Origin of the sequence: Nocardioides sp. T5, from assembly GCF_048161455.1 — a bacterium.
Classification (GTDB): domain Bacteria; phylum Actinomycetota; class Actinomycetes; order Propionibacteriales; family Nocardioidaceae; genus Nocardioides.
This window is the reverse complement of the sequence record NZ_CP182415.1, coordinates 2133351-2188974: the sequence shown is the minus strand read 5'-3', so window position 1 is coordinate 2188974 and position 55624 is coordinate 2133351. Positions and strand designations below refer to the sequence as shown.

At 70.8% G+C, this 55624-nt stretch carries 55 protein-coding genes and 4 tRNA genes (2 of these 59 only partly in view); 22 read left to right on the top strand and 37 right to left on the bottom strand.

Annotated features, from left to right (window positions below):
* Window positions 1-2616, bottom strand: the 5' portion of a protein-coding gene (gene polA / locus ACNKF0_RS10645) for a DNA polymerase I (RefSeq protein WP_416958207.1). Its footprint begins 87 nt before the window's first position; only the first 2616 of its 2703 coding nucleotides appear in the window; it begins with the start codon at window positions 2614-2616; its stop codon lies off the left edge, out of view.
* A 42-nt stretch (window positions 2617-2658) separates the two neighbouring features.
* Here polA and ACNKF0_RS10640 point away from each other — a divergent pair, with 42 nt between their 5' ends.
* On the top strand, window positions 2659-3099 hold the full coding sequence (locus ACNKF0_RS10640; protein WP_416958205.1) for a hotdog fold thioesterase: 441 nt from the start codon (window positions 2659-2661) through the stop codon (window positions 3097-3099).
* A 22-nt stretch (window positions 3100-3121) separates the two neighbouring features.
* Here the strand turns inward: ACNKF0_RS10640 and ACNKF0_RS10635 are convergent, their stop codons facing one another.
* The 7 genes from ACNKF0_RS10635 to ACNKF0_RS10605 all read right to left on the bottom strand — a co-directional run bounded on the left by ACNKF0_RS10635 (window position 3122) and on the right by ACNKF0_RS10605 (window position 9553).
* A complete protein-coding gene (locus ACNKF0_RS10635) occupies window positions 3122-3691 on the bottom strand; it encodes a GNAT family N-acetyltransferase (RefSeq protein WP_416958203.1) in 570 nt (189 codons plus the stop codon).
* A gap of 92 nt (window positions 3692-3783) precedes the next feature.
* Window positions 3784-4494, bottom strand: a complete 711-nt coding sequence (locus tag ACNKF0_RS10630) for an ABC transporter ATP-binding protein (protein WP_416958201.1) — start codon at window positions 4492-4494, stop codon at window positions 3784-3786.
* Window positions 4484-5437, bottom strand: a complete 954-nt coding sequence (locus ACNKF0_RS10625; protein ID WP_416958199.1) for an ABC transporter ATP-binding protein — start codon at window positions 5435-5437, stop codon at window positions 4484-4486. Before ACNKF0_RS10625 ends, ACNKF0_RS10630 begins: the two co-directional genes overlap by 11 nt.
* Window positions 5430-6569 carry a branched-chain amino acid ABC transporter permease gene (locus tag ACNKF0_RS10620; protein ID WP_416958197.1) on the bottom strand — a complete coding sequence of 380 codons (1140 nt, stop codon included), beginning with the start codon at window positions 6567-6569 and terminating at the stop codon, window positions 5430-5432. The genes ACNKF0_RS10625 and ACNKF0_RS10620 overlap by 8 nt, the downstream gene beginning before the upstream one ends.
* Entirely contained in the window at window positions 6566-7537 is a 972-nt protein-coding gene (locus tag ACNKF0_RS10615) for a branched-chain amino acid ABC transporter permease (protein WP_416958195.1), read from the bottom strand. Before ACNKF0_RS10615 ends, ACNKF0_RS10620 begins: the two co-directional genes overlap by 4 nt.
* Before the next feature lie 102 nt (window positions 7538-7639).
* Window positions 7640-8788 carry a branched-chain amino acid ABC transporter substrate-binding protein gene (locus ACNKF0_RS10610; RefSeq protein WP_416958193.1) on the bottom strand — a complete coding sequence of 383 codons (1149 nt, stop codon included), beginning with the start codon at window positions 8786-8788 and terminating at the stop codon, window positions 7640-7642.
* A gap of 198 nt (window positions 8789-8986) precedes the next feature.
* On the bottom strand, window positions 8987-9553 hold the full coding sequence (locus tag ACNKF0_RS10605) for an ANTAR domain-containing response regulator (protein WP_416958480.1): 567 nt from the start codon (window positions 9551-9553) through the stop codon (window positions 8987-8989).
* Between the two features lie 118 nt (window positions 9554-9671).
* Here ACNKF0_RS10605 and ACNKF0_RS10600 point away from each other — a divergent pair.
* Together ACNKF0_RS10600 and ACNKF0_RS10595 are read left to right on the top strand one after the other, a co-directional pair.
* Window positions 9672-9754: transfer RNA gene (locus ACNKF0_RS10600), tRNA-Leu, on the top strand.
* Window positions 9755-9792: 38 nt separating this feature from the next.
* Window positions 9793-10572 carry a transcriptional regulator gene (locus ACNKF0_RS10595; RefSeq protein WP_416958191.1) on the top strand — a complete coding sequence of 260 codons (780 nt, stop codon included), beginning with the start codon at window positions 9793-9795 and terminating at the stop codon, window positions 10570-10572.
* A gap of 1 nt (window position 10573) precedes the next feature.
* Here ACNKF0_RS10595 and pyk read toward each other — a convergent pair whose 3' ends face one another.
* The 12 genes from pyk to ACNKF0_RS10535 form a co-directional block, all read right to left on the bottom strand.
* Window positions 10574-12022, bottom strand: coding sequence for a pyruvate kinase (gene pyk, locus ACNKF0_RS10590; protein WP_416958189.1), 1449 nt, complete (start codon window positions 12020-12022; stop codon window positions 10574-10576).
* A 114-nt stretch (window positions 12023-12136) separates the two neighbouring features.
* Complete coding sequence (locus ACNKF0_RS10585) at window positions 12137-13621, bottom strand: glutamate synthase subunit beta (protein ID WP_416958187.1); 1485 nt, start codon at window positions 13619-13621, stop codon at window positions 12137-12139.
* 71 nt (window positions 13622-13692) lie between these two features.
* Complete coding sequence (gltB, locus tag ACNKF0_RS10580; RefSeq protein ID WP_416958185.1) at window positions 13693-18234, bottom strand: glutamate synthase large subunit; 4542 nt, start codon at window positions 18232-18234, stop codon at window positions 13693-13695.
* Window positions 18235-18381: 147 nt separating this feature from the next.
* Window positions 18382-19350 (bottom strand): prolipoprotein diacylglyceryl transferase, encoded by a 969-nt coding sequence (gene lgt / locus ACNKF0_RS10575; RefSeq protein ID WP_416958182.1) that lies wholly within the window; start codon window positions 19348-19350, stop codon window positions 18382-18384.
* Window positions 19351-19358: 8 nt separating this feature from the next.
* The gene (locus tag ACNKF0_RS10570; RefSeq protein WP_416958180.1) at window positions 19359-19934 is read right to left on the bottom strand and encodes an SCO family protein; all 576 of its coding nucleotides are present in this window, start codon (window positions 19932-19934) and stop codon (window positions 19359-19361) included.
* A 10-nt stretch (window positions 19935-19944) separates the two neighbouring features.
* A complete protein-coding gene (trpA, locus tag ACNKF0_RS10565) occupies window positions 19945-20748 on the bottom strand; it encodes a tryptophan synthase subunit alpha (RefSeq protein WP_416958178.1) in 804 nt (267 codons plus the stop codon).
* A complete protein-coding gene (gene trpB, locus ACNKF0_RS10560; RefSeq protein WP_416958478.1) occupies window positions 20745-21971 on the bottom strand; it encodes a tryptophan synthase subunit beta in 1227 nt (408 codons plus the stop codon). The genes trpA and trpB overlap by 4 nt, the downstream gene beginning before the upstream one ends.
* An 89-nt stretch (window positions 21972-22060) precedes the next feature.
* Window positions 22061-22858, bottom strand: a complete 798-nt coding sequence (gene trpC / locus ACNKF0_RS10555) for an indole-3-glycerol phosphate synthase TrpC (RefSeq protein WP_416958176.1) — start codon at window positions 22856-22858, stop codon at window positions 22061-22063.
* Between the two features lie 80 nt (window positions 22859-22938).
* Window positions 22939-23139: an HGxxPAAW family protein gene (locus ACNKF0_RS10550; RefSeq protein ID WP_416958174.1), complete on the bottom strand. Its 201-nt coding sequence runs from the start codon at window positions 23137-23139 to the stop codon at window positions 22939-22941.
* A 52-nt stretch (window positions 23140-23191) separates the two neighbouring features.
* A complete protein-coding gene (locus ACNKF0_RS10545; protein ID WP_416958172.1) occupies window positions 23192-23824 on the bottom strand; it encodes a Trp biosynthesis-associated membrane protein in 633 nt (210 codons plus the stop codon).
* Complete coding sequence (gene hisI, locus ACNKF0_RS10540) at window positions 23817-24179, bottom strand: phosphoribosyl-AMP cyclohydrolase (RefSeq protein WP_416958170.1); 363 nt, start codon at window positions 24177-24179, stop codon at window positions 23817-23819. Before hisI ends, ACNKF0_RS10545 begins: the two co-directional genes overlap by 8 nt.
* Window positions 24176-25003 (bottom strand): aminotransferase class IV, encoded by an 828-nt coding sequence (locus tag ACNKF0_RS10535; protein ID WP_416958168.1) that lies wholly within the window; start codon window positions 25001-25003, stop codon window positions 24176-24178. The genes hisI and ACNKF0_RS10535 overlap by 4 nt, the downstream gene beginning before the upstream one ends.
* A gap of 137 nt (window positions 25004-25140) precedes the next feature.
* On the opposite strand from ACNKF0_RS10535, the gene ACNKF0_RS10530 reads away from it, so the two are divergent.
* The 4 genes from ACNKF0_RS10530 (at window position 25141) to ACNKF0_RS10515 (ending at window position 26470) form a co-directional block, all read left to right on the top strand.
* Window positions 25141-25213: transfer RNA gene (locus ACNKF0_RS10530), tRNA-Gly, on the top strand.
* 35 nt (window positions 25214-25248) lie between these two features.
* Window positions 25249-25319 (top strand) — tRNA-Cys (locus tag ACNKF0_RS10525).
* Window positions 25320-25354: 35 nt separating this feature from the next.
* Window positions 25355-25429, top strand: a tRNA-Val gene (locus tag ACNKF0_RS10520).
* 219 nt (window positions 25430-25648) lie between these two features.
* Complete coding sequence (locus ACNKF0_RS10515) at window positions 25649-26470, top strand: hypothetical protein (protein WP_416958166.1); 822 nt, start codon at window positions 25649-25651, stop codon at window positions 26468-26470.
* 49 nt (window positions 26471-26519) lie between these two features.
* Here the strand turns inward: ACNKF0_RS10515 and ACNKF0_RS10510 are convergent, their stop codons facing one another.
* From ACNKF0_RS10510 to ACNKF0_RS10470, 9 genes are all read right to left on the bottom strand, one after another.
* Window positions 26520-26777 (bottom strand): hypothetical protein, encoded by a 258-nt coding sequence (locus tag ACNKF0_RS10510; protein WP_416958164.1) that lies wholly within the window; start codon window positions 26775-26777, stop codon window positions 26520-26522.
* Window positions 26778-27002: 225 nt separating this feature from the next.
* Window positions 27003-27368, bottom strand: coding sequence for a hypothetical protein (locus tag ACNKF0_RS10505; RefSeq protein ID WP_416958162.1), 366 nt, complete (start codon window positions 27366-27368; stop codon window positions 27003-27005).
* A gap of 585 nt (window positions 27369-27953) precedes the next feature.
* Window positions 27954-28790 (bottom strand): hypothetical protein, encoded by an 837-nt coding sequence (locus ACNKF0_RS10500; protein WP_416958160.1) that lies wholly within the window; start codon window positions 28788-28790, stop codon window positions 27954-27956.
* A 180-nt stretch (window positions 28791-28970) separates the two neighbouring features.
* Complete coding sequence (locus ACNKF0_RS10495) at window positions 28971-29381, bottom strand: hypothetical protein (RefSeq protein WP_416958158.1); 411 nt, start codon at window positions 29379-29381, stop codon at window positions 28971-28973.
* A 48-nt stretch (window positions 29382-29429) separates the two neighbouring features.
* Window positions 29430-29648, bottom strand: a complete 219-nt coding sequence (locus ACNKF0_RS10490; RefSeq protein WP_416958156.1) for a hypothetical protein — start codon at window positions 29646-29648, stop codon at window positions 29430-29432.
* 138 nt (window positions 29649-29786) lie between these two features.
* Complete coding sequence (locus tag ACNKF0_RS10485; RefSeq protein WP_416958154.1) at window positions 29787-31343, bottom strand: CHAP domain-containing protein; 1557 nt, start codon at window positions 31341-31343, stop codon at window positions 29787-29789.
* Between the two features lie 505 nt (window positions 31344-31848).
* Window positions 31849-32472 carry a hypothetical protein gene (locus tag ACNKF0_RS10480; RefSeq protein ID WP_416958152.1) on the bottom strand — a complete coding sequence of 208 codons (624 nt, stop codon included), beginning with the start codon at window positions 32470-32472 and terminating at the stop codon, window positions 31849-31851.
* Between the two features lie 12 nt (window positions 32473-32484).
* Window positions 32485-33576 (bottom strand): potassium channel family protein, encoded by a 1092-nt coding sequence (locus ACNKF0_RS10475; protein ID WP_416958150.1) that lies wholly within the window; start codon window positions 33574-33576, stop codon window positions 32485-32487.
* Window positions 33577-33578: 2 nt separating this feature from the next.
* A complete protein-coding gene (locus tag ACNKF0_RS10470) occupies window positions 33579-34544 on the bottom strand; it encodes a YihY/virulence factor BrkB family protein (protein WP_416958148.1) in 966 nt (321 codons plus the stop codon).
* Window positions 34545-34653: 109 nt separating this feature from the next.
* On the opposite strand from ACNKF0_RS10470, the gene ACNKF0_RS10465 reads away from it, so the two are divergent.
* The 3 genes from ACNKF0_RS10465 (at window position 34654) to ACNKF0_RS10455 (ending at window position 37229) form a co-directional block, all read left to right on the top strand.
* A complete protein-coding gene (locus ACNKF0_RS10465; RefSeq protein ID WP_416958146.1) occupies window positions 34654-36306 on the top strand; it encodes an acyl-CoA dehydrogenase family protein in 1653 nt (550 codons plus the stop codon).
* A 95-nt stretch (window positions 36307-36401) separates the two neighbouring features.
* The gene (locus ACNKF0_RS10460; protein WP_299929919.1) at window positions 36402-36701 is read left to right on the top strand and encodes a hypothetical protein; all 300 of its coding nucleotides are present in this window, start codon (window positions 36402-36404) and stop codon (window positions 36699-36701) included.
* A gap of 168 nt (window positions 36702-36869) precedes the next feature.
* Window positions 36870-37229 carry a hypothetical protein gene (locus tag ACNKF0_RS10455; RefSeq protein ID WP_416958143.1) on the top strand — a complete coding sequence of 120 codons (360 nt, stop codon included), beginning with the start codon at window positions 36870-36872 and terminating at the stop codon, window positions 37227-37229.
* Here the strand turns inward: ACNKF0_RS10455 and pgm are convergent.
* Window positions 37210-38853 (bottom strand): phosphoglucomutase (alpha-D-glucose-1,6-bisphosphate-dependent), encoded by a 1644-nt coding sequence (gene pgm, locus ACNKF0_RS10450; protein ID WP_416958141.1) that lies wholly within the window; start codon window positions 38851-38853, stop codon window positions 37210-37212. The genes ACNKF0_RS10455 and pgm overlap by 20 nt on opposite strands.
* 130 nt (window positions 38854-38983) lie before the next feature.
* Here pgm and ACNKF0_RS10445 point away from each other — a divergent pair, with 130 nt between their 5' ends.
* The 4 genes from ACNKF0_RS10445 to ACNKF0_RS10430 are packed head-to-tail and all read left to right on the top strand — an operon-like array spanning window position 38984 to window position 41294.
* Complete coding sequence (locus tag ACNKF0_RS10445) at window positions 38984-39334, top strand: YciI family protein (protein ID WP_416958139.1); 351 nt, start codon at window positions 38984-38986, stop codon at window positions 39332-39334.
* Between the two features lie 12 nt (window positions 39335-39346).
* Entirely contained in the window at window positions 39347-39709 is a 363-nt protein-coding gene (locus ACNKF0_RS10440) for a YciI family protein (protein WP_416958137.1), read from the top strand.
* The gene (locus ACNKF0_RS10435; RefSeq protein WP_416958135.1) at window positions 39706-40065 is read left to right on the top strand and encodes a YciI family protein; all 360 of its coding nucleotides are present in this window, start codon (window positions 39706-39708) and stop codon (window positions 40063-40065) included. The genes ACNKF0_RS10440 and ACNKF0_RS10435 overlap by 4 nt, the downstream gene beginning before the upstream one ends.
* A gap of 23 nt (window positions 40066-40088) precedes the next feature.
* The gene (locus tag ACNKF0_RS10430; RefSeq protein ID WP_416958133.1) at window positions 40089-41294 is read left to right on the top strand and encodes an RNA polymerase sigma factor; all 1206 of its coding nucleotides are present in this window, start codon (window positions 40089-40091) and stop codon (window positions 41292-41294) included.
* Here the strand turns inward: ACNKF0_RS10430 and glgC are convergent.
* On the bottom strand, window positions 41291-42544 hold the full coding sequence (gene glgC, locus ACNKF0_RS10425) for a glucose-1-phosphate adenylyltransferase (protein WP_416958131.1): 1254 nt from the start codon (window positions 42542-42544) through the stop codon (window positions 41291-41293). The genes ACNKF0_RS10430 and glgC overlap by 4 nt on opposite strands.
* 73 nt (window positions 42545-42617) lie before the next feature.
* Between glgC and glgA the strand changes: the two genes are divergently transcribed.
* Complete coding sequence (gene glgA, locus ACNKF0_RS10420) at window positions 42618-43805, top strand: glycogen synthase (protein WP_416958129.1); 1188 nt, start codon at window positions 42618-42620, stop codon at window positions 43803-43805.
* A 188-nt stretch (window positions 43806-43993) separates the two neighbouring features.
* The gene (locus ACNKF0_RS10415) at window positions 43994-44671 is read left to right on the top strand and encodes a hypothetical protein (RefSeq protein ID WP_416958127.1); all 678 of its coding nucleotides are present in this window, start codon (window positions 43994-43996) and stop codon (window positions 44669-44671) included.
* Here ACNKF0_RS10415 and ACNKF0_RS10410 read toward each other — a convergent pair.
* Entirely contained in the window at window positions 44664-46100 is a 1437-nt protein-coding gene (locus tag ACNKF0_RS10410; protein ID WP_416958125.1) for a glycine hydroxymethyltransferase, read from the bottom strand. The genes ACNKF0_RS10415 and ACNKF0_RS10410 overlap by 8 nt on opposite strands.
* A 286-nt stretch (window positions 46101-46386) precedes the next feature.
* On the opposite strand from ACNKF0_RS10410, the gene ACNKF0_RS10405 reads away from it, so the two are divergent.
* The 6 genes from ACNKF0_RS10405 (at window position 46387) to ACNKF0_RS10380 (ending at window position 52809) form a co-directional block, all read left to right on the top strand.
* Window positions 46387-48357, top strand: a complete 1971-nt coding sequence (locus tag ACNKF0_RS10405) for an arylsulfotransferase family protein (protein ID WP_416958123.1) — start codon at window positions 46387-46389, stop codon at window positions 48355-48357.
* Window positions 48358-48433: 76 nt separating this feature from the next.
* The gene (locus tag ACNKF0_RS10400; protein WP_416958121.1) at window positions 48434-49039 is read left to right on the top strand and encodes a DUF5701 family protein; all 606 of its coding nucleotides are present in this window, start codon (window positions 48434-48436) and stop codon (window positions 49037-49039) included.
* 298 nt (window positions 49040-49337) lie between these two features.
* Window positions 49338-51050 (top strand): nitrite/sulfite reductase, encoded by a 1713-nt coding sequence (locus ACNKF0_RS10395; RefSeq protein ID WP_416958119.1) that lies wholly within the window; start codon window positions 49338-49340, stop codon window positions 51048-51050.
* On the top strand, window positions 51050-51205 hold the full coding sequence (locus ACNKF0_RS10390) for a hypothetical protein (protein WP_201936341.1): 156 nt from the start codon (window positions 51050-51052) through the stop codon (window positions 51203-51205). Before ACNKF0_RS10395 ends, ACNKF0_RS10390 begins: the two co-directional genes overlap by 1 nt.
* Window positions 51202-51945, top strand: coding sequence for a phosphoadenylyl-sulfate reductase (locus ACNKF0_RS10385; RefSeq protein ID WP_416958116.1), 744 nt, complete (start codon window positions 51202-51204; stop codon window positions 51943-51945). Before ACNKF0_RS10390 ends, ACNKF0_RS10385 begins: the two co-directional genes overlap by 4 nt.
* 120 nt (window positions 51946-52065) lie before the next feature.
* The gene (locus ACNKF0_RS10380) at window positions 52066-52809 is read left to right on the top strand and encodes a sirohydrochlorin chelatase (RefSeq protein WP_299929963.1); all 744 of its coding nucleotides are present in this window, start codon (window positions 52066-52068) and stop codon (window positions 52807-52809) included.
* A gap of 4 nt (window positions 52810-52813) precedes the next feature.
* Here the strand turns inward: ACNKF0_RS10380 and ACNKF0_RS10375 are convergent, their stop codons facing one another.
* The 5 genes in view from ACNKF0_RS10375 to ACNKF0_RS10355 are tightly spaced (at most 5 nt apart) and all read right to left on the bottom strand, a layout consistent with a single transcriptional unit that may run on beyond the window.
* Window positions 52814-53512: a DNA alkylation repair protein gene (locus tag ACNKF0_RS10375; protein ID WP_416958113.1), complete on the bottom strand. Its 699-nt coding sequence runs from the start codon at window positions 53510-53512 to the stop codon at window positions 52814-52816.
* A gap of 5 nt (window positions 53513-53517) precedes the next feature.
* On the bottom strand, window positions 53518-53904 hold the full coding sequence (locus tag ACNKF0_RS10370) for a DUF3037 domain-containing protein (RefSeq protein ID WP_416958111.1): 387 nt from the start codon (window positions 53902-53904) through the stop codon (window positions 53518-53520).
* Window positions 53901-54692, bottom strand: a complete 792-nt coding sequence (locus tag ACNKF0_RS10365; RefSeq protein WP_416958109.1) for a HipA family kinase — start codon at window positions 54690-54692, stop codon at window positions 53901-53903. The genes ACNKF0_RS10370 and ACNKF0_RS10365 overlap by 4 nt, the downstream gene beginning before the upstream one ends.
* A complete protein-coding gene (locus ACNKF0_RS10360) occupies window positions 54689-55558 on the bottom strand; it encodes a PPK2 family polyphosphate kinase (protein ID WP_416958106.1) in 870 nt (289 codons plus the stop codon). The genes ACNKF0_RS10365 and ACNKF0_RS10360 overlap by 4 nt, the downstream gene beginning before the upstream one ends.
* A protein-coding gene (locus tag ACNKF0_RS10355; RefSeq protein WP_416958104.1) for a GNAT family N-acetyltransferase crosses the window boundary here: on the bottom strand, window positions 55548-55624 show its end. The gene runs 673 nt beyond the window's last position; only the last 77 of its 750 coding nucleotides appear in the window; its start codon lies off the right edge, out of view — the gene reads right to left on this strand; its stop codon occupies window positions 55548-55550. The genes ACNKF0_RS10360 and ACNKF0_RS10355 overlap by 11 nt, the downstream gene beginning before the upstream one ends.

Sequence of the window (55624 nt, the reverse complement as noted above, 5' to 3'; positions counted from 1 at the left end):
GCGGACGAGGGCGGCGAGCGCGTCCTCCTCCCCCGGCGCCACCTCGAGGACGAGCTCGTCGTGGACCTGGAGCAGCATGCGCGAGCGCAGCCCCTGCTCGGCCAGCGCCTGCTCGACGCCGAGCATGGCGACCTTGACGAGGTCGGCGGCCGAGCCCTGGATCGGTGCGTTGAGCGCCATCCGCTCCGCGGTCTCGCGGCGCTGGCGGTTGTCGCTGGTGAGGTCGGGGAGGTAGCGGCGGCGGCCCAGGATGGTCTCGGTGAACCCCGAGCGCCGGGCCTCGTCGACGATGCCGCCGAGGTAGTCGCGCACGCCGCCGAAGGTCTCGAAGTACTCGTCCATGAGGCCCTTGGCCTCCGAGGTCGAGATCCGCAGCTGCTGGGAGAGGCCGAACGCGGACAGGCCGTAGGCGAGGCCGTAGTTCATCGCCTTGATCTTGGCGCGCTGCTCGACGCTGACGTCCTCGGCGGCGACGCCGAACACGCGGGCGGCGGTGATGGAGTGGAAGTCCTGGCCGGAGCGGAACGCCTCGATGAGCAACGCGTCCTCGGACAGGTGCGCCATGATCCGCATCTCGACCTGGCTGTAGTCGGCGGTCATCAGCGACTCGCCGGCCTCGCCGACCACGAAGCCCTCGCGGATGCGGCGACCGGCCTCGGTGCGGATCGGGATGTTCTGCAGGTTCGGGTCGGTGCTCGAGAGCCGGCCCGTCGCCGCGATGATCTGGTTGTAGGTGGTGTGGATGCGGCCGTCGGAGGCGACGGTCTTGAGCAGGCCCTCGACGGTCTGGCGGAGCCGGATCACGTCGCGGTGGCGCAGCAGGTGCTGCAGGAAGGGGTGCTCGGTCTTCTCGAAGAGCTGCTGCAGCGCGTCGGCGTCGGTGGTGTAACCGGTCTTGGTGCGCTTGGTCTTGGGCATGTCGAGCTCGTCGAAGAGCACCACCTGCAGCTGCTTGGGAGAGCCGAGGTTGATCTCCTTGCCGATGACGTCGTAGGCGTCGGTCGCCGCGGCACGCACCTGGTCGCCGAACTCCGACTCCAGGCCCTCGAGGTAGTCGATGTCGACCGCGATGCCCACCTGCTCCATGCGCGCGAGGGTCGCGATGAGCGGGAGCTCGACCTCGCGCAGGAGGCGGGTGCCGCCGTGCTCCTCGACCGCGTCGTCGAGCGCGTCCGCGAGGTCGAGGACCGCCCGGGCGGTCAGCATCGCAGCGTCGCTGGCCGTCGTGTCGTCCATCGCGTCGAAGCTGAGCTGGTCGGCGTCGACGGTGTCCTGGCGCAGCTCGCGCTTGAGGTAGCGCAGGGTCAGGTCGGCGAGGTCGTAGGAGCGCTGGTCGGGCTGGACGAGGTAGGCCGCGAGGGCGGTGTCGACCTCGAGACCGGCGAGCCCCCACCCGCGCGCGGCGAGGGCCAGGCTCGGCCCCTTGGCGTCGTGGATCGCTTTGGGACGCTCCGGGTCGGCCAGCCACGCCGCGACGGCCGCGTCGTCGTCGGTGCTGATGTCGGTCACGTCGACCCAGGCCGCGTCGCCCTCGCGCGTCGCCACGGCGAGCGAGACGACCTCGCCCGTGCCGGCGCGCCAGCTGCCCTGCACGGACACCCCCACCCGCGTGCCGACGGGCGCGTGCTCCTCGAGCCAGACCGCGGCCTCACCGGCGCCCAGGCGGCGACCGTCGAGCTCGAAGCCGGACTCGGCCTCGACCGCGTCGCCCGGGTCGGGGTCGATCGTGTCGAGCAGCCGGGTGCGCAGCTCACCGCGGAACTCCAGCTCGTCGAGGAGCTCGAGGCCGGCGGTGCGGTCCCACTGCTGGCGGGCCATCCCGTCGGGGCGCACCGGCAGGGTCAGGTCGCGCACGAGCGCGTTGAGCCGGCGGTTGCGGATGACGTCGCCGAGGTGGGCGCGCAGCGCCTCGCCCTTCTTGCCGGTGATCTCGTCGGCATGGGCGATCACGTTGTCGAGGCCGTCGTACTGATTGATCCACCGCGCCGCGAAGCCCGGGCCCACGCCGGGGACACCGGGGAGGTTGTCGGAGGTCTCCCCCACGATGGCCGCGAGCTCGGGGTAGCGGTGGGGCGGGACGCCGTACTTGTCCTCGACGTAGGCCGGGGTCATCCGCGCCAGGTTGCTCACCCCCTGCATGGGGTAGAGCACGGTGGAGGACTCGGTGACGAGCTGGATCGAGTCACGGTCGCCGGTGAGGATCAGCACCTCCATCCCTTCGGCGAGCGCCTCGGTCACGAGTGTGGCGATGATGTCGTCGGCCTCGTAGCCGTCCATCGACAGGTGCTGGATGTGCAGCGCGTCGAGGACGCGTCGGATCAACGGCAGCTGGCTGCTGAACTCGTCGGGGGTCTTGTTGCGCTTGGCCTTGTAGTCGCTGTATTCCTCGAGGCGGAAGGTCTGGCGCGACTTGTCGAACGCCACGGCCACGTGGGTGGGCGCCTCGTCGCGCAGCACGTTGACGAGCATCGAGGTGAAGCCGTAGACCGCGTTGGTGTGCTGCCCGGAGGCGGTCGCGAAGTTCTCCACCGGCAGCGCGAAGAACGCCCGGTAGGCCAGTGAGTGGCCGTCCAGCAGCAGGAGGCGGGGGCGGGTCGTCTCGCTCGTCTCAGGCACCCGCCGACTCTATCCGTCACGACCGACAGCAGAATGGGCGCCATGACGACTCCACAGACTCTGGCCGGGATGAGCGTCGAGGAGCTGGTCGCGTTCCTCCCCCAGGGCAACGGCAGGCTCAACGACAAGATGGGCGTCCAGCTCGTCGAGGTGGCTGCCGAGCGGGTCGTGGCGACGATGCCGGTGGAGGGCAACACGCAGCCCTTCGGTCTCCTGCACGGCGGGGCGTCGGTCGTGCTCGCTGAGACCCTCGGCTCGATCGGGTCCGCCATCCACGCCTACCCCGCCAAGATCGCCGTCGGGGTGGACATCAACGCCACCCACCACCGCGCGGCCACCTCGGGCACCGTCACCGGCGTCGCGACGGCCATCCACCTCGGCCGGTCCTCGACGTCGTACGACATCGTCATCACCGACGACCAGGGCCGGCGCGTGTGCACCTCGCGCATCACCTGCGCGCTGCTGGACGCCCCGACGGCCTGACGGGCGACCGGCGTCGTCGGTCTCAGCCCGGGACGCGTTCGCGGCGGATCCGGCGGGCGGCCAGCACCCGGTCGATCCGCTGCCGGCTCGTCGCCGCCTGGGTCACCTGGCGCGACTGCGGCAGGCGGGCGCGTACGGCGCTGGTGGTGGCCGCGCGCAGCGTCGCCTGGGGCGTGAACGACAGGCGCGCCATGAAGCGGTTGGCGTCACGCGCCTCGGCGGCCGCGGCCGTCTGGACGTGGCCGATGCCGTGCTGCTCGGCGAACCGGCAGGCCGCCTCGATGAGCGCGCTGCCCACGCCCTTGCGGCGGAACCGGGTGAAGACGTGCGGTGAGACCGCGAGGACGGCCGGCTCCAGGTTGAGGGGGGTGAAGGTCGTCGCCTCGAGGTAGACCGCACCGGCGACCTCGCCGTCGACCTCGGCCACGACGACGCACTGGTCGTCACGGGAGTCGGCGGTGGCCACGATCCCGGCCACGTCGGCGAGCTGCTCGTCGAGCGCACCCCGGCGCAGGATGTCGCTCCAGAGCTCACGCAGGGAGGGGACGTCCGTGGCCTCGGCCACGCGTACGGTCACCGGCGTCCGACTCATCGACCCACCACTTCCTCGAGCAATCCGACCGTGGCCCCCAGCCGCCCTCTCGCGGCACCACGCCGGGACAGACCCTATCCCCGTTGCCGGGATCAGGCTACGCCGAGGTAGGCCTCACGCACCGAGGGATCGTCGAGGAGCTCCGTGCCCGTGCCGGTCTTGACGATCCGCCCGGTCTCCAGCACGTAGGCGCGGTCGCTGCGGGTGAGCGCCTGCTTGGCGTTCTGCTCGACGACGAGGATCGTGGTGCCCTGCTGGGAGATCTCGGTGATGATGTCGAAGATCTGCTGGATCAGCATCGGCGCCAGGCCCATCGACGGCTCGTCGAGCATCAGCAGCTTGGGTCGCGACATGAGTGCCCGCCCGATGGCCAGCATCTGCTGCTCGCCGCCGGACATGGTGCCCGCGACCTGCTTCTTGCGCTCCAGGAGGCGGGGGAAGAGGTCGAAGACGCGGTCGTAGTCCTCGTCGAGGGCCGCCTTGTCCTTGCGGGTGTAGGCACCCATGTTGAGGTTCTCCGTGACCGTCATGCCGGGGAAGATCCCCCGGCCCTCGGGGCACAGCACGAGTCCCTTGCGCAGGCGCTGGTCGGCGCGGAGCTTGGTGACGTCCTCGCCGTTGAAGACCACCGAGCCCGCCGACAGTCCACGTACGCCGGAGAGCGCGCGCATCGTCGACGTCTTGCCGGCGCCGTTGGCACCGATGAGGGAGACCACCTCGCCCTCGGCGACCTCCACGCTGATGCCGTGGAGGGCCTGGATCTTGCCGTAGTTGAGGACGGCGTCGTTCAGCTCAAGCAGCATCGTCGGGCTCTCCCAGGTAGGCGGCGATGACCTTCGGGTTGCGGGCGACCTCGTCGGGAGTGCCCTCGGCGATCTTCTGGCCGAACTCGAGGACGATGATCCGGTCGGTGACCCCGAGGACCAGCTTCATGTCGTGCTCGATGACCAGGACCGTGTGCCCCAGCTCGCGGATGCGGCGGATGAGGTCCATGAGGTCCTCCTTCTCCGCGGGGTTGAAGCCGGCGGCCGGCTCGTCGAGGCACAGCAGCTCCGGCTCCGTGGCCAGCGCGCGGGCGATCTCGAGGCGCCGCTGGTAGCCGTAGGGCAGGTTGCGCGAGAGCTCGTGCGCCCGGTCGGCGATGCCGACGAACTTGAGCAGCTCCATGGCCCGGATGCGTCCGCCGCGCTCCTCCATGGCGTGCCGGCTGATGCCGAACACCTTGGCGAAGGCGCGCTTGACCCCGTTGTCCGGGAGCTGGTCCTCGCTCGGCCGGACCCGGTAGGCACGGAACAGCACGCCCAGCACGCTGGTCTTGTGGCGGGCGTCGCAGCCCACCAGCACGTTCTCCAGCGCCGACATCTCCGGGAAGAGCCGGATGTTCTGGAACGTACGGGCGATGCCGAGCTGGTTGATCTTGTGCGGCTTGGTGCCGCTGATCACCTTGCCGTTGAAGCGCACCTCACCGGAGGTGGGGGTGTAGACCCCCGTCATCACGTTGAAGCACGTCGTCTTGCCGGCACCGTTGGGACCGATCAGGCCGAGGATCTCGCCTCGCTTGATCGAGAAGTCGACGTCGTTGAGCGCCACCACACCGCCGAAGCGCAGCGTGACGTGGTCGATCTCGAGCAGGGTCTCCCCCTGCGGCCCGACGTGGATGCTCAGTGCGTCGTGGTCCGAGGTGTCGGGGGCCACCTGGGCGCCGGGAATGCTCGCGGTCCCGCCCTGCATCGTCTGGTCAGACATCGGCAGCAGCCTCCTCGGCCTCGACCTTGCGGTCCTCGAGTTCTCGGGCTCGTCGTCTGCTCGGCACCAGTCCCTGCGGGCGCAGGATCATCACGACGACCAGCGCGACACCGAAGGCGAACGGGCGCCACTCCTGGAACTCGCGGAAGCGCTCCGGGAGGTAGGTGAGCAGGAAGGCTCCGAGCAGCACGCCGTAGATGTTGCCCGAACCACCGATGACCACCATGGCGACGAACAGGAACGACAGGTTGACCATGAACGCGTTGGGCTCGACGTACTGCTGCTTGCTGCCGAACAACAAGCCGGCGAGACCACCGACCGAGGCGCCGATGGCGAACGCCCAGAGCTTGAACTTGAAGGCCGCCACGCCCATGACCGCGGCGGCGTCCTCGTCCTCACGGATGGCGAGCCACGCACGGCCGACCCGGCTGTGCTCGAGGCGGAAGGCGAGCCAGATGATGATGATCAGGATGGTCAGCGCCAGCCAGTACCAGCGCTCGGCGTCGACTGTGTTGAAGAAGGAACGGCCATCGATCTCCGGACCGGGCGGGGTGGGGACGTTGGTGATGCCCGTCGCGCCGTTGGTCACGTTGTCCAGGTTGCGGGCGGTGATGCGGATGATCTCGCCGAAGCCCAGGGTGACGATCGCGAGGTAGTCGCCTCGCAGGCGCAGCGTGGGGGCACCGAGGATCACGCCGGCGATGAGGGACATCGCGATCGCGATCGGGATGCACATCGCGAACGGCACGGCCCACGTCTCGGAGAGTCCGAACCTGCTCTGCAGGGCCTCCACGACCGGCGACGACGGCGAGCCGAAGAGGGCGATCGAGTAGGCCCCCAGGGCGTAGAAGCCCACGTAGCCGAGGTCGAGCAGTCCGGCGAAGCCGATCACGACGTTGAGCCCGACGGCCACGATCATGTAGACGACGACGAGGAACAGCACGCTGGCCCAGTCGGAGCCCCTCGAGGTGAGGTCGGTGCGGACGTAGGCGAACGGCAGGATGTTGAGGAACGGCAGGTAGAACGCGAACGCGATCACCAGCAGCATGCCGATCTTGCGTGCCCAGCCGGGAGCACGGGCGATGCGGTCGCGGACACCCAGGCCGCGGACGGTGTCAAGGATCTGGCTCATGCACGTGCCTTTCCGAGCGACTCGCCCAGCAGTCCGGTCGGGCGGAACATCAAGACGACCACGAGGACGACGAAGGCCGTCACGTTGGCCCACTCAGAGCTCCAGATCGTCGAGGCGTAGACCTCGGCGATGCCGAGCAGGAGACCACCCACCAGGGCGCCTCGTAGGTTGCCGATGCCGCCGAGGACGGCGGCGGTGAAGGCCTTCAGGCCGATGATGAAGCCGATGTCGAACTTCGTGATGTCGTACTGGATCGTGTAGAGCAGCGCGGCCACACCGGCCATGGCGCCACCGAGGATGAAGACCAGCATGATCACGCGGTTCTGGTTGACGCCCATGAGCGAGGCCGTGTCGGGGTCCTGCGCGACTGCGCGGACGCCGCGACCGAGGCGGCTCTTGTTCACGAACGTGTCGAGCGCGAGCATCATCACGACGGCGCCCACGATGATGATCACGCGCGTGTTGGTGATGGTCAGGTCGAGCCCGGGGATGGTGAAGAGCTCCTTGGTCGCGAGCACCGAGGGGATGTTGACCGTGACGCGACCGAACGGGGGGCCGAAGAAGACCCGGAACACCTGGCCGAAGAGCTCGACGAGCACCATCGAGCAGCCGATGCCGGTGATCAGGAAGATGAGGGGCGGGGCGCCCTTCTTGCGCAGCGGCCGGTAGGCGATGCGTTCCACGGCCAGTGCGGTGCCCGCCGAGGCCAGCATGGCGCCCACCAGGGCCAGCAGCGTGGCAGCGATGACCATGCCGGTGCCCATCCCGGCAGTGGCGCCGATGACGGTGTAGACACCGAGGACCGCCCAGGTGCCCACCATGAACACCTCGGAGTGGGCGAAGTTGATCAGCTTCATCACGCCGTACACCATCGTGTACCCGAGCGCGACGAGCGCATAGATGGATCCGCGGGTGATGCCGTCCAGTGTGTGACGGTCCAACCCGCTGATCAGAGCATCGAAGTCCAACTCAGGGCCCTCCCTGGTCGTGGCCCGGTCCGGGCCATGGAGCGGGGGCGGTCAGGCAAACCCGACCGCCCCCGTCGTGCATGGTCAATCAATCCGTCAGGATCAGGGAGTGACCTCGACCTCGGGAACCAGGGTGCCGCCCTCGTTCTTGTAGGCCCAGTACGAGACGTTCTCCTGCGGGACGTCGCCGTTCTCGTCGAAGGCGATCTCCTTGCTGAGGCCCTCGCCGGTGTACCCGTCGACGAACTCCTCGACCTCTTCACGGGTGCGAGCACCGTCGTCGAGGGCGGCCAGGAAGACGCTCATCGCGTCGAAGCCCTCAGCGGCGTAGGCGCCCGGAGCAGTCCCGAACTCCTCCTCGTAGTCGGCAGCGAAGGTGCTGTCCTCCTCGATGGGGGCGCAGGGGCACATCACGACAGCACCCTCGCCGGCCTCGCCGACGGCGTTGCCGAAGTCGGCACCGTAGAGGCCGTCACCACCGACGAACGGAGCCTCGATGCCAGCGTCCCGGATCTGCTTGAGCAACGGCGCGGCCTCGGCGATGTAGCCACCGTAGAAGATCGCGTCGGGCTCTGCGGACTCCATCTTGGAGATGGTGGGCGCGAAGTCGGTCTGGCCCACCTCGGTCTTGTCGCGCTGGACCATCGCGTCACCGAGGGTCTCCTCGACGCGGTCGGCCAGGGGCTCGCCGTAGGCCTCGGAGTTGTCGACGACGAACACCTTGCTCGCGCCGAGCTCGTCGGTGAAGTAGTTGGCGATCGCTGCGCCTTGGTAGTCGTCGTAGGGGACGAGGCGGTGGAAGACCTCCACCGGGTCCTCCTGCGTGAGGTCGGTCGCGGTGGCCGACTGGCTGACCATGGTCACGCCGGCGTCGGCGTAGATGCTCTTGGTCGCACGGGTCTCACCCGAGAACGCGCCGCCGATGACACCGATGAAGGTGTCGTCGCCCGCGATCTGGGTGGCGACGGGCGTCGCCTTGGCCGGGTCGCCCTCGGTGTCGAACTTCTCGAGCGTGATCTCGCACTCGTCGTTCTCCCACTGGTTGAGCGCGAGCTCGGCGCCGTCGACGGACGGGAGGACGATGCTGGCGTTGGCACCCGAGAGGGCACCCATCACGCCGATCTTGAAGTTGCAGTCCTCGCCGGACGCGTCGCCGCCACCATCGGTGTCGGTCGTTCCGCATGCGCTGAGCACCAGACCGGCAACAGACGCCATGGCGGCGACCTGCCACGTCTTGGATGAGCGGATCATGGACCCTCCGTAGTTCTCTGGGCTGTCCACCTCGGCAGCCTCGTGGCGGGAACCTAACACTCGGGATGTGGCCCAGGACACGATTGCAGGGTCTGAGTCTTGTGCCGTTGCCGTTTCGTGACCAACCGGTCTGTACCGGAAACACCCGCGAAACACGCAGTGCGTCCAGGCCTTGACGAGACCTTGAGAAGACGTGGGTCAGGAGGGGTTCGCAGATCCCCCGGCGCCGTCGCCGAGCCCGGCCACGCCGTGCTCCACGACACCGTCGGCAACCTGCTTCATCGACAGCCGGAGGTCCATCGCGGTCTTCTGGATCCAGCGGAACGCATCGGGCTCGCTGAGCCCGAGCTTGTCCTGCAGCACGCTCTTGGCGCGGTCCACCGACTTGCGCGTCGCCAGCGACTCCTGGAGGTCGGAGACCTCACGCTCGAGGACGGTGATCTCGGAGTAGCGGCTCACCGCCATCTCGATGGCCGGCACCAGGTCGCCGCGCTGGAACGGCTTGACCAGGTACGCCATCGCGCCGGCGTCGCGCGCCCGCGCCACCAGGTCGCGCTGGGAGAACGCGGTGAGGATGACGACCGGTGCGATGCGCTCCCCCGCGATCGTCTCGGCCGCCGCGATGCCGTCGAGCACCGGCATCTTGACGTCGAGGATCACCAGGTCGGGCCGCAGCTCGCGCGCCAGCTCGATCGCCCGCTGCCCGTCGCCGGCCTGGCCCACGACGTCGTACCCCTCCTCGCCCAGCATCTCGGCGAGATCCATGCGGATGAGTGCCTCGTCCTCGGCGATCACGACACGGCGTACGCCGTCTCCGGGGGTGCTGCTGTCCACGGGCTGGGTCACGACCGCAAGGCTAGTTCCGCTACGGTGTGCCCACCCAGCCGGGTTGGCGGAATGGCAGACGCGGTGGTCTCAAACACCACTGCCCGCAAGGGCGTGTGGGTTCGACTCCCACACCCGGCACGCGATCGGTGTCGGTGGATCCCGGCAGGCTTGGCTCCGTGCCGCATGTCCGCCCGCAGTCCGTCGTCGACTCCGCTCTCGATTGTTCAGACCGCAAGATGCGTGACGCGGACAACGCGGCGCTGCACGGCGTGTCCGTCAAGACGATCCGCCGGTGGCGCAGGCTCTACCAGCGCCGCGGGCTGCCGCGTGGCCAGGGACACCTCGCTCCTCCTTGCCCCCGGTGCGACGGAGCCGACCTCGCGGACGAGCACTACGCCGAGCTGCTCGGCTGGTACCTCGGTGACGGGTACATCTCCCGCGGTCGTCGCGACGTCTGGAACCTGCACGTCTACAACGACGCCCGGTACGTCGAGCTCAACGCCGGTCTGCTGCGGCTGATGGACTCCGTCAAGCCCGGAGGAAAGCCCCACACTCGACAGGTCCCGGGTGCGGTCGTCACGACGGTGTCGTGGAAGCACTGGCCATGCCTGTTTCCCCAGCACGGTGCGGGGCGGAAGCACGAACGTCCGATCGACCTCGAGCCGTGGCAGACCGAGGTCGTGACCGCGTTCCCCGACGCGTTCCTGCGTGGCCTCTTTCACTCCGACGGAGCACGCGTCAACAACTGGGCCACCCGCATGGTCCGAGGCGAAAAACGCCGCTATGACTACCCGCGCTGGCAGTTCACCAACCGTTCGGACGACATCATCGGCCTCTGCTGCTGGGCCCTCGACCTCGCAGACGTCGCGTGGAGGCGGTCCGGGCCGTGGACGGTGTCCGTCTCGAGAAAGGAGGCGGTCGCGCGACTCGATGCCCTCATCGGGCCGAAGTGCTGAGTCAGCGGGTACGGCGGTACGCCGGGGTCACCTCGTTGATGGCGTCGCCCATGCGGTGGATGCGCATGGCGTTGGTCGAGCCCGGGATGCCGGGCGGGCTGCCGGCGATGATGACGACGAGGTCGCCCTCCTTGACGCGTCCGATGGCGAGGAGCGCCTCGTCGACCTGGCGCACCATCTCGTCGGTGTGCTCCACCTCGCCGGCCTGGAAGGTCTCGACCCCCCACGTCAGCGCGAGCTGCGAGCGGGTGCGGGCCTTCGGCGTGAAGGCGAGGACGGGGATCGGGCCGCGGTAGCGGGACAGTCGCTTGGCCGAGTCGCCGCTCGTGGTGAAGGCGACGACGTACTTGGCCTCGACACGCTCGGCGACCTCGGCGGCCGCCTTGGCGACGATGCCGCCGCGGGTGTGCGGCTGCCACTCCACCTCCGCCATGTGGCCGAGGCCGTGCACCTCGGTGGACTGGACGATGCGGGCCATCGTCTCGACGGCGACGATCGGGTACTCCCCCACGCTCGTCTCGCCCGACAACATCACCGCGTCAGCGCCGTCGAGGACTGCGTTGGCCACGTCGCTCGCCTCGGCGCGGGTCGGCGCGGGCGAGGTGATCATGGACTCCAGCATCTGGGTGGCGACGATGACGGGCTTGGCGTAGCGACGGGCCTTGTCGATGATCCGCTTCTGGTGGATCGGCACGTCCTCCAGCGGGCACTCCACTCCGAGGTCGCCGCGCGCGACCATGATGCCGTCGAAGGCGTCGACGATCTCGTCGATGTTGTCGAGGGCCTGCGGCTTCTCGATCTTGGCGATCACGGGGACGGTGATGTTCTCCTCGCGCATCACGGCGCGTACGTCCTCGGCGTCGCCGCCGTGGCGCACGAAGCTCAGGGCGATGAAGTCGACGCCCAGCTTGAGCGCCCACCGCAGGTCCTCGGTGTCCTTCTCGGACAGGGCGGGGACCGACACCGCGACGCCGGGCAGGTTGATGCCCTTGTTGTTGGAGACCTTGCCCGGCACGACGACCTCGGTGACCACGTCGGTGTCGGTGACCGACGTCGCCCGGAGGCGGACCTTGCCGTCGTCGATGAGGAGAGGGTCACCCTCCTTCACGTCGCCCGGCAGTCCCTTGTAGGTCGTGCCGCAGATCTCCGCGGTGCCCGCGACGTCACGCGTGGTGATCGTGAACGTCGCACCCTTCTTGAGCTTCACCGGCCCGTCGGCGAAGGTCTCGAGCCGGATCTTCGGACCTTGGAGGTCGGCGAAGATCCCGATCGCGTGACCGCTCTCGTCGGAGGCCTGGCGGACCAGCCGGTAGACGGCCTCGTGGTCGGCATACGCGCCGTGGCTCATGTTGAGCCGCGCGACGTCCATGCCGGCCTCGACCAGGGATCGGATCCCCTCGGGGGTGTTCACCGCGGGGCCCAGGGTGCAGACGATCTTTGCTCTACGCACGTCCGTCACCTTATCGGAGATTGGATCGTTAAAAAGGTCCCGTCCCACCTGTGTCGGTGCGTGAGGCAGGTTTCTCGCGACGAGAACCCGCCCCACGCACCGCTCAGAGGCGGATCAGACGACGAGCGGGCGCTCGTGCGGCTTGATCGGGGACGGCAGCGTGGTCGATCCGGTGAGGTACGCGTCGACGGACGCGGCCGCGCTGCGTCCCTCGGCGATCGCCCACACGATCAGCGACTGCCCGCGGCCCACGTCGCCGGCGACGTAGACGCCGGGCACGGAGGCGGCGTACGACGCGTCGCGCCGCACGTTGCCGCGCTCGTCGAGGTCCACCCCGAGCTGGTCGATGAGGCCGGGGCCCTCGGGGCGGGCGCGCTCGGGACCGGTGAAGCCCATCGCGAGCAGCACCAGCTGGGCCGGGATGTCGCGCTCGGTGCCCTCGACGGGCTGGAACGTCGCGTCGACCTCGACCAGCCGGAGCGAGGCGACCCGGCCGTCGTCGTCGCCGACGAACTCCTGCGTCGACACGGCGTACACCCGGTCGCCGCCCTCTTCGTGTGCGGAGGAGACCCGGAACGTCATGGGGTACGTCGGCCACGGCTGGCCCGCGGGCCGGTCCTCACCGGGCTGCGGCATGATCTCCAGCTGCGTGATGGAGCGCGCACCCTGCCGGATCGACGTACCGAGGCAGTCGGCCCCGGTGTCGCCGCCGCCGATGATGACGACGTCCTTGTCCGTGGCCACGATCTGGTCCGAGCCGTCGGACGTCGGGGCCTCGCCGAGGGCGACGCGGTTGGCCTGCGGGAGGAACTCCATGGCCTGGTGGATCCCGGCGAGATCGCGCCCGGGGACCGGGAGGTCGCGGGCAGCCGTCGCACCCATGGCCAGCACCACGGCGTCGTAGCGGTCGAGCAGCTTGTCCCCGGTGAGGTCGCCACCGACGTCGACGCCGGCGCGGAAGACGGTGCCCTCGCGGCGCATCTGGTCGAGACGCCGGTCGAGGTGCTTCTTCTCCATCTTGAACTCGGGGATGCCGTAGCGCAGCAGGCCGCCGATCTTGTCGGCGCGCTCGTAGACCGCGACGGTGTGCCCGGCCCGGGTCAGCTGCTGGGCGGCGGCGAGCCCGGCGGGGCCGGAGCCGATGACGGCCACGGTCTTGCCGGAGAGCCACTCGGGCGGCTGGGGGCGGACGTAGCCCGAGCCCCAGGCGCGGTCGATGATCGAGACCTCGACGTTCTTGATCGTCACCGGGTCCTGGTTGATGCCGAGCACGCAGGCGGTCTCGCAGGGTGCGGGGCACAGGCGGCCGGTGAACTCCGGGAAGTTGTTGGTCGCGTGGAGCCGGTCCATCGCGCCGTCCCAGTCGTCACGCCAGACCAGGTCGTTCCACTCCGGGATGATGTTGCCCAGCGGGCAGCCCTGGTGGCAGAACGGGATGCCGCAGTCCATGCAGCGCCCGGCCTGGGTGTTGATGATCGGCAGCAGCGCGCGGCCGATGCCGTCGGGGTAGACCTCGTTCCAGTCCTGGACGCGCTCGGCGACGTCACGGCGGGAGGCGACCTCGCGGCCGTGCTTCAGGAAGCCCTTGGGGTCAGCCATGCTGGTTCACCTTCTTCGCGGGTCGGGAGTCGTACGTCGGTTCGGCGCACGGTGCCTGGTCAGCCATCTGGTCAGCCATGGAGGACCTCCATGATCCGGGCGGCGGCCTCGTCCTCGCTGAGCCCGTCCTCGAGTGCCTCCTCGCGCGCCTCGAGCACGCGCTTGAAGTCGCTCGGCATCACCTCGGTGAAGCGGGCCAGGGAGGTGTCCCAGTCGGCGAGCAGCGCGGTGGCGACGGCGGAGCCGGTCTCCTCGGCGTGCTGCTCGACCAAGGACCTGAGCTCGTCGGCGGCCTTGCCGGTGACGGGTGCCAGCTCGACCAGCTCGGGGTTGACCCGCTGCTCGTCGAGGTCGAGCACGAAGGCGTAGCCACCGGACATCCCGGCGGCGAAGTTGCGTCCCGTGGCTCCGAGGACGACCACGACACCGCCGGTCATGTACTCGCACCCGTGGTCGCCGACGCCCTCGACCACGGCGGTGGCGCCGGAGTTGCGGACGCAGAAGCGCTCGCCGACGCGACCGCTCAGGAAGACCTGGCCCGACGTGGCGCCGTAGCCGATGGTGTTGCCGCCGATGATCTGCTCGGCGGCCTCGAACGTCGCACCCCGGTCGGGGCGGACGACGATCCGGCCACCGGAGAGGCCCTTGCCGACGTAGTCGTTCGCATCGCCCTCGAGCCGCAGGGTCACCCCGCGCGGCAGGAACGCGCCGAACGACTGGCCGGCCGAGCCGGTCAGGGTGATGTCGATCGTGCCGTCGGGCAGGCCGTCGCCGCGGTAGCGCTTGGTCACCTCGTGCCCGAGCATCGTCCCGACGGTGCGGTTGACGTTGCGGATGGCGACCTGGGCGCGCACCGGCTCGCCGCTCTCCAGCGCCGGGGCGGCGATGGCGATGAGCTCGTTGTCGAGCGCCTTGGCGAGACCGTGGTCCTGGACCTTGGTGTTGCGCAGGTCCTGGTGCTCGAACTGGCCGAACTCGCCGTGGGCCGAGGCCTGGTGGAGGATCGGCCGGAGGTCGAGCCCGGAGGCCTTCCAGTGGTCGACCGCCTGGGCCACGTCGAGCGTGCCGACCTGCCCGATCGCCTCGTCGAGGCTGCGGAAGCCGAGCTCGGCCAGCAGTTCGCGGACCTCCTGGGCGATGAACTCGAAGAAGTTGACGACGTACTCGGCCTTGCCGCTGTAGCGCTCGCGCAGCACCGGGTTCTGGGTGGCAACGCCGACCGGGCACGTGTCGAGGTGGCAGACCCGCATCATGATGCAGCCGCTGACCACGAGCGGCGCAGTGGCGAAGCCGTACTCCTCCGCCCCGAGCAGCGCGGCGATGACGACGTCGCGGCCGGTCTTGAGCTGGCCGTCGGCCTGCACCACGATCCGGTCACGCAGGCCGTTGAGAAGCAGGGTCTGCTGGGTCTCGGCCAGACCGAGCTCCCACGGACCACCGGCGTGCTTGAGCGAGGTCAGCGGTGACGCGCCGGTGCCGCCGTCGTGCCCGGAGACCAGGACGACGTCCGCGTGCGCCTTCGACACACCCGCCGCGACGGTGCCGATGCCGACCTCCGAGACGAGCTTCACGTGGATGCGCGCCGCCGGGTTGGCGTTCTTGAGGTCGTGGATCAGCTGCGCCAGGTCCTCGATGGAGTAGATGTCGTGGTGCGGCGGCGGGCTGATCAGGCCGACGCCCGGCGTGGAGTGCCGGGTCTTGGCCACCCACGGGTAGACCTTGTGGCCGGGCAGCTGGCCGCCCTCGCCGGGCTTGGCGCCCTGCGCCATCTTGATCTGGATGTCGTCGGCGTTGGTGAGGTACTCAGAGGTGACACCGAAGCGACCCGAGGCGACCTGCTTGATCGCCGAGCGCCGCTCGGGGTCGTAGAGCCGGTCGGGGTCCTCGCCGCCCTCACCGGTGTTGGACTTGCCGCCCAGCCGGTTCATCGCGATCGCCAGCGTCTCGTGCGCCTCCTGGCTGATCGAGCCGTAGGACATCGCACCGGTGGAGAAGCGCCTGACGATCTCCGACACAGGCTCGACCTCGTCGATGTCGACGGGCTCGCGCACGCCGTCCTTGAAGGTGAACAGCCCGCGCAGCGTCATCAGGCGCTCCGACTGGTGGTTCACCCGGTCGGTGTACTGCTTGAAGATGTCGTAGCTGCCGGTGCGGGTGGCGTGCTGGAGACGGAAGACCGTCTCGGGGTCGAACAGGTGCGGCTCGCCCTCACGACGCCACTGGTACTCCCCGCCGATCGTCAGCTCGCGGTGCGCGGGGGCGATGCCCTTGCGGGGGTACGCCGTCGCGTGACGGCGCGCCACCTCCTCGGCGATCGTGTCGAGCTCGATGCCGCCGAGCTTGGAGGTCGTGCCGGTGAAGTAGCGGTCGATGACGGCCTGCGAGAGCCCCACGGACTCGAAGATCTTCGCGCCGGTGTAGGACGCGACCGTCGAGACGCCCATCTTGGACATCACCTTGAGCACGCCCTTGCCGAGCGCCTTGATCAGGTTGGCGACGGCCTTGTCGGCGTCCACCTTCACGTAGTAGGCCTCGCGGGCGAGGTCCTCGACCGACTCCATCGCGAGGTAGGGGTTGACCGCCGCCGCGCCGTAGCCGACCAGGAGGGCCACGTGGTGGACTTCGCGGACGTCGCCGGCCTCGACCAGCAGGCCGACCTGCGTGCGGGTCTTCTCCCGGACGAGGTGGTGGTGGACCGCGCCGGTGAGCAGCAGCGACGGGATCGGGGCCAGCTCTGCGGTCGAGTGCCGGTCGGAGAGCACGATGATGCGGGCCCCGGCGGCGATCGCCGCCGACACCTCGGCGCACAGCTCGTCGAGGCGTGCCTCGAGCGCCGCTCCCCCGCCCTCGACGTCGTAGAGCCCGCGCACCACGTGGACCTGGAAGCCCGGCATGTCGCCGTTGCGGTTGATGTGGCGGATCTTGGCCAGGTCGTCGTTGGAGAAGACCGGGAACGGCAGCACGATCTGCCGGCACGACGCCGGGGTCGGCTCGAGGAGGTTGGCCTCGGGGCCGATCGAGCCGCTCAGCGAGGTGACCAGCTCCTCGCGGATCGCGTCGAGCGGCGGGTTGGTCACCTGCGCGAACAGCTGGGAGAAGTAGTCGAACAGCATCCGCGGCTTGTCGCTCAGCGCCGCGATCGGGGTGTCGGTGCCCATCGAGCCGAGCGCCTCGCCACCGGTGTTGGCCATCGGGCTGAGCAGGATCCGCAGCTCCTCCTCGGTGTAGCCGAAGATCTGCTGGCGGCGGGTCACCGAGGCGTGGGTGTGGACGATGTGCTCGAGGTCGTCGATGTCGTCGAGGTGGACGAGACCGGCGTGCAGCCACTCGTCGTAGGGCTGCTCCGCGGCGAGCTGGCTCTTGATCTCCTCGTCCTCGATGATCCGGTGCTCCTCGGTGTCGACGAGGAACATCCGACCCGGCTGCAGCCGGCCCTTGCGGACGACGGTGGCGGGGTCGAGGTCGAGCACGCCGACCTCGGAGGCGAGGACGACGAGGCCGTCGTCGGTGACCCAGTAGCGCGAGGGGCGCAGGCCGTTGCGGTCGAGGACCGCACCGATCTGGGTGCCGTCGGTGAACACCACGCAGGCAGGTCCGTCCCAGGGCTCCATCAGCATGGAGTGGAACTCGTAGAACGCGCGGCGCTTGGCGTCCATCTCGCGGTGGTTCTCCCAGGCCTCCGGGATCATCATCAGCACGGAGTGGGGCAACGAGCGGCCGGCGAGGTGCAGCAGCTCGAGGACCTCGTCGAACGACGCGGAGTCCGAGGCACCGGGCGTGCAGATCGGGAAGAGCCGCTCGAGGTCGCCCGGGATCAGGTCGCTCTCGAGCAGCGCCTCGCGGGCGCGCATCCAGTTGCGGTTGCCCATCACGGTGTTGATCTCGCCGTTGTGCGCGATGAACCGGAACGGGTGGGCCAGCGGCCAGCTCGGGAACGTGTTGGTGGAGAAGCGGGAGTGCACGACCGCCATCGCGGAGGCGACCCGCTCGTCGGTCAGGTCGGGGAAGACCTGGTCGAGCTGGTCGGTGGTGAGCATGCCCTTGTAGGCCAGCGTGCGCGAGGAGAGCGAGGGGAAGTAGACGTCCGTCTCGGACTCGGCGCGCTTGCGCAGGCAGAACGCGCGACGCTCCAGCGCCATCCCGCTCACCCGCGCGCCGCGACCGGCGACGAAGACCTGCGCGAAGCTCGGCATGACGCTGCGCGCGGTGGCGCCCAGCGTCGTGTCGTCGACGGGCAGCTCACGCCACCCGAGGACCGTGAGGTCCTCCTCCTCGGCGAGCTCCTCGATGCGCCGGCGGGTCTTGGCCACCGCCTCGGCGTCACCGGGCAGGAACGCGGTGCCCACGGCGTACGCGCGCGCCGGAGGCAGGTCGAAGTCGACCACCTCGCGCAGGAAGGCGTCGGGGACCTGCATCAGGATCCCGGCACCGTCACCGGAGTTCACCTCGGCGCCCGCGGCACCGCGGTGGTCGAGGTTGCGCAGGGCGGTGAGCGCCTTGGCCACGATGTCGTGGCTGGCCTCACCGGTGAGCGTCGCCACCATGGCGACGCCGCAGGCGTCCTTCTCGTGGCGAGGGTCGTAGAGACCCTGGCTCGGCGGGAATGCGTGCATGGAGGCATTCTCCCGTCGTCGTCTCCGCGCGTCACGGACCGATTGCGGGTCCGGGACGGGCGAGGGGGTGGAAGTCAACGCTGGGGACGACGTTGGCCCGAGCACCACGGAACCTATCACCGGCGCGAGCCGCCGGCGCGCGCCGTGTCAGGCCGTGGGACCGGCGCGACGTCCGTCCTCGGAGTCCTCGGCGTCGTCGGAGTCCTCGGCGTCCTCGACCTCGGGCTCGATGTCGTCCTCGACCTCGGGCTCCCGGGTGCGGACCACCTCTTCACGACCGGGATGTCGCCGGGCCGACCACACGAACCACACCGCGGCCAGCACGAACAGCACGATCGAGGTCCACACGTTGAGCCGCAGCCCCAGCACGTCGTCCATCTGCACGTCGTCGATGCGGAGGTTCTCGATCCAGCCGCGGCCGAGCGTGTAGAGCATGACGTAGAGCGCGACGACCCGCCCGTGGCCGAGGCGGAAGCGGCGGTCGGCCCAGATGATGACGGCGAACGCCGCCAGGTTCCACAGGCACTCGTAGAGGAACGCCGGGTGGTACGTCGCCTGGTCGAGGTACTGCGAAGGCCGGTGGGCGACGTCGATCTCCAGGCCCCACGGCAGGTCGGTGGGACGGCCGTAGAGCTCCTGGTTGAACCAGTTGCCCCATCGTCCGACGGCCTGCGCGACGAGCACGCCGGGAGCGAGCGCGTCGAGCAGCGGCAGCAGCTTGATGCCCTTCGACCGGGCCCCGAGCCACACCCCGAACGCACCGAGGGCGATCGCCCCCCACACGCCGAGGCCGCCGCGCCAGATGTAGAGCGCGGTGACGGGGTTGCGGCCCTCGCCGAAGTAGAGCTCCCAGTCGGTGATGACGTGGTAGAGCCGGCCGCCGATCAGCCCGAAGGGCACGGCCCACAGGGCCAGGTCGCTGACCTCGCCGGCCGTGCCGCCACGCGCGACCCAGCGCCGCTCGCCGATCCAGATCGCGAGCACGATGCCGAGGATGATGCTGAGCGCGTAGCCGCGGATCGGCACGGGGCCGAGGTTCCACACGCCGTCGGCGGGACTCGGGATGGACATCAGGGTGACCAGCGGCGAGGCCAGCATGGTCGGGACGGTCAGCATGGAGAGCATCATCCTTCGTCGAGCAGCGTCAGCACGTCACCGGCCAGCTGGGCCTGGGAGACGTCGTGGTCCCACATCATCGGCGACTCGTCGTCGGCGTCGACCGCGTAGACGCGGGTGCCGTGCGTGACGTCGTAGCCGCCGCTGGGGAGCTTGTCCCCCTTGTCGATCCCGACCGCGAGGCTCTCGCCCACCTCGACGATGTCGTCGAGGTCGCCGGTCAGGCCGATGATGCTCGGGTCGAACGCGCTGACGTAGTCCTCCGTCACCGCCTCGTCGTCGCGCGCGGGGTCGGTCGTCACGAACACGACGTCGAGCCGCTCCTTCTGCTCCTCGTCGAACCGCGTCAGCGTGCCGGCGAGGGTGGCCATCACCTGGCCGCAGATGTCGGGGCAGTTGGTGTAGCCGAAGAAGACCAGGGTCAGGTCCTTGTCCGTGTCGTCGACCAGGCTGAAGGCCTCACCGTCGGTGTCCACCAGCGGGGTGCCGGAGACCTCGAACGGCGGGTCGAGGACCGTGCCGGTCAGCTCGGCGGACTGAGCTCCACCGCCGCAGGCCGCCAGCAGCGCGAGCAGGGGGACCACGGCGAGCGCCCTAGCGCGCACGTCGTACGCCCTCGGCGAGGTCGGTGGTCAGGCTCCGCAGGGCGTCGAGACCGGCGGGCAGGTCGCCCTCGTGGTCGAGCAGGCAGCGCACGAAGGCGGAGCCCACGATGACGCCGTCGGCGAAGCCGGCGACCTCGGCGGCCTGGTCGCCGTTGCTGACCCCGATGCCGACCGCGACCGGGACGTCGCCCGCGGACCGCACCCGGTCGACCAGGGGTCCGGCGAGGTCGGAGGTGGCGTCGCGCGCACCGGTGACGCCCATGACGGCGGCGGCGTAGACGAAGCCGCGGCTCTCGTGCGCGGTCATCGCGATGCGGTCGTCGGTCGAGCTGGGCGCGACGAGGAACACCTTGTCGAGGCCGTGCTCGTCGGCCGCCGCGATCCACGCCGAGCCGTGGTCGGGGGTGATGTCGGGCGTGATGAGCCCGGCGCCGCCGGCCGCGGCGAGGTCGGCGGCGAAGCGCTCGACGCCGTAGCGCTCGACGGGGTTCCAGTAGGTCATGACCAGCGTCGGCACGCCCGTCGCGGCGACCTCCGCGACCACGCGCATCACGTCGGAGGTGCGGACACCGCCGTCGAGCGCCGCCTGGGCGGCGGCCTGGATGGTGGGGCCGTCCATCACCGGGTCGCTGTAGGGCAGGCCGATCTCGATGGCGTCGCAGCCGGCCTCGACCATCACCTTCATGGCCTCGATCGAGCCGTCCACGGACGGGTAGCCGGCGGGGAGATAGCCGATGAGCGCAGCGCGGCCCTCGGCCCTCGCGGTCGCGAAGGCGGTGCTGGTGGAGGTCACTGCTGGGCCTCCGTGTCGAGCTCGGTCGCCGCGTCGGCCTCGACCTGCTCGAGGTCGGCGTCGGGGCCGAGGTCGGCGTCGCCCAGGCCGAACCACTCGATGGCCGTGCCCATGTCCTTGTCGCCGCGACCGCTGAGGTTGATGATCACCGTCGCGTCGGGGCCCTTCTCCTGGCCGAGCCGGGTGGCGACGTCGAGCGCGCCCGCGATCGCGTGGGCGGACTCGATGGCGGGGATGATCCCCTCGGTGCGGCTCAGCAGGGCCATCGCGTCCATGGCCTGGGCGTCGGTGACCGGCGTGTACGTCGCCCGCCCGGTCGCGGCCAGCCAGGAGTGCTGCGGGCCGACGCCGGGGTAGTCGAGCCCGGCGGAGATCGAGTGGGACTCGACCGTCTGGCCGTCGTCGTCCTGGAGCACGTAGGTGCGGGCGCCGTGGAGCACGCCGGCCTCGCCGGCGTGGATGGTCGCCGCGTGGCGCCCGGTCTCGACGCCGTCTCCCCCGGGCTCGAAGCCGTGGATCTCGACGCCCTCGTCCTCGAGGAACGCGGTGAACAGGCCGATCGCGTTGGAGCCCCCACCGACGCACGCCGCGACCGCGTCCGGCAGGACGCCGTACTGCTCGAGGCACTGCTCGCGGGCCTCGTCGCCGATGCCGCGGCAGAAGTCGCGGACCATGCTCGGGAACGGGTGCGGCCCGGCCGCAGTGCCGAAGAGGTAGGCGGTGTGGTCGACGCTGGCGACCCAGTCGCGCAGCGCCTCGTTGATCGCGTCCTTGAGCGTCGCGCTGCCGGACTCGACCGGGACGACCTTGGCGCCGAGCAGCTGCATGCGGGCGACGTTGAGCGCCTGGCGGCGGGTGTCGACCGCACCCATGTAGACGGTGCAGTCGAGGTCGAACCATGCGGCGGCGGTGGCGCTGGCGACGCCGTGCTGGCCGGCACCGGTCTCGGCGATCACGCGGGTCTTGCCCATCCGCTTGGTCAGCAGCGCCTGGCCGAGAACGTTGCGGATCTTGTGGGCGCCGGTGTGGTTGAGGTCCTCGCGCTTGAGCAGCACGCGCGCACCGACGAGCTCGGAGAGCCGCTCGGCGTGGTAGAGCCGGCTCGGCGTGCCGGCGTAGTCGCGCAGCACGCGCTCGAAGTCGGCGACGAAGGCCGCGTCGGCCATCGCCTCCTGCCAGGCCTCGGTCAGCTCGTCCAGCGCGGCGACGAGGGCCTCGGGCATGAAGCGCCCGCCCCACGTCTGGCCGAAGTATCCGCGCTCGTCGGCGTCGTACCTGCTGGTGCCCCTGCCGGTGGTGCTCGGCTGCACGCTCACGGTGCCGTCACTCCTGTCATCGCTCGTACGGCGGCCTCGGGGTCGCCGTCCTTGACCAGTGCCTCGCCGACCAGCACGACGCCTGCTCCCTCGGAGACGAAGCGCTCGACGTCGGCGACGCCGGTGATGCCGCTCTCGGCGACGAGGACCACGTCGCCCTGGATCTGGGGGGCGAGGCGTCCGAACACGTCGGGATCGACCTCGAGGGTCTTGAGGTTGCGGCTGTTGACGCCGATCAGCCCCGCCCCGAGCGCCAGCGCCCGCTCGGCCTCGGCCTCGTCGTGCACCTCGACCAGGACAGTGAGCCCCAGCGCGGTGGCCTCGTCGTGGAGGCGGCGCAGGCTGTCGTCGTCGAGCGCGGCGACGATCAGCAGCGCGAGATCGGCACCGGCGGCGCGGGCCTCCACGAGCTGGTACTGCTCGACGATGAAGTCCTTGCGCAGGATCGGGGTCTCGACCGCGGCCCGCACGGTGCGCAGGTCGGCCAGGCTGCCGCCGAAGCGGCGCTCCTCGGTCAGCACCGAGATGGCCGCGGCACCGCCGCGGGCGTAGGCCTGCGCGAGCGAGGCCGGGTCGGGGATGTCGGCGAGGGCGCCCTTGCTCGGGCTGCGGCGCTTGACCTCCGCGATCACGCTGGCCCCGGCAGCACGGAAGTGCGGCATCGGGTCACGCGGGGTCGGGGCGTCGGCGAGGCGGGCGCGCAGCTCGCCGAGCGGGAGCGCGGCCTCGCGGCGGGCGAGGTCGTCGCGTGCGCCCGCGACGATGTCGTCGAGCACGGAACCGGTCGCTGGCATGGCCTCAGCCTCTCACCCGGGCCCAGCCCGACCGGGGCCGGTGCCCAGTGGACGGACCCGGACTGTGACCGGCGTGACCCTCAGTGGTCGGAGGAGTTGAAGCCGAGCTTGGACAGCACCAGGAACAGCGGGAACGCGATCACCGCGATGATGATGCCGATCCAGAGCAGGGTCATCTGGGTCGGGACCTGCAGCAGCGCGACGCTGCCCACGACGAAGCCGAGCATCGCGATCCCCACAGCAGTCCATGCAGCGGGGGTGTTGCCGTGGCCAGCAGCCATCGTGGGTGCTCCTTCGTCGGTCGGTGCGGGGTCGAGCAGGTGCGCACGAAGTCTAGGCGGTCGGGTCGCGGCCGTCGTCGAGGGCCTTCCAGATGTCGATGTTGTCGGTGGGCCGGTCGCTCGGCGCCTGCGCCGCGTCGGCGTCACCGGCGGCTCGGCCTCCCGTGGGAGCGTCGTACCTCGTCCCCATCTCCGGCCAGGTCCGGACCAGGCGGAGTGCCAGCACCGTCGAGGCGAGCACGAGGAGCGCCGCCACGCACGCGAGCCAGTACCAGCCGGTGAGCGAGGTGTCGTCGAGCGTCATCCCCGTCCGGCGGCGAACCTGCTCGACGAGGTGGTCCGGCAGGCTGAACGGCGCCCATGCGACGGTCGCTGCGTAGCCGAGGGCGGCCAGCACCGACAGTGCGGCGATCGCCCTCCGGAACCGGCCGCGCGTGACGAGCAGGACACCCCAGCAGGCCAGCACGACGAACGCGAGAGCCGTACCGAGCGGCGAGGAGGCGATCTCACCGGCGGCGGTCGTGGCGACGGAGACAGACGCCTCAGCGGACGAGTCGGCACCGGTGCCCGAGACCCAGGGCTTGCTCGCGGCCCACGCGGCCAGGGCGGCGGACCCGACACCGAGGAGGACGACGGGGCCGAAGGTGCGCCGCGTCGCCGGGCGGGACTCCCCCGGCTCAGTCATCGACCCGGTGCACCAGGTCGGCGTCGAAGCAAGTGTGGTCACCGGTGTGGCAGGCGGCGCCCACCTGGTCGACGACGAAGAGGAGCGTGTCGCCGTCGCAGTCGAGGCGGACCTCCTTGACCCACTGGACGTGGCCCGAGGTGTCGCCCTTGACCCAGTACTCGCGCCGTGAGCGCGACCAGTAAGTCGCTCGCCCGGTGTCGATGGTGCGGCGCAGCGCCTCGTCGTCGACCCAGGCGAGCATCAGCACCTCGCCGGAGCCCTGCTGCTGCACGACCACGGGGACGAGACCCTCGGCGGTGTGGCGCAGGCGCGCGGAGATCGCCGGGTCGAGGGCGGGGTCGGGGCTCGTCATGGCTCCATGGTCTCAGCCTCGCGGGCGGCCCACGTCGCCGCGCACTGCTTCGTGACCGGGCCGGGCGCGGGGAGGTCGCGGTCGTCCCAGCGGGTGATGGCCTGGACGTCGCGGGTCGTGGAGACGAGGAAGGCCTCGCTCGCGTTCGCGCGCACCTCGGCCAGAGGTTCGTCGACCTCCCGCGCACCGCACCACTCCAGCACCAGCCCGCGGGTGATGCCGGCCAGGCAGCCCGACGCCAGGCTCGGGGTGCGCAGCTCGCCGTCCACGACGTAGAACACGTTGGACCCCGTGCCCTCGCACAGGTTGCCCGCGGTGTTGGCGAAGACCGCCTCGGTCCCACCGTGCCGGTGGGCGTGCGCCAGCGCGATGACGTTCTCGGCGTACGACGTCGTCTTGAGCCCCGCGGTCGCGCCGTTCTCGTTGCGGGTCCACGGGACCGTCACGACGGTGGTCTCGGCGGGCGCGTGGTCGATCGCGCTGTAGGCGACGACCAGCGTCGCCGGTCCCCCACCACGTCCGGACCCCATGGGGTGCGGCCCGGCGGTCCAGGTGATGCGGAGCCGGCCGATCGGGTCGTCCTGCGCGCCGTCGAGCACGGCCGCGACCCCGCGGCGTACGTCGTCGAGGTCGGGGGCGGGCAGCCCCAGACCCGCTGCGCTCCGCTCCAACCGGGCGAGGTGCCGGGTCAGCGCGAACGGCACGCCGTCCAGCGTCTTGACCGCCTCGAAGACGCCGTCCCCGACGGTGAACCCGTGGTCGGTGACCGCGATCGCCCCCTGGGTCGGGTCGGCCAACAGGTCACCGTCGATCCACGCGCGCATGGCGTCACTCTAGGGGTCGGGGCGAGCCTGCTGGGACGCGTGGGACACACGGAGGAGGGGGGCGATTTTGGTGCCTCGTCGGGCATGTACTACTGTTCCACTCGCACTCAGGGCCGGTGAAACGGCGCAGGATGCAGGCGGACATAGCTCAGTTGGTAGAGCGCAACCTTGCCAAGGTTGAGGTCGCGAGTTCGAGTCTCGTTGTCCGCTCGGAAGGTCTCCCCCGTTCATTTCGGAACCTCCACGGTGGGTTGGCCGAGAGGCGAGGCAACGGACTGCAAATCCGTCTACACGGGTTCAAATCCCGTACCCACCTCCGCCAGAGATCGACACCTACACAACTCAAGACATGGGCGATTGGCGCAGCGGTAGCGCGCTTCCTTGACACGGAAGAGGTCACTGGTTCAAACCCAGTATCGCCCACCATCTCGAAACCGCCTCTGACCTGCAGAAACGCTAGGTCGGGGGCGGTTCGCATTTCCAAGCGTGCGATGCACCTGCGATGCCTCCGCACGTGACGGAGCGATGCGGACGTCCGGCGGAAGCCTCTATGAGCGTGTTGCTCGAGCGGCCGAGAAGCGCGATCGGCTATAGGTACCAGCCCGCGCGTCTTGGGGAGAATCCTGCCAGGCCGCGAGGGCTCACATGTACCTTCCGCGCTATGAGGAGGGGGACGGGGAGCGGGGCCGAGAGCGTGTGGCGTCGGAGGAGCAGGCATGGGCGAAGTGGCAGGAGGTCGGTCGGATCGTCGACGACCTGGGCGGGATGGTCGACGCCCGCGGCCAGTGGGTCCCGTCCGCCGGCAGCCCGTTAGCGGGTGACGACCGGCTGTCAGCGCCCTACCAGGTGTCCCACGCTGTGACCCAGTGCCTGATGGCCGCCATCGACCACGCCCAGGCGGTCAGGAGCCTTGTCGTGACCCACCAAGAGCTGCACACCGCGGCCCCTGGATCGCTGGCGCGCGGGCTCGTCGAGAACGCGGCGACGGCCTTCTGGATCCTCCACCCGGCCTCACGTCGAGAGCGGGTGCTGCACGCCATGCAGTGGTATGCGCAGAACGCCAGGGATCGTGACCGCTTCCAGCATGCCCTGGGCGCCGTCGTGGAGCAGCAGGGAGACCCCGTGGGGAGACTGGTCGCGCTGGCCGAAGCGGCCGGGGAGAGCGACGCCCAATGGCTGCGGCGGGGCTACAGGCCGAGTGAGCCCGTCGAGTACGCACAGAAGCACGCCGGGGCCCGTGCGGCGATGGTGTCGTGGCAGCTGGGATCAGGGTTCGCGCACGGCCGGCCATGGGCTTTTCTCGGCGCGCTCGAACAGGAGCGCCTCCCAGGCGTGGCGCCAGGAGTCCTCGACGTCCGGGTCACTAGCAACCTCGCTCGGGCACTGTTCCCGGTGCTGACGGGGATGGAGCTCATCGCAGCCGTGCTGCGGCTGCACACGCAGCGCCGGCGGGCGTTGTTCGGTTGAGGGCTCTGCCGGGCGGCATCGGCGAGAACCGCAAAAGCACCTTGATTGCCTAGAGCCCCTCGCGATACCCGGAGAACGAGTGGGTCGGTGTACCCGACACGGGACTGATCCAGGCGTCCTTGCCGTTCTCGCGCCGCAGAATCTCCTCGACCTGCGTCCTGTCCGTGGTGTCCTCGCGGACCAACACCTTGAGTTCGGCGGGCCCGAGGAGCGACTGCCGACTGCACTTGAACCCCGCAGTCGTCAACGCTCGCTCGGCCTTACTGCTCCCGTGGCCAACACCGATCCCGATCCACTGCTGCGTCATGACGGGCACCGTACGCGGATCTGCACCATGATCTGGGCTGTGACTTGGTTTGAAGTCCTCGTCTGGGTAGCGATCCTCAGCGTCTTGGCGTGGCCGCTCGAGGCGGTTGGCGCTTGGATCTACGACCGCAGGTACCGCCAAGATCGAGACCGCTGATGCGCGTGGACCGGGCGTGCGGTTGCGGCATCGTGAGATGTGGGTCGAGCAGCGGAAGTTGTCGCCCGTCTAGGTGCGTGGTCTCACGAACAGCGGACGAGCGGCAAGGATCCCCATGGGACCCGCTTCGCCCCAGGTCCACGTGTGCAACTGCCAGCCCTGCGCGGCAATGACGTCAAGAGCCTTCTCGGCACCGCGCGAGCGGATTATTCCGTCATCCACGGCGCGGGCGTAAGCCGAGATGAGCGGCAGGTAGTGGTTCTGCCCTGATTCCCATGCTTCTCGAGCGTCAGTGGCGAGTTGGGCGAGGGTCTCGGGGTGAGAGCCTTCTGCGCGGCTGATTGAATCTTCCGCCGAGAGGCGCATCTCTTCGGCTCTCGCTCGAGATTCGTCTAGCTTGCGCTGGACCAGCGTCGCCACGTCTTCGTCGCTCACGAGCCCGCACACTAGTCAGACGGCAACCTGCTCTGGGCGGTATTCACGATTCCCGGCTAGTCGTCGCTGTCAGGCTCTGTTTCGGCCCACCATTCGCGGTCTCGCTCCTCGAGCACTTCCTGCAACAGACGCCAGTCCTCGCAGCCCTCCCGATTCGTCTGCGGCTGGCTCACGCTTTCAGCGTGCTCTGTGCTGCTCGGGCATGTAAGAGCAACTCCAGCAGGTCGAGGCGGTATCAGCGCCGCCTGCCATGCAGCGGGTCGGGCACCTGACCCCGGTTCGTACCATCTGCAACGCGCCCTGCGAGCAGCCCAGCACCGCCGTTGCAGCTGGCGCCAGCATCCACTCGTGTTGGTCGTCTGGCGGACGCGGCCCGCGGTGGGGGGTCGTACGCCGGCGATCCCTCTCGGCCGCGGCGGCCGCCCGTGCGGCCGCAAGCTCGACGACCTGGTCCCGCGCGAGCGATGGCTTCCCCGGCCGGGGCGTCAGGTCACCCCGGCGAACCATCTTGGGTACAAGGCTGACGTGGACGCCGAGTAGAACCGCTGCCTCCCGTTGCGTCACCCACTCAGCCCCACGGGCAGGCTATCCAGTCGTGGCGCCGGCGCGGATCTCGTTGAAGCGCCCAACTGCGGCCGTGTAGACGAGCCACGCGCATAAGTAGCTGTTGGCGAGCGTAACGAGGTCGACCGTCACCGTGGCGGCGGTGAGTCCGTCGGCGCCGCGCTCACCCCAGGTCGTGGTTTGCATCATCAGGGGCCAGCCGAGTCCATGCGCGTCGCCGCCGAGTCGCTGCCATTCACGAGGCGCGGAGGACGTCAAGGCACTGGCTCCGGTACGGACGGCTGCGAACTCGGCCGCGATCTTGACGCATCGAGTGGCCTCCATCTGCTCGCGCGTGCTTCGCAGCTCTTCGACAGACGCTAGATCCTTTTCGAGTTCCTTGAGCTGCAGCACGGACCGCCCGACGTCCTCAGGAGCCATAACGTCGGTCGCGACGTACAGCGCGCCCTGACGCGCGGTCGTCGTGAGGGACTCTTGCCATTGAATCCGGCGCCGGTACCACTCCTGGGCGAGGATGAGTCCGCGTTCGACCCGCGTAGCCGAGTCGTCGGGCCCTAACGCCCAGAGCGCCTGGCTCGAGGCGAGAAGCGCGCCGCGAAGGACCGAGTAGACGGCGGTTGGGAACCCACGCTCGTGGTCGATCGTGAAGCGCGCGAGGTCGAAGTGATCCCAGGCGCACACCATTCCTTGCCACCCCATCTGTGACAGGGGCAGGCTCGGCCACGTTCGGTCATCGAGGTCGAGCGCGCTGCCGGGTTCGGGGACCGATTGCGTCACATCGCCCCACCGCGCCCGGTGCTCGTCCAGCATGGCGAAAGTGGTCCTGACCTTCTCGATCGCGTCGCGCTCCGTCGTCACGACCTCGATCCAACTGCGACCCCAGCCCCGCGACACTGCACCACGCCGCGCAGGAGGTCAGGCGCCACCGATTCTGTGAGTGATTTGTTCCTATTGGTCAGATGCACGGGGTCGTACTGGTTCAAACCCAGTATCGCCCACCACACGGAGAACAGCCTCTGACCTGCGAGAACAGCAGGATCAGGGGCTGATCTCATTTTCATAGTGCTGGGAAGTCTCCCCCGGAGGGCCCTCCGGCCGTGCGTCACGAGCCTCCGCCAGGTCGGCAAGCAGGGAGTCGACCACGACGAGGCCGCCTCCGAGCACGATCGCAGCGACCGGCACCGGCAGCCTCGTCCTCCGCAGCGCCGTCATCGCCCCCAGCATCACGGTCGACCACGTCGCGACCGAGGTGGCGAAGGGCACTGTCGTGCGCTTCCAGGGCTCTTCCGCATCAGGGACCACGGTGAAGCGCTGGAGGCCGGGCCTGCCCAGGAACCAGCCGCCCGCAAAACCGGCGAGGAGGATGGGCGAGCGCTTGGAGGCGTCGGGCGCGAGACACGCGAGCGCCACCCCGGTCCCGCGGACCACAGCTCCCGCTCGCACCTTCATCCGCTGCACCTCTCGTCCGATCGTCTCGCGCCATCGCGACGGCGGCGCCTACCGGCTGTTCCGCGCCGGCGGCGCGGGCCACGGGTCCTGGTCCGTCGCCGCCTGCACGGCCCAGGCGATGCCTCGCCACACGGCCACGGCCGCCAGCACGGCCGCGCCGATGGTCGCCATGACGACCACCTCGTCCTGCGAACGCCCGGTGCCGTCACTGACGACGTCGACGACCCGTCGGACAGCGCTGTGCGGAGAACCGACGATCCCTGTCATGGTCCGCCTCTCCTCGGCGTGCGGTGCACGGGGACCACGCAGCGAGGTCGACCGCGAGGTCGACGGTGGTCCGCCCACCACGATGCGCGCCTTCGCGCCGCCCCGCCCTCACCCTCCGGGGGTGAGAGCGAGGCGTCGTCACGACTTCGTGCGAGGCACCGTGACCGTCGTACGCGCGACGGCCGCCTGCACGACGTCGGTGCCGGCGTAGCGCACGACCACGGGCCTGTTTCCGGGCTTGACGTCGCGCACGACGAGGCGCGCCCGCCCGTCGACGACCTGGCCCTCCATCGTCCGTCGTCCGACGGCGACGGTGATCGCGCCTGCGGGCTTGGGCGCGCCCAGGGCCTTGACGCGGATGTCGACGGCCACCCGTCCCCGCTTGGCCTCGGTGCGCACCCGCACCTTCGGCGTGGTCGTGACGGGGGACGCCACGGTCAGCGTCTCCGTGGTGGCGCGGAAGTTCCGCCGGTCGTGGGTGACCTCGACAGTCAGGCCGCGACCGACGTCCCCGCGACGGACGGTGTAGGCCCGGTGGGTGGCCTTGGCGATGCGTCGACCGTCCCGGAGCCACTGGTAGGTGGTCGACGCGTTGCTGGGACGGAGCCGTCCTGGCTTCACGACGAGGCGGCTCCCCACCTGCGGCGCTCCCTTGACCCGGGACGGGCTGCGGAGCGCGACGGCCTTGGCGAGGACAGGCGCGGTGGCCGACGCGGTCGACCTCGACTTCTTGTAGCCCTTGGCGCTCGCGATGACGCGGGCGCTGATCTGCTTGCCGATCTGGTCACGGGTGAGGGTCAGCGTCGCACCGGTGGCGCCGTCGAGGGCGTTCCCGTCGGCGTACCACTGCGTCTTCGCCTTGGTGGGTTGCGGCGCCCACGACGGCGGGGTGAGCGTGAGGGTCGTGCCGACCTCCGGCGCACCCTGGATGGTCGGCGCCTGGGTGGGCTGGAAGGTGCCCGGGGCGACGGGCGCGGTGGCGGGAGCCGCGGCGCCCGGGGTGTACCCGTCCAGCTGCGCGGTCACCTGGGCGGTCAGGGTCTTGCCCTTGACGTCGGGCGTGGGCACGTAGCCGGCCGTGGTGGCGCCCGGGATGGCGGCGCCGTCGGCGAGCCACTGGACGGTGACGCTCGTCGGCGCGGGGGTCCACCCGCCGACCGCCACCTCGAGCGGTGCGCCGACCATCGGCGTGCCGGCGATGGTCGGGGGTGACGTGGGCTGGACCACGCGGTCGTTGAAGTGGATGAACCCGCTCGGCCAGCCGCCACCCGACTTGGTGATGCGCCGCCAGTAGAAGTCGCCGCCCCAGTAGTCCTCGGAGACGATGATCTCGGTGTCGGAGATGACCTGCTCGACGTAGGCGACGTGGCCCGCCGAACCGGCCGGCGTCACGTGGGGCTTGTACCAGGCGACCGAGCCCACCGTCGGGACCTGGTCGGTGATGCCTGCCATCGCCACGCCCCAGTTGGACGCGTTGCCGCTGCCGGTCCACGGGCGGACGTCGGGCATGCCGGACTGGATGAGCCGGTACGCCACGTAGTTGGTGCAGTTGTGCCCGGCGTACATCCGCCAGTACATCGTCGAGGAGACCTGCCGGTAGCCGGCATTCCCGTACCCGGCGGCCTCGCAGCCCTGGTAGCCGGAGCACAGGTAGGTCGAGGACGCGAGGCTGATCCGACCGGCCGTGGTCGGCATGACCAACAGGAGCAGCGCGAGCACTCCGGCGAACAACTGCGCCGTGCGGACGGCTCGATGCACGACGTCCCGGAGGGCCGACGTGGGAGCGGGAGGCCGCTGTGACGAGTGAGGCTCTTGTGACTGTTGGTGCACAAGGAGCGATCGTATGAGTCAGAAGTCAAGTGCGCCACGCCGATGAACGAAGATCAACCATGTAATTCTCACACAGGCGGTGGCCGCGGGTCCGTCCGGCCGGTGTCTGCACGCGTCGTCCCGCCCCAGGGGTGAGCGGATGTATCAAGCAGGCCCGGACGAGCACCTCCCGATCAGATCGAGTTGCGTGGGGCTCTCGGTCGAGGCCCTGCCGGCCCGCGCTGTGACGCACGGCCGGCAGGGCCGCTCGGGGGTCGAGCCGACGGCAGCGAGCGGACTTGTTGGCCTCTTCTGACTCTTGGAGGCCGTTGCAACGGCCTCCAGGAGTCGGACTCCCCGCTCGAGCGGGGACTCTGCGACCGGCGGCGGGCTAGAACTCGTAGCCGAACTCCCGGATGGTCCGCGCGAAGCGCTGCGCCACGATGTCGGCGTCACCGGGGCCGTAGAGCTCGCGGTAGTGCGGCCCGCTCCCCTGCTTGGCGTGCGGCAGGTCGAGGGCGATGCCGAGACGGGCGGAGACGTCCGCGACCGCGGCCGGCAGCTCCTCGTAGCGGTAGACCCGGTCCACGACCACCCGGCCGTCGAGGCGGTAGAGCCGCTCGTTGAGGGCCAGGCGCTCCATCCGCCGGGGGGTCCGGACGAACTCGGCGAAGGACTTGGTGAAGGTCGGCTTGCGCGCGCTGTAGCGGTAGGACGAGGCCACCACGTCGAACGGGTTCCGCTCCACCGCGAAGGTGAAGTAGGCGTCCCAGGTCTCGCGGCCGATCACCTCGATGACGCGGCGCGCCCCCATGTGGGCGTACGAGCTGGGCTCGGTGTCGTCGTTCTGGGGCCCGACTCCCCCGGCGGCGGCGCGCAGCTCCTCGTCCTCGGGACTGATCCGGGTGACGATGTCGGTCGGCCCGCAGTGGCGCGAGAGCGCAATCTCGAGGCTGGTGCCGGCGGTCTTGCGGGTCTTGACGAAGACGAACCGGTGACGGTGCGAGGCGATCACGACGGCTGGCCCTCAGTCGTCCTCGTCGGCCAGCTCCTCGCCGTGGGTGCCGGGACGCGGCGCCCACGGGAGCTCCTTGGCCGGGCGGATGACGATGAGCCGGTCGCCGCGGGCGAGCAGCGAGACCACGGGGTCGAAGTAGCGGTAGACCTTCTCGTCGCGCACGACGGCGATGACCTGGTCGGGCAGCCGCTGGGGCTGCTTGCCGACCTCGGCGACCAGCAGGTCGCGCTCGGCGACCTCGAGGCCCTCGCCGTAGGTCATCAGGTCCTCCATGACCGAGCCCAGCATCGGCGACATCGACGACAGCCCGAGGAGCCGGCCGACGGCGTCGGAGGAGGTGATCACCGAGTTGGCTCCCGACTGCCTCATCAGCGGCACGTTCTCGTGCTCGCGGACCGAGGCCACGATCCAGGCGTCGGGGTTGACCTGCCGGACGGTCAGCGTGACGAGCACGTTGGAGTCGTCGCGGTCCGTCGTGATGATGACGTGGGTGGCCTTCTCCACCCCCGCCTGGCGCAGCACGCCGCGTCGGGTGGCGTCACCCGCGATGCCGACGAGCTGGTCGCGGTTGGCCTCGTCCATCGCCGCCGGCTCGGGGTCGACCACGACGATCGACTCACGCTCGTAGCCGTTGTTGAGCAGGGTCTCGATGGCGCTGCGGCCCTTGGTGCCGTAGCCGATCACGACGACGTGCTGGTCCATCTTCCTCTTCCTCCACCGGGCGACCCGGAACATCTCTCGTCCCTGCGAGGCAAGGACCTCGAGGGTGGTGCCGATCAGCAGGACGAGGAAGGCGATGCGGGCCGGCGTGATGATGAACGCGTTGACCAGGCGGGCCTGGTCCGACACCGGGGCGATGTCGCCGTAGCCGGTCGTGCTGAGCGTGACGGTCGTGTAGTAGATCGAGTCGATCCAGCTGATGGTGTCGGTGGGATCGTTGCCGTCCGTGTAGCCGTCCCGGTCGAAGTAGACGATCAGGACCGTGCCGACGAGGATCGCAAGGGCGGCCAGCAGGCGCCGGCCGAGCTCCCACCACGGGGACCTGTCCTGCTCGGGAAGGGAGACCCGTCCCACGCTGGGGTGGACGCTGTCGGCACGCACGGTCAGGAGTCTCGCACGCTGATCCGCTCGCGCAGGCGCTGCACCAGCTCCAGCCGCGCGCGGGTCGTGCTCTTCTGCGGGAACACGGTGTCGAAGGCGGCGTTGACCGCTGCGCCGATGAGCACTGCGAGCGCGAGCAGGTAGAGCCACAGCAGCACGGCGATGGGCGCTGCCAGCGGGCCGTAGATCGAGCGCGACTCGGCAGCCGTCACCGTCAGCACCCACCGCAGGGTGTACGACCCGGCGATCCAGCAGAAGAGGGCGAAGACGGCGCCCGGCAGGTTGAAGCTCCAGTTGGTCCGCACCGGGACGGACACGTGGTAGAGCGTGGCGAGGAAGCAGATGCACACCACGAGCACGACCGGCCAGTAGAGGCTGTTGACGAAGTCGAGCCGCTCCGGCAGGACCCGGTCGACCAGGCTCGGTCCGGCGACGACGAGCGGGATGCTCACCGCACCGGTCACCATCGCCAGGACGTAGAGCACGAAGGACAGCGCCCGGGTGGCGACGATCCCCCGGTGCCCGCCGAGCCCGTGCATGATCGTGATGGTGTCGACGAAGACGTTGAGCGCGCGCGAGCCCGACCAGAGGGCGAGGACGAAGCCGATCGAGATGACGTCGTAGCGACCACCGTCGAGCACCTCCTGGAGGGTCGGGGCGATGATGCGGTCCACGGCCCGGTCGGTCAGCGCCTGGCGCGAGACCTCGAGGACGGCGTTGCTCACGTCCTCGACCTGGGTCGCGGTGAACCGCTCGCTGACGAAGCCCACGGCGCCGGCGAGGGCGAAGATCAGGGGCGGGACCGACAGCACCGCGAAGAACGCCGCCTCGGCGGCGAGCCCGGTGACGCGGTGGCGCAGGCAGGAGCCGACGGTCGTGACGATGATGCGCCACAGGTGCTCACGCCACCGACGCAGCACCACCTCCGCGCGGCGCGGGGCAGGGGTGTCCTCGCGCGCCTCGACCATGCCGACCACGCTATCGAGGCGGCGTGCCGATGGACCGGACCCGCGCGGCGGTTCAACCGACGACGTGGCCCTCGTCACGCGGCCTCGGCGCGCGCCCTACGGTGGGCCCATGGACGACAGCACCACCTTCGACGCCCGCACCGCCACCAACCAGGCGCCCGCCCTCGTCGGGCACAACGTCGTCACCTCTGACCTCGCCCTCATCGAGGCGCTGACCCGCCACGGGTCGGCGGCGTTGGTCGACGAGCTCGTCCCGCTCGGTGCCGAGGCGGGCACGGCGGAGGCGCGCGAGCACGGGATGCTGGCCAACCGCCACCACCCCGAGCTGACGGCGTACGACCGCTGGGGCAACCGCGTCGACGAGGTCGGGTTCCACCCCTCGTGGCACTGGCTGATGGAGCGGGCGGTCGGCCACGGGCTGCAGGCAGCGCCGTGGGAGCAGCAGGAGGCGGGCGACCCGCACGCCCACCTGCGTCGCGCCGCCGGCTTCCTCGCGTGGTCGCAGACCGAGCCGGGGCACGGGTGCCCGATCTCGATGACGTACGCCGCCGTGCCCGCGCTGCGCGCCGACGAGGCCATCGCCCGGCAGTGGACGCCGCTGCTCGCGGCACGCTCGTACGACCCCGGCGTCCGCGGCCGTTCCACCAAGACCGGCGCGCTGGCCGGCATGGGGATGACCGAGAAGCAGGGCGGCTCCGACGTGCGCGCCAACCAGACCCGCGCGACGCCGACGTCGGAGGACGGGTGGTACCGCCTCGACGGGCACAAGTGGTTCACCTCCGCGCCGATGAACGACGTGTTCCTGGTGCTCGCGCAGGCCGACGGCGGGATGACCTGCTTCGTCGTCCCGCGGGTGCTCGAGGACGGCTCGCGCAACCGGATCGACGTGGTGCGGCTCAAGGACAAGCTCGGCAACCGGTCCAACGCCTCGAGCGAGCTCGAGCTCAACGGCACGCTCGCCCAGCGGCTCGGTGACGAGGGCCGCGGTGTGCGGACGATCATCGAGATGGTCGCCGCCACCCGCCTCGACTGCGTCCTCGGGTCGGCCGCCCTGATGCGACACGCGCTCGCCGAGGCGGCGTGGCACGTCGCGCACCGCTCGGCCTTCGGCGGCCTGCTCGTCGACAAGCCGCTCATGCAGAACGTGGTCGCCGACCTGGCCGTCGAGTCCGAGGCCGCCACCGCGCTGGCGATGCGGCTCGCGGCGGCCGTCGACCGCCCGGGCGACCCGCACGAGGTGGCGCTGCGCCGGATCGCCCTGCCGCTCGCGAAGTTCTGGGTGTGCAAGCGCACGCCCGCGATGGTCGCCGAGGCGCTGGAGTGCCTCGGCGGCAACGGCTACGTCGAGGACTCCGGGCTGCCGCTGATGTTCCGCGAGTCTCCGCTGAACTCGATCTGGGAGGGGTCGGGCAACGTCAACGCGCTCGACGTGCTCCGCGCGCTGGGTCGCGAGCCCGAGGTGCTCCAGGCCTGGATCACCGAGGTCGGCGCCGCCCGCGGGGCGGACAGCCGCCTCGACCGGGCCGTCGACGACACCCTCGCGCTCCTCGGCGAGGGGGCCGGGCTCGAGGCCGGTGCGCGGCGGCTCGCGGGCCGGATGGCCGCCTGCCTGCAGGGCTCGCTGCTCGTGCGGTTCGCACCGCCCGAGGTGGCCGACGCCTTCTGCGGCAGCCGGTTCGGGACGTCGTACGGCGGCACCTTCGGCATGCTCGACAGCGGGTCGCTGCGCGAGATCGTGGACCGGGCCACGCCACAGCCCTGACCGCGTCGCGCACGAGCTCGTCAGGACTCGCCTGACCGATCGGCCACCCGCACGGCCCCGCACGACATAGCGTGGCCGGATCGAGAGGAGTCGTGATGTCAGGCAAGGGCAGCACCTTGTTCACCGTCGGCACCCTGCTGCGGCACGCACAGGACGCCGGCGCGCCCGTACGCCTGCTGGTGCAGGGCACCTGGCTCGACGGCCGGATCGTGGGCGCCGACGGCCTCGGGGTGGTCCTCGACGACGGCAACGCCCAGCAGGTGCTGGTCCGCCTCGACGCCATCGTCGCGGTGAGCTTCTCGCGGGCCGACATCGACGAGCCGGACGACCGGGCGGCGCGGTCCCACGGACGTCGGCGGCGCGACCCGATCGAGGCAGGCCCGGTCGGCGGCTGACCGGTCGGGCTGACTGGTCCACACCACCCGACGGCCTGTCCTGCACGCTCGTCGCAGGTTCGTCGAAGTCCTCGGCCACGCTCGTCCCACCACCGGTCGGGCGAGCGACCCGCGGCCTAGGTTCGCCGCACCCACATCGCGTGGGGATGCCTGGTGGGGAGGTGGGGGATGACGAAGCTCTCGAGCACGATGCTCAGCGTGGGGACGCTGCTCCGGCGGGCCGAGGACACGGGCGCCGAGGTCAGCGTCCTGGTCGCGGGCAGCTGGCTGCAGGGACGCGTGATCGGCTGCGACGGCCTCGGCGCGGTGCTCGACGACGGCGACGGGCAGGTCCTGGTCCGGCTCGACGCCGTCACGGCGGTGCGGTTCGACCGCACCCGGATCGAGCACGCCGACGGCGCCGACGTCCGTTCGCACGGCGGCACCGAACGCGGGCCGATCGAGGCGGGCCCGGTGACGGTGCCGCGCCCCGCGCGGGGTGAGCACCCCATCCGCATGCTGCAGGGCCTCACCGCAGAGCAGTACTGACGACCTCCCGTGCCTCCTCCTGCACCTGGGCGAGGTGCTCGTTGCCGCGGAAGGACTCCGCGTAGATCTTGTAGACGTCCTCGGTGCCACTGGGCCGCGCGGCGAACCACGCCGACTCGGTCGTCACCTTGAGCCCGCCGATCTTCGCGCCGTTGCCGGGCGCCTCGGTGAGCTTGCCGGTGATCTCCTCCCCCGCCAGCGTCGTGGCCGAGACGTCGTCGGGCGAGAGCGCGCCGAGCTTGGCCTTCTCCTCGCGGCTGGCCGGAGCGTCGATGCGGGCGTACGCCGGGTCGCCGTGCCGGGCGACGAGCTCGGCGTAGTGCTGGCTGGGCGTCTTGCCCGTGGCGCCCAGGATCTCGCTCGCGAGCAGGGCGAGCAGGAGGCCGTCCTTGTCGGTGGTCCAGGTGGAGCCGTCGCGACGCAGGAACGACGCACCGGCCGACTCCTCGCCGCCGAACCCGAAGGACCCGTCCATCAGGCCCGGCACGAACCACTTGAAGCCGACCGGCACCTCCACCAGCGGCTTGCCGATCGACTCGGCCACGCGGTCGATCATCGAGCTCGACACCAGCGTCTTGCCGATCCGTGCGGTGTCGGGCCAGCCCGGTCGGGCGCCGCCGAAGAGGTGGGCGATCGCGACCGCGAGGAAGTGGTTGGGGTTCATCAGGCCGGCGTCGGGCGTGACGATGCCGTGCCGGTCGGCGTCGGCGTCGTTCCCGGTCGCGACGTCGTACTCGTCCTTGCGACCCACCAGTGACGCCATGGCGTGCGGCGAGGAGCAGTCCATCCGGATCTTGCCGTCCCAGTCGAGGGTCATGAACCGCCAGGTCGGGTCGACCAACGGGTTGACCACGGACAGGTCGAGCCGGTGCCGCTCGGCGATCTCGCCCCAGTAGGCCACGCTCGCGCCGCCCAGCGGGTCGGCGCCGATCCGCACGCCGGCGTCGCGCACCGCGTCGAGGTCGAGCACCGACGGCAGGTCGTCGACGTAGGTGCCGAGGAAGTCGTAGGACCCCACCGCGGCCCGCGCCTTCGCGAAGGAGACCCGTCGCACGCCGGCGATGTTGCCGCGGATGAGCTCGTTGGCCCGGGCCGCGATGACGCTGGTGGCGTCGGAGTCGGCGGGGCCGCCGTGGGGCGGGTTGTACTTGAAGCCGCCGTCCTGCGGCGGGTTGTGCGACGGGGTCACCACGATCCCGTCGGCGAGTCCCGCGCCCGTCGTACGTCCCTGGTTGGCGCGCAGGATCGCGTGGCTCACGGCCGGGGTCGGGGTGAAGCCGTCCCGGTCGTCGACCAGCACGGTGACGTCGTTGGCGACGAGCACCTCCAGCGCGGTCGCCCACGCCGGCTCGGACAGCGCGTGGGTGTCGCGGCCGATGAAGAGCGGGCCGTCGTAGCCCTGCTCCCGGCGGTAGTCGCAGATCGCCTGCGTGGTCGCGGCGATGTGGACCTCGTTGAAGGAGGTGGTGAGCGAGGTGCCGCGGTGGCCGCTGGTGCCGAAGGCGACCTGCTGCGACACGTCGTCGGGGTCGGGCTCCAGGTCGAAGTAGGCCGTCACGAGGTGGGAGACGTCCACCAGGTCCTCGGTGCGGGCGGGCTGTCCGGCTCTCTCGTGGGTGGCCATGGGCCCATCTTGGCGGGTCGGACAACTCGCGTCGAGAAACCTGCCCGGCGCTGTCGATCCGTGTCGCGCTGATCCGTCAGAGTGGTGAGGCCGCAGTCCCGCGGCCCGCGACCTGAAGGAGCCACCGGCGATGAGCCGCTACCTGATCCTGCTGCCCGCACCCGAGGCCGACTGGGCCGATCTGCCGCCCGAGGAGCACGAGAAGGGACACCGCTCCCACCAGCAGTTCCAGCGCGACCTGGCGGACGAGGGGCACACCCTCGTCACCGTCAGCCCGCTCGAGCCCTCCGCACAGGCCACGTCCATGCGGCCCGACGGGTCCGGTGGGGCGCTGGTCACTGACGGCCCGTTCAGCGAGACCGCCGAGCAGGTGGTCGGCTTCTACCTCGTCGACTCGGAGGACGGTGCGGCGCTGCGGGCCGCGTGCGAGCGGTTCGCCTCGCGCGGTGAGCACCTCGAGTTCCGCCGACTGGCGGAATGAAGGAGATCTGAGATGACCGAGTACGTCGTGCTCATCGTCGGCGACGGCGATCGCTGGTGGACCACCATGACCGATCAGGAGCGCAAGGACGGCTACGCCGAGTACGGCCGCTTCGCCCAGCAGCTCGGCGAGCGCGGCCACCGCATCGTCAGCGGCGCCGAGCTCCAGCCCAGCACCACGGTCCGCACCGTCCAGCCCGGCGGCGCGACCGTGACCGACGGGCCCTTCACGGAGGCCACCGAGCAGGTGGGCGGCTACTTCCACATCGAGACCGAGGACCTCGACGACCTGCTCGAGTGCTGCCGGATCATCGCGGCACTTGGCGACGCGGTGCAGGTCGTCCCGACGGTCGTTCCCGAGACGAGGCCGTCATGAAGTACCTGGTCCTGTTGATCGGCGACGGCGCGGAGAAGCCGTGGCCCGAGCAGACGGAGACGGAGCAGATGGCGGCGATGGCGAAGTTCGGGGCGTTCGACGCGGCCTGCCGCGAGCGCGAGGGCGTCGAGCTGCTGGCCGGCGAGGCGTTGAGCGGACCGGGCGACGCCACGGTGATGCGTACGTCGAGCGAGGGCCGGGTCGCGCTGACCGACGGGCCCTACGCCGAGGTCATCGAGGGCATGGGCGGGTTCTACCTGCTCGAGGCGCCCGACCTCGACGTCGTCGTGGAGCTCCTGCGGGTGCTGCCGCCGTACGACATCCAGATCCACCCGACCGTGGATGTGACGCTCTGAGAGATCCAGCCCTCGAGGAGGTCGTGCGACAGGAGTGGGGCCGCCTGGTGGCCCTGCTCCTGTCGCAGTTCCGTCGCCTCGACCTCGTCGAGGACGCGCTGGGCGACGCGGTCGAGGCCGCCAGCCGGACGTGGCCCGTGGACGGCACCCCTGACAACCCGGCCGGTTGGCTGATGGCCGCCGCCAAGCGGCGGGTGCTCGACCGGCTCCGCACCGAGGGCGTCGCCCAGCGCAAGCTGCCCCTGCTCCTCACCGACGCCGAGCACCGACAGGAGGGCGCGCGCACGATGGTCGACAGCGGCAGTCTCGTCGAGGACGACGTGCTGCGACTGGTGCTCATGTGCGCCCACCCGGCCCTCGCGCCGGAATCGGCCAGCGCCCTGTCGCTGCGCCTGGTGCTCGGCGTGCCGACGGCCGACATCGCCCGGCTCTTCCTGGTCCCCGAGCCGACGATGGCCGCCCGGATCACCCGCGCCAAGAAGCGCATCGTCGGAGCCGGCATCCCCTTCACCGTGCCTGACGCCGGCGTGCTTCCCGAACGGCTCGAGACGGTGGCGCAGACCGCCTACCTCGCCTTCACCGCGGGCTACGCCCCCGGCACGGGCCCCGACCTGCTGCGCGCCGACCAGGCCGGGGAAGCCATCCGGTTGGTGCGCGTCGTGCTCGGCCTGCGTCCGGACGAGCCGGCGCTGGTCGCCCTGCTGGCGCTGATGATGCTGCAGCACTCGCGGCGCGACGCCCGGGTGGGCGACGGGCGTCTCGTGCTCCTCGGCGACCAGGACCGCACCCGGTGGCACCACGACGAGGTCGCCGAGGCGACGCGCCTGCTCGCCCGGCCCGAGCTCACCGGTCCGCTGACCCCGCTCGCGGCGTCGTACGTCCTCCAGGCGCGGATCGCCGCCGAGCACGCCACCGCACCGTCGGCGGCGGACACGCGCTGGGACCGCATCGTGGGGTTGTACGACGTCCTGCTGCAGGTGGTGCCCACGCCGTCGGCCCGACTCGCGCGCGCCGTCGCCGTGGCCGAGCAGCACGGACCGGCCGCCGGCCTCGACGCGCTCGAGGGGCTGGACGTGCCCGAGAGCCACCGGCCCGCGGCAGTGCGCGCCGAGCTGCTGTCGCGCGCGGGAGACATCGACGCCGCGCGGGCGGCGTACGACCAGGCCATCGCGGCGTGCCGCAACGAGGTCGAGAAGGCGTTCCTCGTCTCCCGGCGCGACGCGCTCTAGACCTCCGGGACCGGCTGCTGCTTCGCGAGGACGGTGAGACCGTCGTCGACGACGAACCCTCGCGCGCGGTCGGCGTCGTGGTCCACACCGATCTGCACACCGGGCGGGACGACGACGCCCTTGTCGATGATCGCGTTGCGCACGACCGCGCCCTCGCCGATGCGGACCCCGTCCATGAGCACCGAGTCGGACACCTCGGCGCCGTCCTTGACCCACACCGCCGGCGAGAGCACCGACTGGTTGACGGTGCCGCCGCTCACCACGACGCCGGGCGAGAGGATGGAGTTGAAGGTCGAGACCTTCGCCCCGCTCGCACCCTCCACCAGCTTCGCTGGCGGGTGCGGGCCGTAGCTGGTGTAGATCGGCCACGCGTTGTTGTAGAGGTTGAAGACCGGCAGCGGCGAGACCAGGTCGAGGTGGGCGTCGTAGTAGGAGCGCATCGTCCCGACGTCGCGCCAGTAGCCGCGGTCGCGGTCGGTCGCGCCGGGCACCTCGTTGTCCTTGTAGTCGTAGACGGCCGACTCCGACTTGTCGACGAACCACGGCACGATGTCGCCGCCCATGTCGTGCTTGGACTGCTCGCGCTCGGCGTCGCGGGTGACGGCGTCGCGCAGGGCGTCGGCGTCGAAGACGTAGTTGCCCATGCTGGCCAGCACCTCGTCGGGCGAGTCGGGCAGGCCCACCGGGTCGGTCGGCTTCTCGAGGAACGCCCGGATCTTCTGCGGGTTGCCGGGGTCCACGTCGATCACGCCGAACTGGTCGGCCAGGCCGATCGGCTGCCGGATCGCGGCGACCGTGCACCCGGCGCCGGACTCGACGTGGTCGGCCACCATCTGGGAGAAGTCCATCCGGTAGACGTGGTCGGCGCCCACCACGACGACGATGTCGGGCTGCTCGTCGGTGAGCAGGTTGAGCGACTGGAAGATCGCGTCGGCGCTGCCGAGGTACCACCGCTTCCCGACGCGCTGCTGCGCCGGCACCGGGGTGACGTAGTTGCCCAGCAGCTGCGACATGCGCCAGGTCGTGGTGACGTGGCGGTCCAGGCTGTGCGACTTGTACTGCGTCAGCACGACGACCTTGAGGTAGCCGGAGTTGACGACGTTGGACAGCGCGAAGTCGATCAGGCGGTAGATCCCGCCGAACGGCACCGCTGGCTTGGCGCGGTCGGCCGTCAGCGGCATCAGGCGCTTGCCCTCACCACCGGCCAGGACGACTGCGAGCACCTTCTTGCGCGGGGGCGTGTTGGGCATGCGACGAAACTAGCCGTCCGCGGGGGCGCGGTCGACCTCCCTGAGGGCCGCGTCTTGCGACTAGGTTCGCCTCATGCGCATCGACGTCCTCAGCAAGGAGTACCCACCGGAGGTCTACGGAGGGGCCGGTGTGCACGTCGCCGAGCTCGTCCGGGCGCTCCGCGTGCAGCCCGACGTCGACGCGCGCGTGCGCTGCTTCGGGGCCCCGCGCTCCGAGCCCGGCACCGCGGCGTACGCCGAGCCGGAATCGCTCGTCGGCGCCAACGCGGCGATCCGCACGCTGGGCGTCGACCTCGCGATGGTCGACGACTGCGACGGCGCCGACCTGGTCCACTCCCACACCTGGTACGCCAACATGGCCGGCCACCTTGCCGGGCTGATGCACGGCATCCCGCACGTCGTCAGTGCGCACTCGCTCGAGCCGATGCGGCCCTGGAAGGCCGAGCAGCTCGGCGGCGGCTACGCCCTGTCGAGCTGGGCGGAGCGCACGGCGTACGAGGGCGCGGCGGGCATCGTCGCGGTCAGCGCCGCGATGCGCGACGACGTGCTGCGCAGCTATCCGTCCGTCGACCCCGCGCGGGTGCACGTGGTGCACAACGGCATCGACACCACGGAGTGGTCGCCCGTGGCGGACCCCGACCGGGTCCGTGAGCTCGGTGTCGACCCCGACCGGCCGAGCGTCATCTTCGTCGGCCGGATCACCCGCCAGAAGGGGCTGCCGCTGTTCCTTCGCGCCGCCGCCGCCCTGCCGCCCGACGTCCAGCTCGTGCTGTGCGCGGGGGCGCCCGACACCCCGGAGATCGAGGCCGAGGTGCGCGGCCTCGTCGAGGACCTCGCGGCCACGCGGTCCGGTGTCGTGTGGATCGCCGAGATGCTGCCGCGCCCCGACGTCGTCGCTCTGCTGACTGCCGCCACCGTCTTCGCCTGCCCGTCGATCTACGAGCCGCTCGGCATCGTCAACCTCGAGGCGATGGCCTGCGAGACCGCCGTCGTCGCGACCGCCACCGGCGGCATCCCGGAGGTCGTCGTCCACGGGGAGACCGGGTGGCTGGTCCCGATCGAGCAGGCCACGGACGGTACCGGTACGCCCCTCGACCCGGAGCGCTACGTGGCCGACCTCGCGGCCGCGCTGACCGACGCGGTCAGCGACCCCGACCGTGCCCGCGCCTACGGGGTCGCCGGTCGCCGCCGCGCCGAGGAGTCCTTCAGCTGGGGCTCGATCGCCACCCGCACGCTCGACCTCTACCGCTCGCTGACGTAGACGGTCGATCGGACCCAGCCTCGGCGTCCGAACGGGTCCTTCGACGACAGTGCGGTGACTGTGGTCCACCACGTGGACCAAGGGCACCGCACTGACTGCAGATCACCACGTGTGTCCGCCCAGCTACGACAGATCGGGGATGCCCGGCGGCGCCGCGCGGGTCTACCGTGGGTGGACCAGGAGGCGCCATGAGCCAGCCGAGCCCCGAGCCCGTGCCGCCCGCCGTGCGGGCGCAGATCCTCGCGACGGAGCACTGGGGCCTGCTGGCGGTGCGCAGCCAGACGTGGAGCGAGGTGATCGGGCGGATCACCTCGCAGCTGATGTTCACCTCGGCGACGCTGCTGTTCCTCGCGCTGGCCGGGCAGGCCATGTCCTACTCCCCCACCTTCCGGCTGCTGGCGATCGCACTGGGACTGACGCTCCTGGTCGCCGGGACGCTCACGTCCTTCCGGGTCCACAACGCCAGCCAGGAGGACTACATGTTCATCAAGGGGATGAACCGGCTGCGGGCGGCGTACGTCGACATCGACCCGAGCCTCGCGCCCTACTTCATCACCGGCCTGACCGACGACGACGTCGGCATCGGGCAGACCTACACGATGGGCGCGACCCGGCGCAGCGCGAGCCAGGTCCTGGCCAGCGCGGCGATGTTCATCATCGTGGTCAACACGATCGTGACCGCCGGGGTGACGGCTTTCGTGCTCTGGCCCCTCGGCGGCTGGCCGGCCGGGGTCGGCGCGGTGGTCGTCGGCGCGGGCCACTTCGCCGCCTGGATCTGGCTGGGGTGGCGCGCCTGGCAGGTCAACATCGACCCCGCCCACATCCGCTTCCCGGCACGGCCGCCGGCGAGCGACCCGGTCAGCTGAGGACGAGCCCGGGGTAGAGCGGGTGCTTGTCCAGCATCTCCGCCGAACGCTTCGTGACACGGTCCGCGACTCCGTCGCCCAGCACGTACGACGCCTTGCTGGGGCCGCCGGCCTTGGTGGTGCCGGCCTCGGTGTTGCTGAGCACGTCGACGATGAGCTCGGCCACGGTGTCGAACTCGTCGTGGCCGAAGCCGCGGGTGGTGAGGGCGGGCGTGCCGAGCCGGATGCCGGAGGTGTACCAGGCGCCGTTGCGGTCGGCCGGGACGGAGTTGCGGTTGGTGACGACGCCGGCGTCGAGCAGGGCCGACTCGGCCTGGCGACCGGTCAGGCCGTAGGAGGAGACGTCGAGCAGGACGATGTGGTTGTCGGTGCCGCCCGTGACCAGGTTCGCGCCGCGCGTCAGGAAGCCCTCGGCCAGCGACTTCGCGTTGTCGGCGATCCGCTGCGCGTAGCCCTGGAACTCGCTCGTGCGAGCCTCGGCGAAGGCGACGGCCTTGGCGGCCATCACGTGCGACAGCGGGCCGCCGAGGACCATCGGGCAGCCGCGGTCGACGTCGGAGGCGAACTCCTCCTGCGCCAGCACCATGCCGCCGCGCGGGCCACGCAGGGACTTGTGGGTCGTGGTGGTGGTGATGTGGGCGAAGGGGACCGGGTCCTCCTCGCCCGTGAACATCTTGCCCGCGACGAGGCCGGCGAAGTGGGCCATGTCGACCATCAGCACGGCGCCGACCTCGTCCGCGATCTCGCGCATCCTGGCGAAGTTCACCCGACGCGGGTAGGCGGAGTAGCCGGCGACCAGCACCAGCGGCTTGAACTCGCGCGCCTTGGCCGCGACGGCGTCGTAGTCGAGCAGCCCGGTCTCCGGGTCGGTGCCGTACTGCTGCTGGTGGAACATCTTGCCGCTGATGTTCGGACGGAAGCCGTGGGTGAGGTGGCCACCCGCGTCGAGCGACATCCCGAGCAGGCGCTGGTTGCCGAACTCGTGGCGCAGCTCCTCCCAGTCGGCCTCGGTGAGCTCGTTGACGTTCTTCGCCTGCATCTTCGCCAGGTACGGCGACTCGATCCGGTTGGCGAGGATCGACCAGAAGGCGACGAGGTTGGCGTCGATGCCGGAGTGCGGCTGGACGTAGGCGTACGGCGCGCCGAAGAGCTCGCGGGCGTGCTCGGCGGCGAGCGACTCGACGGTGTCGACGTTCTGGCAGCCGGCGTAGAACCGGTGGCCCACGGTGCCTTCGGCGTACTTGTCGCTGAACCACGTGCCCATCGTCAGCAGCACGGCCGGCGAGGCGTAGTTCTCCGAGGCGATCAGCTTGAGCGAGCCCCGCTGGTCGGTGAGCTCCTGGCGGGTGGCCTCGGCGATGCGGGGCTCGACCGAGGCGATGACCTCGAGTGCCTGCGAGTACGCGCTGCTGATCAGGGAGTCCGTCATGGCCCACAGCCTAGAGCGGCTGGGCGATTGCACGGACATCGGATCTCAGCGGCCCTATCCTGCTCCGGACAAAGGAGTCCTTCTCATGCTTGCTCGTCTCTCGGCTCTGTCCTGCACGACCGTGCTCGCGGCCGCCACCCTCCACCTCGGCCCTGCGGCGCCCCTCCCCGCCACTGCAGCTGGGACACCCTCGCTCGGCGTCGCGGGAGGAGCCCGGATGTATCCGGCTTATAGTCCCGCGACCAGCCGGTACGGCGTGCACCCGGCTCCAGGCGGTTCGGTGCGGGTGGACGTCACCGGCGCCGCTCAGGTGTGGTTCAACGGCGTCCCCGACTCCGACGGGTCCACCACGTTCACCGGGCTCGCGTCGGGTGAGGAGATCTCCGTCTTCGTCGACGGCGCCTCCGGCCGCAGCCACTATGCGCTGTACGTCCTGCCGGAGGGCTTCCCCACGCTCGCAGGCACGGTCACCGGCACTGTCGCACCCGGGAACGTGGGCCTGACCCTCGACCGCTTCGACGGCGGGTCCAGCCCGCAGTTCGAGGCGATCGTGGACCGGCAGGGAGTACCAGTCTACACCCGACGCGTCACCGGCGGCGCGGTGATGGACCTGAAGCAGTCGCCGAAGGGCGCGGTCACCGTGCACCGCCGTACCACCACGCAGGGCAAGACCGGCACCGCGCTCGTCGAGCTCGACGACCAGTTCCGCGAGGTTGCCCGGCACGAGACCGTGGGCCGGGTCCACACGGACAACCACGATGGGCTCCTCATGGACGACGGCTCCGTGTGGCTGATCGGCTATGAGCCCAATCCCGCGACGGAGAAGACCGACTCGGTCATCCAGCACGTGTCCGCGGACGGTGAGGTCCTCTTCGACTGGAGCACCGCCCCGTACGCCGCCGAGACGACCGCGACCAACCCGGACAACCCGGACTACGCCCACATCAACTCCATCGACGTGACGGACAACGGCGACGTCATCGCGTCCTTCCGGCACTTCAGCTCGGTCTGGCGGATCGCGACCCAGGACCGCCCCGGCCACCAGGAAGGCGACATCGTCTGGAAGCTCGGCGGGCGCGACAGCTCGTTCGAGTTCGCCGACGGCGAGGACGGCCCGTGCGCCCAGCACACCGCGACGGTGCTGCCCAACGGCAACGTGCTCATGTTCGACAACGGAGGTCACTCGTTCTGGGGTGCGCGCTGCGTCGACCAGGACGCCCCCTGGGGCCCATTGGTCGACCGCCCCACCACCCGCGTCGCCGAGTGGGACCTCGACGAGGTCGCAGGCACCGCGACGGTGGCCAGGACCTACGGGTCGACGGATCGCTTCTCCGGGTTCGCAGGCGGGGCTTACCGGCTCGACAACGGCAACGTGCTGATCTCGTGGACACCCTCGCGCCTCACGCTCGCCAACGAGGTGACCGCCGATGACGAACCCGTGTGGGAGCTGGTCGACACGGCGAGCGAGGCAGATCGCTACACCAGCTATCGCGCGCAGCTCGTGACGGTTCCGGACCGCATCGACCCCGAGGTCTCCCTCGACGGTCCCGGCGACGGCGTCACCGTCGTCCAGGGCTCCAACGTCCCCGTCTCGTTCTCGTGCACCGACCGGGGCGGCTCGACGCTCCGAGCGTGCGACGGCCCCGAGGACCAGCGTCTCGACACCAGCACCGTGGGGACGCACACGTGGTCCGTCACCGCTCAGGACGGGGCAGGTCGTACGGTGACCACGTCCCGGTCCTACACCGTCACCGCTCCTCCGGGCGCGACGCCGGCGTCGCCCGCACCCCCGACCACCGCACCTCCGACCACCGCACCGCAGACCACTCCCGCGCCACTGCCCGCATCGCCCGATCTGGCGATACGACTGCCGGGCACCCGCTGGGTGGGCAACGGATCGCTCGCGCCCCAGCGTCAGGCCGTGCGGGCGCAGGTGCGCGCCGGGCGCCTCGTCCGCGCCAAGCTCCGGGTGCGCAACGATGGTGGCGACACCGGCCGATTCGTCCTCCGGGCACCGTCGACGCTGGCACGGGGCAGTGTCGAGGTCACCTACGTCCACCGCGGTCGGACGCGCACCGGGGCCATGGACGCTCGTGGCTGGCGTACTCCCGCGCTCGCTCCCGGCGAGAGCCTCCGGCTGGCCGTCCGGGTGAGGGCTCGTGGCTCGGCCGAACCACGACGCGACACGCTGCCAGTCACAGCCACCTCGCCTGCTGGCCGGGACCGGGTCCGTCTGGTGGTCCGCGTCCGACGGTAGGTGGGGGCGCACCGGCACCCTGGGCCGTGCCGGGTGCGAGCGGGAACGCCGGCGCCGCCCGGTGCGTTGAAGACGCGTGGCGCTCCCTTCCCTCACCGACCAGGCCGAGCGGCTCGTCCGCCTCGGTGTCCACGACCTCGCCGGGATCCCGGCCGCCGGGCTGCACGAGCTGGCCGCGGCCGCTCCCCCGGACTCCCTCCTGGTGACCCCGGCACCCGCGTCCGGGCTCGCTCCCCTGCTCCGCCTCGGCGACAAGGCGGGCTTCGTCGTCGAGGACATGACCGACGTCGACGCCTTCGCCCCGACCGTGGAGGTCCCTCCGACGCCGCACGTGGTGGTGGGCCTCGACCGTGGTGACGCCTTCGCGAACCGGACGCCCGAGGAGTCGGTGCCGGAGATCGTCGCTGCCGGCCGCTCGCCGCTGACCCTGGCGGAAGGACTGCACTGGGTGCTCCAGGACCCCGGCGTGCTCGAGCGCAACGCGTGCTTCATGACGCCCGGGTCGCGACTGCGTCGCAGCAACGGGACGTACGACGCCCGCACGCCGGCGCTGTGGATCAGCAACGGCACCGGACGGGACGGCCGCGAGCGACAGCACGCGCCGAAGCTGGGCTGGTGCTGGTGGGGCAACCGGCACACGTGGCTCGGCATCGCGTCGTGCGAGCGGCGTACTCACCCGTAACGACGGTGTGACCTGGGCCTCACACACTCAGTTCGGCGGGCGGACCGGCGGACGGCCGTCTCACATCGTGGCGACCGATCCCACATGACGAGATTTCGTCTTGTGGAACGCGTGTCCAACCCCTGAGACTTCTTGACATGGTCTCCGCTTCCACCCACGCACACCTTGTGGTCCGACGTCACGTCGACCTCATGCGCGTGGGTAGCGCGACCTGTTGGCATCGCTGACGCCGCCCCTGCATCCCCTCCGCGCTCAACGTCGCGCGCGGCACACCTCAGCGAACAGGAATCTCCTGACCATGCCTGACCTCCGGTTCACGCCCCAGGCCGCCCAGCACACCGAGATCCCGCGCCCCAAGCGCGCCGAGGGTCAGTGGGCGCTCGGCTACACCGAGCCGCTCAACAAGAACGAGCAGTCCAAGAAGGACGACGACCCGCTCAACGTGCGGGACCGCATCCTCTACACCTACTCGCGTCGCGGCTTCGACTCGATCGACCCCGCCGACCTGCGTGGCCGCTTCCGCTGGATGGGCCTCTACACCCAGCGTGCGCCCGGGTTCGACGGCGGCAAGACCGCGCAGCTCGAGGAGGAGGAGCTCGACGACCGCTTCTTCATGATGCGGGTGCGCACCGACGGCGCGATCCTCGACGCCGCCGCCCTCCGGGCGCTGGGCGAGGTGTCCACGACCTACGGTCGCAACACCGCCGACATCACCGACCGCAACAACATCCAGTACCACTGGATCGAGATCGAGAGCGTGCCGGCGATCTGGGAGCGGCTGGAGGCGGTCGGGCTCAGCACGCTCGAGGCGTGCGGCGACGGCCCGCGCCCCTTCCTCGGCTCCCCCGTCGCCGGGATCGCCAAGGACGAGATCATCGACGGCTCCGAGGCACTCGCCGAGATCAAGCGCCGGGCGCTCGACAACCCGGCGTTCTCCAACCTGCCGCGCAAGTTCAAGACCGCGTTGACCGGCCACCCGAGCCACGACGTCGCGCCCGAGGTCAACGACGTCGCCTTCGTCGGCACGGTGCACCCCGAGCACGGCCCGGGCTTCGACCTCTGGGTCGGTGGCGGCCTGTCCACCAACCCGATGCTCGCCCACAAGCTCGGCGTGTGGATCCCGCTCGACGAGGTCGCCGACGCCTGGGAGGGCGTCGCCGGCATCTTCCGCGACTACGGCTACCGCCGCCTGCGCTCCAAGGCCCGGCTGAAGTTCCTGCTGGCCGACTGGGGCAAGGAGAAGTTCCGCGAGGTGCTGGAGAACGAGTACCTCCACCGCGCGCTCGTCGACAACCCCTCCCCCGAGGCACCGATCGCCCAGGGCGACCACATCGGCATCCACGAGCAGAAGGACGGCCGTTTCTACGTCGGCGCCGCTCCCGTCGTCGGTCGCATCGACGGCACCACGCTCAGCGCGCTCGGCGACCTCGTCGAGCGCTACGACGCCCGCGGCGCCCGGCTGACGGCGTACCAGAAGCTCGTCGTCATCGGGGTCGCCGCCGAGGACACCGAGGCGTTCGCCGACGACCTCGAGAAGATCGGGCTGACCGCCCGGCCGAGCAACTGGCGCCGCTCCACGATGGCCTGCACCGGCATCGAGTTCTGCAAGCTGGCGATCGTCGACACCAAGGAGCGCTCGCGCCGCCTGGTGACCGAGCTGGAGAAGCGGTTCCCCGACCTCGACACCGACATCTCCGTCAACGTCAACGGCTGCCCCAACGCCTGCGCGCGCACCCAGGTCGCTGACATCGGCCTCAAGGGCCAGCTGGTCATGGACGCCGACGGCCGCCAGGTCGAGGGCTTCCAGGTGCACCTCGGCGGCGCCCTCGGGCTCAACCCCGCCATGGGCCGCAAGCTGCGCGCCCACAAGGTCACCAGCGCCGGCCTCGACGACTACCTCACCGCGGTCGTCTCCGCGTACCTCGAGGACCGGAACGACGGTGAGCGGTTCGCCGCCTGGGTGGCCCGCGCCGACGAGAAGCTGCTGCGCGGGGAGCCGGTGGCGGTCTGATGTCCGAGCGCGCGCAGCCCTTCCACTGCCCCTACTGCGGGGACGAGAACCTGTTCCCCCAGGAGGGTGCAGGTGCCTGGGAGTGCCGCTCGTGCCTGCGCAGCTTCACCGTCAAGATGACCGGGATGATCCGGCCGGGCGGAGGCGCCGCATGAGCGCCTCCACGCAGGCTGCACGCGACTTCAAGGGCACCCACACCGAGGGTCGTACGCCGGAGGAGCTGCGCGAGCTCGTCTCCCACGTCGGCGCCGAGCTCGAGCTGGCCCCGGCCGAGGTCATCATCGAGTGGGCCGTCGCGACCTTCGGCGACCGTTTCGCGATCACCTCCTCGATGGGCGACGCCGTGCTCGCGCACCTCGCGTCGACGGTCGCGCCCGGCATCGACGTCGTCTTCCTCGACACCGGCTACCACTTCGTCGAGACCATCGGCACCCGCGACGCCGTCGAGGCGACCCTGCCGGTCAACCTGCGAACGGTCAGCACCTCGCTGACCGTCGCCGAGCAGGACGAGCAGTACGGCAAGGACCTCTACAAGACCGACCCCGACCTCTGCTGCGCCCTGCGCAAGGTCAAGCCCCTCGCCGACACCCTGGCGGAGTACGACGCCTGGGCCACCGGCCTGCGGCGCGCCGAGACGCACAACCGGGTCATCGCGCCGGTCGTCGGCTGGGACGCCCGCAAGGGCAAGGTCAAGGTCTCGCCGCTGGCGCGGTGGAGCGACGAGCAGGTCGAGCAGTACGTCGTCGACAACGGCGTGCTCGTGAACCCGCTCGTGCACGACGGCTACCCCAGCATCGGCTGCTGGCCGTGCACGCGACGCGTCGCTCCCGGCGACGACCCGCGCAGCGGCCGCTGGGCCGGTACCAACAAGACCGAGTGCGGCATCCATGCCTAGATCACTCCCCCTGACCAGCACTTCGAGACGGTCGCTGGACGACCTCCTCAGCACAAGCGACAACGTCGTCGCACCCACCCTGCACGACAGCACCACCACACACGAACGGAGGCACCCCTGATGGCTGCTCCTGCTCTGGTTGCCCTGGCCCACGGAAGCCGGGACCCGCGTTCGGCCGCGACGATCAAGGCGCTCGTCGCCGAGGTCAAGGCGATGCGCCCCGACCTCAAGGTCGAGACGGCCTTCCTCGACCTCTCCAAGCCGAGCTTCGACACGGTCGTCGACCGCCTCGTCAAGGCCGGTCACGAGGAGATCGTGGTCGTCCCGCTCCTGCTCACCGAGGCCTACCACGCCAAGGTCGACGTGCCGGAGGCCATCGCGGCCGCCATGGCCCGCCACGACGGCGTACGCATCCAGGCCAGCCGGATCCTCGGCATGGAGGCCGCCTTCCTCGAGGTGCTCGACGTCCGGCTGCGCGACGCGCTCAAGGCGGCGCGGGTGCGCGAGCTCGACGCGCTGGTCCTGGCCGCTGCCGGTTCGTCCGACCCGCTCGCCAACCAGGCGGTCGCCCGCATCGCCCGCACGTGGGGCGCGCGGCACCGCCTGCCGGTCACCGCGGCCTTCGCCTCGGCCGCTCCCCCGGCCGCCGGCGAGGCCGTGCGCGCCTTCCGCGCGGAGGGCAAGCGCCACATCGCAGTCGCCTCGTTCTTCCTCGCTCCCGGCCGGCTGCCCGACCGGGCGACCGAGCTGGCCGTCGAGGCAGGCGCGGTGGCGGTGTCCGACCCGCTGGGTGCGCACCCCGCGGTCGCACGCGCGATCCTCGCCCGCTACGCCGTGGGCGCGGTCGAGCTCGTCCCAGTGTGACCTCTCACGACGCGAGGTGCTTGAGCGCCTCGCGTCGGGACAGCCCGCTGAGCCGGTCGTTGTGGGTCCGCACAAAGGTGCGGACCCACTCCGGATCGGTGCGCGCGTGCTGCCGCAGCGCCCAGCCGAGCGCCTTGCGGACGAAGAACTCACGGCCGTACGCCGTGTCGTCGAGGTTGGCGACCAGCACGCGCTCGAGCAGGTCGGTGTCGGTCTGCTCGCGGTGGCGTAGCTGCGCCAGCATCGCCGTACGACGCACCCAGAGGCTGTCAGCATCCACTGACCACGCCTCGACGACCGGCGTGGCGGCGGCTCGGTGGTCCAGGAGCACCTGGCCCACCGGGTGGGCGGCGATCTCGTCGACGACGTCCCACCACGCGCCGGTGCGGACGAGCTGCTCGAGCAGCGGCAGCAGGTCGGGGTCCAGCCAGGCGCGGTAGGCCCGGTGCCGGACGAGCGCGATCGCGGCGTACCACTCCTCCCGGTGCTCGGCGTCCTCCCAGAGCTCGAGCACCGCCGCCTCCCACTGCGCCCGGTCGGCGAACCGGTCCTCGACCAGCAGGGGCCGCAGCAGCGCCTTGAGCGCGGGCGAGCCAAGACCGACGAAGGGCAGCTCGGACTTCATGTAGGCCTGCTGCTGCGCGGCCCGCGCCGGGTCGCCGACCCCGGCGAGGGCCGCCCGCACCGCACCGACGTACGTCACGGCTGTCAGCCGACGAGCTGCTCGCGGAGGTGCTCGAGCTGACGGGCGGGGTCGGCGGTCAGCCCGCCGTGCACCGGGCCGGGCTGGAGCACGGTGCTGCGGGGCGCCTTGAGGAAACCGAACCGCTGCCCCAACGACTGCCGCGCGGCCTCGCCCGCTCGCTCGTCCCCGCGGCACACCCGGTCGGTGAAGGCGAGGGCGTCACACACCTGGTCGACGTCGATGCCCGGGTGGAGGGCGCGCAGGCGGTCTGCGTCGACCGACCACGCCACGTCGAGGAAGTCGGCGGACTGGCAGTGCAGCACCACGCCGACGTTGAGGAACTCCTCGCGCTCCGGCCGCGGGACGCAGCGGAGCACGACGTACTGGTAGGCCATCCGGGGGGCGGTCATCGGGCCACCTCCGGCAGCCACTGGCGGGTGCCGAGGCGCGCGAGGAGGAAGTCGACGTACGCCGCTCGCAGGGCGTCCGGCCCCAGCTCGTCGGCACCGTCCGCCCCGGGCACCGGCTCGAGCCACACGTCGGGGACCTCGGCCAGCACCTCCACGAAGGCCTCACGGTCGAGCAGGGCGGCGATCTCCTCGTCGAGCTCCCGCGCCCGACCGGCGCACGACTCGAAGACGTGGCCGCCGACGTCCCACGGCTGAGCGGCAAACCTCGCCGGGTCGGTGACGCCGGAGCGCCAGCCGTGGTGGAAGTAGAGCGACGCCCCGTGGTCGATCACCCACAGGTCACCGTGCCAGATCAACAGGTTGGGGTTGCGCCAGGACCGGTCGACGTTGGCGGTGAACGCGTCGAGCCACAGCACGCGGGCGCCCTCGTCGTCCGCCGCGCTCACCTGTCCGTCGACACCGAACGAGCCGGGAAGGAAGTCGATGCCGAGGTTGGGGCCGACGCTTGCGTTGAGGAGGTCCTGCACCTCCTCGTCGGCCTCGTAGCGGGCGAGCTCGGGGTCGAGGTCGAGCAGCACGAGCCGCGGGGTGCGCAGGCCCAGCCGGGTGGCGAGGGCACTCACGATCACCTCGGCGACCAGCACCTTGGCGCCCTGCCCGGCCCCGCGGAACTTGCAGACGTAGGTGCCGAGGTCGTCACCCTCCACCACCCCGGGCAGGCTGCCGCCCTCACGGAGCGGTGTGACGTAGCGGGTGACCGTGACGCCGGGCAGTCCGGTGGAGCTCACTGGACCGGGTCCTCCCGGGCCAGGCGTTCGGTCTCGGCCGCCACGTCGAAGTCCGCGATGGGCCACTGCAGGTCGAGACCGCGCAGCGTGTCGAGGAGGAGCTGGCCGACGGCGAGGTTGCGGAACCACTTCTTGCCCGACGGCACCACGTGCCACGGCGCGAGCTGCGTGCTGGTGCGCTCGAGCGCGACCTCGTACGCCTCGCGGTAGGCGGGCCAGAACGCGCGCTCGTCGAGGTCGCCGGGGTTGTACTTCCAGTGCTTCTCGGGGTTGGCGAGCCGCTCGGCCAGCCGGGCCTTCTGCTCGTCGGCGCTGATGTGGAGCATGCACTTGATGATCGAGAACCCCTCGTCGACGAGACGGGCCTCGAAGGCGTTGATCGCGCCGTAGCGGCGCTCGATCTCGTCGTCGTCGGCGAAGCCGCGGACCCGGGCGATGAGGACGTCCTCGTAGTGCGAGCGGTCGAAGACCCCGATGTAGCCCGCCTCCGGCAGCGCCTTCTCGATGCGCCAGAGGAAGTCATGGCGCTTCTCCTCCTCGGTGGGCGCCTTGAAGCTGGTGATGCGGACGCCCTGCGGGTCGACGAGCCCGATCGTGTGGCGCAGGACCCCGCCCTTGCCGCTCGTGTCCATGCCCTGGAGCACGAGCAGGACGCGGCGCTCGGACCCGACCGTCCGCTCGGCCCAGAGCCGTTCCTGCAGGTCGGCCAGCTCCGCACCCATGGCGGCGAGCGCGTCGTTCCCCTCGGCCTTGCCGCCGTCGAAGCCGGGTGCCGCGTCGGCCTCGATCGTGGTCAGGTCCACCGGTCCCGCCGGCAGGCGCAGGTGGGCGGCGATGTCGTCCGTCATGGGCACATCATGGCGCACGGCGCGCTGACGCCGGGCCCAGGACGCGGCGCACGTCGAGGGTGCAGCCGACGACCGTGGCGGTGG

Bases quoted from the DNA above. Each gene is read 5' to 3' on its own strand.
- ACNKF0_RS10640 (WP_416958205.1), top strand. From the start codon at position 2,659: ATGACGACTCCACAGACTCTGGCCGGGATGAGCGTCGAGGAGCTGGTC.
- ACNKF0_RS10635 (WP_416958203.1), bottom strand. From the start codon at position 3,691: ATGAGTCGGACGCCGGTGACCGTACGCGTGGCCGAGGCCACGGACGTC.
- ACNKF0_RS10630 (WP_416958201.1), bottom strand. From the start codon at position 4,494: ATGCTGCTTGAGCTGAACGACGCCGTCCTCAACTACGGCAAGATCCAG.
- ACNKF0_RS10625 (WP_416958199.1), bottom strand. From the start codon at position 5,437: ATGTCTGACCAGACGATGCAGGGCGGGACCGCGAGCATTCCCGGCGCC.
- ACNKF0_RS10620 (WP_416958197.1), bottom strand. From the start codon at position 6,569: ATGAGCCAGATCCTTGACACCGTCCGCGGCCTGGGTGTCCGCGACCGC.
- ACNKF0_RS10610 (WP_416958193.1), bottom strand. From the start codon at position 8,788: ATGATCCGCTCATCCAAGACGTGGCAGGTCGCCGCCATGGCGTCTGTT.
- ACNKF0_RS10605 (WP_416958480.1), bottom strand. From the start codon at position 9,553: ATGGATCTCGCCGAGATGCTGGGCGAGGAGGGGTACGACGTCGTGGGC.
- ACNKF0_RS10585 (WP_416958187.1), bottom strand. From the start codon at position 13,621: ATGGCTGACCCCAAGGGCTTCCTGAAGCACGGCCGCGAGGTCGCCTCC.
- gltB (WP_416958185.1), bottom strand. From the start codon at position 18,234: ATGCACGCATTCCCGCCGAGCCAGGGTCTCTACGACCCTCGCCACGAG.
- lgt (WP_416958182.1), bottom strand. From the start codon at position 19,350: ATGCTGACCGTCCCGACCATGCTGGCCTCGCCGCTGGTCACCCTGATG.
- trpB (WP_416958478.1), bottom strand. From the start codon at position 21,971: ATGCCCGAGGCCCTCGTCGCCGCGCTGGACGAGCTGACCGAGGCCTGG.
- trpC (WP_416958176.1), bottom strand. From the start codon at position 22,858: ATGCCAGCGACCGGTTCCGTGCTCGACGACATCGTCGCGGGCGCACGC.
- ACNKF0_RS10550 (WP_416958174.1), bottom strand. From the start codon at position 23,139: ATGGCTGCTGGCCACGGCAACACCCCCGCTGCATGGACTGCTGTGGGG.
- ACNKF0_RS10545 (WP_416958172.1), bottom strand. From the start codon at position 23,824: ATGACTGAGCCGGGGGAGTCCCGCCCGGCGACGCGGCGCACCTTCGGC.
- hisI (WP_416958170.1), bottom strand. From the start codon at position 24,179: ATGACGAGCCCCGACCCCGCCCTCGACCCGGCGATCTCCGCGCGCCTG.
- ACNKF0_RS10535 (WP_416958168.1), bottom strand. From the start codon at position 25,003: ATGCGCGCGTGGATCGACGGTGACCTGTTGGCCGACCCGACCCAGGGG.
- ACNKF0_RS10515 (WP_416958166.1), top strand. From the start codon at position 25,649: ATGTACCTTCCGCGCTATGAGGAGGGGGACGGGGAGCGGGGCCGAGAG.
- ACNKF0_RS10510 (WP_416958164.1), bottom strand. From the start codon at position 26,777: ATGACGCAGCAGTGGATCGGGATCGGTGTTGGCCACGGGAGCAGTAAG.
- ACNKF0_RS10495 (WP_416958158.1), bottom strand. From the start codon at position 29,381: ATGAAGGTGCGAGCGGGAGCTGTGGTCCGCGGGACCGGGGTGGCGCTC.
- ACNKF0_RS10490 (WP_416958156.1), bottom strand. From the start codon at position 29,648: ATGACAGGGATCGTCGGTTCTCCGCACAGCGCTGTCCGACGGGTCGTC.
- ACNKF0_RS10485 (WP_416958154.1), bottom strand. From the start codon at position 31,343: ATGCCGACCACGGCCGGTCGGATCAGCCTCGCGTCCTCGACCTACCTG.
- ACNKF0_RS10470 (WP_416958148.1), bottom strand. From the start codon at position 34,544: ATGGTCGAGGCGCGCGAGGACACCCCTGCCCCGCGCCGCGCGGAGGTG.
- ACNKF0_RS10465 (WP_416958146.1), top strand. From the start codon at position 34,654: ATGGACGACAGCACCACCTTCGACGCCCGCACCGCCACCAACCAGGCG.
- ACNKF0_RS10460 (WP_299929919.1), top strand. From the start codon at position 36,402: ATGTCAGGCAAGGGCAGCACCTTGTTCACCGTCGGCACCCTGCTGCGG.
- ACNKF0_RS10455 (WP_416958143.1), top strand. From the start codon at position 36,870: ATGACGAAGCTCTCGAGCACGATGCTCAGCGTGGGGACGCTGCTCCGG.
- pgm (WP_416958141.1), bottom strand. From the start codon at position 38,853: ATGGCCACCCACGAGAGAGCCGGACAGCCCGCCCGCACCGAGGACCTG.
- ACNKF0_RS10445 (WP_416958139.1), top strand. From the start codon at position 38,984: ATGAGCCGCTACCTGATCCTGCTGCCCGCACCCGAGGCCGACTGGGCC.
- ACNKF0_RS10440 (WP_416958137.1), top strand. From the start codon at position 39,347: ATGACCGAGTACGTCGTGCTCATCGTCGGCGACGGCGATCGCTGGTGG.
- ACNKF0_RS10435 (WP_416958135.1), top strand. From the start codon at position 39,706: ATGAAGTACCTGGTCCTGTTGATCGGCGACGGCGCGGAGAAGCCGTGG.
- glgC (WP_416958131.1), bottom strand. From the start codon at position 42,544: ATGCCCAACACGCCCCCGCGCAAGAAGGTGCTCGCAGTCGTCCTGGCC.
- glgA (WP_416958129.1), top strand. From the start codon at position 42,618: ATGCGCATCGACGTCCTCAGCAAGGAGTACCCACCGGAGGTCTACGGA.
- ACNKF0_RS10415 (WP_416958127.1), top strand. From the start codon at position 43,994: ATGAGCCAGCCGAGCCCCGAGCCCGTGCCGCCCGCCGTGCGGGCGCAG.
- ACNKF0_RS10410 (WP_416958125.1), bottom strand. From the start codon at position 46,100: ATGACGGACTCCCTGATCAGCAGCGCGTACTCGCAGGCACTCGAGGTC.
- ACNKF0_RS10395 (WP_416958119.1), top strand. From the start codon at position 49,338: ATGCCTGACCTCCGGTTCACGCCCCAGGCCGCCCAGCACACCGAGATC.
- ACNKF0_RS10390 (WP_201936341.1), top strand. From the start codon at position 51,050: ATGTCCGAGCGCGCGCAGCCCTTCCACTGCCCCTACTGCGGGGACGAG.
- ACNKF0_RS10385 (WP_416958116.1), top strand. From the start codon at position 51,202: ATGAGCGCCTCCACGCAGGCTGCACGCGACTTCAAGGGCACCCACACC.
- ACNKF0_RS10380 (WP_299929963.1), top strand. From the start codon at position 52,066: ATGGCTGCTCCTGCTCTGGTTGCCCTGGCCCACGGAAGCCGGGACCCG.
- ACNKF0_RS10370 (WP_416958111.1), bottom strand. From the start codon at position 53,904: ATGACCGCCCCCCGGATGGCCTACCAGTACGTCGTGCTCCGCTGCGTC.